41 protein-coding genes are annotated in these 46,836 nt (G+C 75.4%); 16 read left to right on the top strand and 25 right to left on the bottom strand.

Going from position 1 to position 46,836, the window contains the following annotated elements; genetic code table 11:
- Positions 1 to 26: 26 nt before the first annotated feature.
- The 6 genes from MN205_RS07105 to trpS form a co-directional block, all read right to left on the bottom strand.
- Positions 27 to 1,334 carry an ABC transporter substrate-binding protein gene (locus MN205_RS07105; RefSeq protein WP_242125707.1) on the bottom strand — a complete coding sequence of 436 codons (1,308 nt, stop codon included), beginning with the start codon at positions 1,332 to 1,334 and terminating at the stop codon, positions 27 to 29.
- 312 nt (positions 1,335 to 1,646) lie between these two features.
- On the bottom strand, positions 1,647 to 2,663 hold the full coding sequence (locus MN205_RS07100) for a LacI family DNA-binding transcriptional regulator (protein ID WP_242125705.1): 1,017 nt from the start codon (positions 2,661 to 2,663) through the stop codon (positions 1,647 to 1,649).
- 40 nt (positions 2,664 to 2,703) lie between these two features.
- Entirely contained in the window at positions 2,704 to 2,934 is a 231-nt protein-coding gene (locus MN205_RS07095) for an SCO4848 family membrane protein (protein ID WP_242125703.1), read from the bottom strand.
- 53 nt (positions 2,935 to 2,987) lie between these two features.
- A complete protein-coding gene (locus MN205_RS07090) occupies positions 2,988 to 4,112 on the bottom strand; it encodes a YihY/virulence factor BrkB family protein (protein ID WP_242125702.1) in 1,125 nt (374 codons plus the stop codon).
- A gap of 16 nt (positions 4,113 to 4,128) precedes the next feature.
- Complete coding sequence (locus tag MN205_RS07085; protein ID WP_242125700.1) at positions 4,129 to 4,629, bottom strand: 2'-5' RNA ligase family protein; 501 nt, start codon at positions 4,627 to 4,629, stop codon at positions 4,129 to 4,131.
- 71 nt (positions 4,630 to 4,700) lie between these two features.
- Complete coding sequence (gene trpS, locus MN205_RS07080; RefSeq protein WP_242125698.1) at positions 4,701 to 5,735, bottom strand: tryptophan--tRNA ligase; 1,035 nt, start codon at positions 5,733 to 5,735, stop codon at positions 4,701 to 4,703.
- Positions 5,736 to 5,797: 62 nt separating this feature from the next.
- Here trpS and MN205_RS07075 point away from each other — a divergent pair, with 62 nt between their 5' ends.
- On the top strand, positions 5,798 to 7,828 hold the full coding sequence (locus MN205_RS07075) for a beta-galactosidase (protein WP_242125696.1): 2,031 nt from the start codon (positions 5,798 to 5,800) through the stop codon (positions 7,826 to 7,828).
- Positions 7,829 to 7,913: 85 nt separating this feature from the next.
- On the top strand, positions 7,914 to 9,128 hold the full coding sequence (locus MN205_RS07070) for a pyridoxal phosphate-dependent aminotransferase (RefSeq protein ID WP_374115875.1): 1,215 nt from the start codon (positions 7,914 to 7,916) through the stop codon (positions 9,126 to 9,128).
- Between the two features lie 19 nt (positions 9,129 to 9,147).
- Here the strand turns inward: MN205_RS07070 and MN205_RS07060 are convergent, their stop codons facing one another.
- Complete coding sequence (locus MN205_RS07060) at positions 9,148 to 12,105, bottom strand: glycoside hydrolase family 2 TIM barrel-domain containing protein (protein ID WP_308220247.1); 2,958 nt, start codon at positions 12,103 to 12,105, stop codon at positions 9,148 to 9,150.
- Positions 12,106 to 12,269: 164 nt separating this feature from the next.
- On the opposite strand from MN205_RS07060, the gene MN205_RS07055 reads away from it, so the two are divergent.
- The 4 genes from MN205_RS07055 (at position 12,270) to MN205_RS07040 (ending at position 15,924) form a co-directional block, all read left to right on the top strand.
- Entirely contained in the window at positions 12,270 to 13,073 is an 804-nt protein-coding gene (locus MN205_RS07055) for a DeoR/GlpR family DNA-binding transcription regulator (protein WP_242125690.1), read from the top strand.
- Between the two features lie 68 nt (positions 13,074 to 13,141).
- On the top strand, positions 13,142 to 14,242 hold the full coding sequence (gene galT / locus MN205_RS07050) for a galactose-1-phosphate uridylyltransferase (RefSeq protein ID WP_255818321.1): 1,101 nt from the start codon (positions 13,142 to 13,144) through the stop codon (positions 14,240 to 14,242).
- On the top strand, positions 14,239 to 15,438 hold the full coding sequence (gene galK, locus MN205_RS07045) for a galactokinase (RefSeq protein ID WP_242125686.1): 1,200 nt from the start codon (positions 14,239 to 14,241) through the stop codon (positions 15,436 to 15,438). Before galT ends, galK begins: the two co-directional genes overlap by 4 nt.
- 27 nt (positions 15,439 to 15,465) lie before the next feature.
- On the top strand, positions 15,466 to 15,924 hold the full coding sequence (locus MN205_RS07040) for a hypothetical protein (RefSeq protein ID WP_242125684.1): 459 nt from the start codon (positions 15,466 to 15,468) through the stop codon (positions 15,922 to 15,924).
- Positions 15,925 to 15,965: 41 nt separating this feature from the next.
- On the opposite strand, the gene MN205_RS07035 is transcribed toward MN205_RS07040, so the two are convergent.
- The 6 genes from MN205_RS07035 to MN205_RS07010 form a co-directional block, all read right to left on the bottom strand.
- Positions 15,966 to 16,994: an ATP-binding protein gene (locus MN205_RS07035; RefSeq protein WP_242125682.1), complete on the bottom strand. Its 1,029-nt coding sequence runs from the start codon at positions 16,992 to 16,994 to the stop codon at positions 15,966 to 15,968.
- A 51-nt stretch (positions 16,995 to 17,045) separates the two neighbouring features.
- On the bottom strand, positions 17,046 to 17,852 hold the full coding sequence (locus MN205_RS07030; protein ID WP_242125680.1) for an ABC transporter permease subunit: 807 nt from the start codon (positions 17,850 to 17,852) through the stop codon (positions 17,046 to 17,048).
- Positions 17,849 to 18,850, bottom strand: a complete 1,002-nt coding sequence (locus tag MN205_RS07025) for an ABC transporter ATP-binding protein (RefSeq protein ID WP_242125678.1) — start codon at positions 18,848 to 18,850, stop codon at positions 17,849 to 17,851. Before MN205_RS07025 ends, MN205_RS07030 begins: the two co-directional genes overlap by 4 nt.
- Positions 18,847 to 19,776: a hypothetical protein gene (locus MN205_RS21695; RefSeq protein ID WP_242125676.1), complete on the bottom strand. Its 930-nt coding sequence runs from the start codon at positions 19,774 to 19,776 to the stop codon at positions 18,847 to 18,849. The genes MN205_RS07025 and MN205_RS21695 overlap by 4 nt, the downstream gene beginning before the upstream one ends.
- Complete coding sequence (locus tag MN205_RS07015; RefSeq protein WP_242125674.1) at positions 19,757 to 20,713, bottom strand: ABC transporter ATP-binding protein; 957 nt, start codon at positions 20,711 to 20,713, stop codon at positions 19,757 to 19,759. Before MN205_RS07015 ends, MN205_RS21695 begins: the two co-directional genes overlap by 20 nt.
- Before the next feature lie 173 nt (positions 20,714 to 20,886).
- A complete protein-coding gene (locus tag MN205_RS07010) occupies positions 20,887 to 21,519 on the bottom strand; it encodes a TetR/AcrR family transcriptional regulator (RefSeq protein ID WP_242125672.1) in 633 nt (210 codons plus the stop codon).
- 96 nt (positions 21,520 to 21,615) lie between these two features.
- Here MN205_RS07010 and MN205_RS07005 point away from each other — a divergent pair, with 96 nt between their 5' ends.
- Positions 21,616 to 22,032: an organic hydroperoxide resistance protein gene (locus MN205_RS07005; RefSeq protein ID WP_242125670.1), complete on the top strand. Its 417-nt coding sequence runs from the start codon at positions 21,616 to 21,618 to the stop codon at positions 22,030 to 22,032.
- A gap of 2 nt (positions 22,033 to 22,034) precedes the next feature.
- Positions 22,035 to 22,484 (top strand): hypothetical protein, encoded by a 450-nt coding sequence (locus MN205_RS07000; protein WP_374115874.1) that lies wholly within the window; start codon positions 22,035 to 22,037, stop codon positions 22,482 to 22,484.
- Here the strand turns inward: MN205_RS07000 and MN205_RS06995 are convergent.
- Both MN205_RS06995 and MN205_RS06990 read right to left on the bottom strand, forming a co-directional pair.
- Entirely contained in the window at positions 22,468 to 23,283 is an 816-nt protein-coding gene (locus tag MN205_RS06995; protein ID WP_374115871.1) for an exodeoxyribonuclease III, read from the bottom strand. The two genes, MN205_RS07000 and MN205_RS06995, sit on opposite strands and share 17 nt — an antisense overlap.
- An 86-nt stretch (positions 23,284 to 23,369) precedes the next feature.
- Positions 23,370 to 26,093, bottom strand: coding sequence for a hypothetical protein (locus MN205_RS06990; protein WP_242125665.1), 2,724 nt, complete (start codon positions 26,091 to 26,093; stop codon positions 23,370 to 23,372).
- 380 nt (positions 26,094 to 26,473) lie between these two features.
- Here MN205_RS06990 and MN205_RS06985 point away from each other — a divergent pair, with 380 nt between their 5' ends.
- Entirely contained in the window at positions 26,474 to 27,631 is a 1,158-nt protein-coding gene (locus MN205_RS06985; RefSeq protein WP_242125663.1) for a rhamnogalacturonan acetylesterase, read from the top strand.
- A 72-nt stretch (positions 27,632 to 27,703) separates the two neighbouring features.
- Here MN205_RS06985 and MN205_RS06980 read toward each other — a convergent pair whose 3' ends face one another.
- A complete protein-coding gene (locus MN205_RS06980; RefSeq protein WP_374115873.1) occupies positions 27,704 to 28,714 on the bottom strand; it encodes a 1-aminocyclopropane-1-carboxylate deaminase in 1,011 nt (336 codons plus the stop codon).
- Between the two features lie 90 nt (positions 28,715 to 28,804).
- On the opposite strand from MN205_RS06980, the gene MN205_RS06975 reads away from it, so the two are divergent.
- Positions 28,805 to 29,449: a GntR family transcriptional regulator gene (locus MN205_RS06975; RefSeq protein ID WP_242125658.1), complete on the top strand. Its 645-nt coding sequence runs from the start codon at positions 28,805 to 28,807 to the stop codon at positions 29,447 to 29,449.
- A gap of 16 nt (positions 29,450 to 29,465) precedes the next feature.
- Here MN205_RS06975 and MN205_RS06970 read toward each other — a convergent pair whose 3' ends face one another.
- The 4 genes from MN205_RS06970 to MN205_RS06955 form a co-directional block, all read right to left on the bottom strand.
- Positions 29,466 to 29,897 carry a hypothetical protein gene (locus MN205_RS06970; protein ID WP_242125656.1) on the bottom strand — a complete coding sequence of 144 codons (432 nt, stop codon included), beginning with the start codon at positions 29,895 to 29,897 and terminating at the stop codon, positions 29,466 to 29,468.
- Positions 29,898 to 29,909: 12 nt separating this feature from the next.
- Positions 29,910 to 30,797, bottom strand: coding sequence for a bifunctional methylenetetrahydrofolate dehydrogenase/methenyltetrahydrofolate cyclohydrolase (locus MN205_RS06965; RefSeq protein ID WP_242125655.1), 888 nt, complete (start codon positions 30,795 to 30,797; stop codon positions 29,910 to 29,912).
- Positions 30,794 to 32,098: a serine hydroxymethyltransferase gene (gene glyA, locus MN205_RS06960; protein WP_308220246.1), complete on the bottom strand. Its 1,305-nt coding sequence runs from the start codon at positions 32,096 to 32,098 to the stop codon at positions 30,794 to 30,796. Before glyA ends, MN205_RS06965 begins: the two co-directional genes overlap by 4 nt.
- A gap of 175 nt (positions 32,099 to 32,273) precedes the next feature.
- Complete coding sequence (locus MN205_RS06955; protein ID WP_242125653.1) at positions 32,274 to 33,407, bottom strand: isochorismate synthase MenF; 1,134 nt, start codon at positions 33,405 to 33,407, stop codon at positions 32,274 to 32,276.
- Between the two features lie 24 nt (positions 33,408 to 33,431).
- Between MN205_RS06955 and purU the strand changes: the two genes are divergently transcribed.
- Both purU and mprF read left to right on the top strand, forming a co-directional pair.
- Positions 33,432 to 34,289 (top strand): formyltetrahydrofolate deformylase, encoded by an 858-nt coding sequence (gene purU, locus MN205_RS06950; RefSeq protein WP_242125650.1) that lies wholly within the window; start codon positions 33,432 to 33,434, stop codon positions 34,287 to 34,289.
- A gap of 55 nt (positions 34,290 to 34,344) precedes the next feature.
- Entirely contained in the window at positions 34,345 to 36,936 is a 2,592-nt protein-coding gene (gene mprF / locus MN205_RS06945) for a bifunctional lysylphosphatidylglycerol flippase/synthetase MprF (protein WP_242125648.1), read from the top strand.
- A gap of 59 nt (positions 36,937 to 36,995) precedes the next feature.
- Here mprF and MN205_RS06940 read toward each other — a convergent pair whose 3' ends face one another.
- From MN205_RS06940 to MN205_RS06920, 5 genes are all read right to left on the bottom strand, one after another.
- A complete protein-coding gene (locus tag MN205_RS06940; RefSeq protein ID WP_242125646.1) occupies positions 36,996 to 38,093 on the bottom strand; it encodes a CDP-glycerol glycerophosphotransferase family protein in 1,098 nt (365 codons plus the stop codon).
- Entirely contained in the window at positions 38,090 to 38,812 is a 723-nt protein-coding gene (locus tag MN205_RS06935) for an NTP transferase domain-containing protein (protein ID WP_374115872.1), read from the bottom strand. Before MN205_RS06935 ends, MN205_RS06940 begins: the two co-directional genes overlap by 4 nt.
- 71 nt (positions 38,813 to 38,883) lie before the next feature.
- Complete coding sequence (locus MN205_RS06930; RefSeq protein ID WP_242125643.1) at positions 38,884 to 39,972, bottom strand: CDP-glycerol glycerophosphotransferase family protein; 1,089 nt, start codon at positions 39,970 to 39,972, stop codon at positions 38,884 to 38,886.
- A gap of 94 nt (positions 39,973 to 40,066) precedes the next feature.
- Positions 40,067 to 40,861 carry a tyrosine-protein phosphatase gene (locus MN205_RS06925; RefSeq protein WP_242125641.1) on the bottom strand — a complete coding sequence of 265 codons (795 nt, stop codon included), beginning with the start codon at positions 40,859 to 40,861 and terminating at the stop codon, positions 40,067 to 40,069.
- A 93-nt stretch (positions 40,862 to 40,954) separates the two neighbouring features.
- The gene (locus MN205_RS06920) at positions 40,955 to 42,169 is read right to left on the bottom strand and encodes an NADP-dependent isocitrate dehydrogenase (RefSeq protein WP_242125639.1); all 1,215 of its coding nucleotides are present in this window, start codon (positions 42,167 to 42,169) and stop codon (positions 40,955 to 40,957) included.
- A 155-nt stretch (positions 42,170 to 42,324) separates the two neighbouring features.
- On the opposite strand from MN205_RS06920, the gene MN205_RS06915 reads away from it, so the two are divergent.
- The 4 genes from MN205_RS06915 to MN205_RS06900 form a co-directional block, all read left to right on the top strand.
- Positions 42,325 to 43,962 carry an acyl-CoA carboxylase subunit beta gene (locus MN205_RS06915; protein ID WP_242125635.1) on the top strand — a complete coding sequence of 546 codons (1,638 nt, stop codon included), beginning with the start codon at positions 42,325 to 42,327 and terminating at the stop codon, positions 43,960 to 43,962.
- Positions 43,959 to 44,225 carry an acyl-CoA carboxylase subunit epsilon gene (locus tag MN205_RS06910; RefSeq protein WP_242125633.1) on the top strand — a complete coding sequence of 89 codons (267 nt, stop codon included), beginning with the start codon at positions 43,959 to 43,961 and terminating at the stop codon, positions 44,223 to 44,225. The genes MN205_RS06915 and MN205_RS06910 overlap by 4 nt, the downstream gene beginning before the upstream one ends.
- Before the next feature lie 18 nt (positions 44,226 to 44,243).
- Positions 44,244 to 45,506, top strand: a complete 1,263-nt coding sequence (locus MN205_RS06905; RefSeq protein WP_242125631.1) for a DNA repair exonuclease — start codon at positions 44,244 to 44,246, stop codon at positions 45,504 to 45,506.
- Between the two features lie 11 nt (positions 45,507 to 45,517).
- Positions 45,518 to 46,836: AAA family ATPase (locus MN205_RS06900; RefSeq protein WP_242125629.1), on the top strand; the 1,319-nt coding region annotated here is incomplete at its 3' end.

The raw sequence follows: 46,836 nt of genomic DNA, 5'->3' as shown, positions 1-46,836 counted from the left end.
CGGCGGCCGCCCCGGTTCGGGGGAGGTCAGCCGATCTGGTTGGCGAGGTCGTCGGAGGCGCTCTCCCAGGCGTCGGCGGGGCTCACGCCGTTGGTCTCCACGGACAGCAGCGCCTGCACGAGGGCGGACTTCACGACCGCGTCCTCCTCGCCGAGGACCTGGGTCGGGGCCGCCTCGGCGGCGTCGGAGAAGACCTCACCGATGGGTGCGCCCTGGAAGTAGTCGTCGGTGGCCCCGGCGACCAGGTCGAACGCCTGGGTGTTGGAGGGGAAGTTGCCGCCGGTCTCGAACACCTTCGCCTGCTGCTCGGGGTCGGTCAGCCACTTGACGAGCTCGGCGGCCTCCTCCTTGTTCTGGCTGGAGGCGGGGATGCCGAGGTAGGCGCCGCCCCAGTTGCCGCCGGCGCCGCCGGGCAGGGAGGTGATGTTCCACTTGCCGGCTCCGGCGTCACCGGCCTTGCCCTTGATGTAGCCGACCATCCAGGCGGGGCAGGCGATCGTGGCGAAGGAACCGGCACCGAACCCGGTGTCCCAGGCGGGGTCCTCGAACTGCTCCAGCTTGGCGGTCAGGCCGTCCGCGGCGGCGGCGGCAGCGGTGTCGAAGGCGTCCTTGACGGCCGGGTTGCTGTCCCAGACGAGCTCCCCGGACTCGTCGTAGTAGATCTCCTCCTCGGTGGAGATGATGGCGTTGTAGAAGCCGCCGGCGGAGTCCATCCAGGCGGCGCCCGCGGGCGCGTTGGCCTTGAACTCCTGACCGAGCGCCACGTAGTCGTCCCAGGAACCCAGGCGGGCGGACAGCTCGGCGGGGTCGGTGGGCAGGCCGGCCTGTTCGAGCAGGTCGCTGCGGTAGCACAGGCCCATCGGCCCGATGTCGGTCCCCATGCCGAGGACCTTCCCGTCCTCGGTGGTGGCCGCGGCGGACTTCCACTCGGGGTAGTTCCCGACCTGGTCACCGGCCGCGGTGGTGGACAGGTCGGTCCACTTGTCGGGCTGGTTGGCGACGACGTCGGCGATGCGGCCGACCTCGATGCCCTGGATGTCCGCGGCGCCGTTGCCGGAGGCCAGCTTCGTCTGCAGCGCGGGCCAGTAGTTGTTCTCGCCCTGGGTGGACTCGTACTGGATCGTGACGTCGGGGTTGAGCTGCTCGTACTCCTCGAAGAGGCCGGCCTCCTCGTAGCCGAAGGTGCCGAAGAGGCTGACGGTCAGCGGGGTCTTGCCGTCGACGGCGGCCGCGTCGGCCGACCCCGTGTCGGTGGTGCTGCAGGAGGTGAGCAGCAGGGCGCCGCTGAGGGCCGCCGCCACGGCGGCAGTGGTCGTCTTCCGGGTGCTGGTCATGGGTGCTCCTCGGTGGCCGCCTCGGCGGCGGATCGACGTTGATCGGTGCTCGCAGTGGTGAGAGCGCTCTCACGCTCTGCTGCGAGGCAGTGAGAGCGCTCTCACGGAATGCGGAAAGAGTGGCCCCTCACCCGCTCACCTGTCAACGCCCTCCCCCGGGAGCCCGACGCGCCTCCCCACCACCCCTCCGACGCCACCCCTCCGTGATCTTGCACGGGTGAGCGCTCAACCTCGCGAGATCAGCGCGGGAGCCGAGATCACCGTGGGGACGAGGCAGCGTGGGAGTGGGCGGGGACGGGAGGAGCAGCCCGGTCAGGAGGTGGCGCGCTCCACGAGCTCCGTGGGCGCCACGACCGGAGCGGCCGGCGCCTCACCGTCGATCACCGCGAGCAGCATCCGGGCCAGCTCACGGCCCATCTCGACGACCGGCTGGCGCACCGTCGTCAGCGGCGGCGTCGCGGCGGAGGCCATCGGGGCGTCGTCGAACCCGACGACCCGCACCCGCCCCGGCACCGCCAGGCCCGCGGCGGCCAGCGCCTGCAGGACACCGGCGGCCATCAGGTCGTTGGCGGCGAACACCCCGTCCAGGTCCGGGACGCGCGCGAGCAGCGCCTCGGTGGCCGCTCGCCCCCCGGCGACCGTGAAGTCGCCGCTCTCGGCCAGCTCCGCGCTGAAGCGGTGCCGCTGGGCGCGCAGCTCCTCGCGGAAGCCCGCCAGGCGGTCCTGGCCGACCCGCATGTCCATCGGCCCGGTGACGGTGACGACGCGACGGCAGCCGCGCTCGAGCAGGTGCCGGGTGGCGGTGCGGGCGCCGCCCACGTTGTCGGCCGACACGTACGGCACCGTCGAGGCCGGGTCCAGCGGCTGGCCGGACATCACCACGGGGATGCCGGCGTCGGCCAGGTGCTGCGGCAGCGGGTCGCGCCCGTGCACCGAGACGAGGATGGCGCCGTCCACGTGGCCGCCGCGGGCGTAGCGCTCGAAGCGCTCCCGCTCGCGCGCCGTGGACAGCACCACCAGCACCAGCTGCACCTCCCGCTCGGCCAGCTGCGCCTGCGCACCCGTGAGCACGAGCGGGAAGTACGAGTCGTTGAAGAAGCGCTCCACCGGCTCGACGACGACGAGGGCCACCGACCCGCTGCGCCGGGTCACCAGCGATCGCGCCGCCTGGTTGGGCACGTAGGACAGCTCGGCGGCTGCGCGCAGCACTGCCTCGCGGGCGCCGGGGCTGACCCGGGCCGAGCCGGCCAGGACCCGCCCGGCGGTGGCGCGGGAGACGCCCGCGCGCGCGGCGACGGACTCCAGGGTCGGCGCGCTCGCGCTCGGCACGGCTCCTCCAGCTGTCGGGCCCTCGCGGGCGTCGTACGGGTCAGCGGCGGCGGCGCGCCCCGCGCAACCCGCGCACGCCGATCACCGCGATGGCCGTGCCGAGCACGAGGCTGACGACCACGAGCACCAGGTGCACGAGGAAGAAGGGTTGCGGGCCGTCCTCGAACGACCTCGGATCGTTCCAGATGTTGCGCAGGAAGTTCGGCCAGATGAACCAGCTCCACACCCCGAACGCGACGAGGAACCAGCTGGTGCGCGTCGAGAGGACCACGCGCCCATCCTCGCAGAGCGCGCGAGGGCCCCGGCCGGCCGCGGGACGGGGGCTCAGCGGTGCAGCAGCCCCCGCAGGGCGCGGCGGGCGGCGACGAGCGCACCGGCACCGAGGGCGCCGGCCGCCACGCTCGAGGCCACCGCCGTGCGCGAGCGGCCCGCGTGGGCGTCCTCCCCGCCCTCGTCCTCCTCGGACGGGTGGTCGGCCGGCAGCGGCCCCAGCGGCACCCGGTACTCCGCGACGACGCGCTCGAGCCGGGCGTCGGCGTCCTCGGCGCGCGTGGCGGCCCACGCGGCGGCCAGCAGGATGAGCCGGCCGATGAGGTTCATGAGCACCAGGATCACCACGATGCTCGCGGCCGCGCCGAGGAACTCGTTGCCCCGGGCGCTGCGGCCGGCGATGCCGATGCCGAACTGCTTGAGCAGCCCGATGCCGACCCCGCCCAGCAGTGCCCCGGACAGGAGCTGGCGCAGCGGCACGTTCGCGCCGGGCAGCACCCGGAAGACCGCGAGGAAGGTGGCGGTGTCGATGCAGAAGGCGACGGCGAAGCCCGCAGCGGTCAGCAGCCACTGACCGGCGGTGGTGCTGTCGACGTCGAGCACCCCCAGCAGCCACTCCCCCGCCCCCCGGGTGAGGACCACGGAGGTGACGCTGAGCGCCACGCCCAGGCCGATGACGACGAGGACGAGGAGGTCGCGCGCCTTCAGCAGGACGGGGTTGCCGGCTCGGGCGGCTTCGCCGAAGACCGCGCGGATGCCGCGGCGCATGGCGTCCACCCACCCCAGGCCGGTGAACAGCAGCGTGCCGAGGGAGACGAGCAGGCCGATGGTCAGCGTGGTGTCGTCGAGGTACTCGTCGATGTAGATGCCGGTGGTCTCCGGGCCGGCGGGCCTCTGCCCGGGGTGCACCAGACCCGGCAGGTAGTCGTCGACGCCCTCGACGAGGTTCTGCACGACGTAGTCGCGCACCTCCGGGTACCCCTGCATCGTGAAGCCGAGCAGCGTCAGCGCCACCGCGAGGGCGGGGAAGACGGAGAAGAACGCGAAGTACGCGATGCCCCCGGCGAGGACGTTGCCGCGCGCGTCGCCGTAGCGCTGGTAGGCGCGGCCCGGGTGCGTGGCCTTGGCCCGGGCGACGAGGCGGCCGACGCGGCCGGTGACCTGCTGCACGACACCCACGCGCGCTGGTGCTCCTCTACGGTGCGGTGAAGCCGAAGTCCTCCCGTGGCCGCCAGACGCCGTCGGCGCCGTGCTCGTAGAGGCTGAACCCCTTCACGGTGAAGGTGGCCTCCCAGTCCCGCAACACGAGCTCGGCGCGGTCCAGGGCCTCCTCGGGCACGTCGTGGGCGACGGTGACGTGCGGGTGGAAGGGGAAGGACAGCTCCCGGGTGAGCGGGCCTCGGCGGACCTGCCCCTGCAGCAGCTCGCACTCGGAGATGCCGTGCGAGAGCTGCACGAACACCACCGGCGAGACGGGGCGGAAGGTGGCCGTGCCGCGCAGGTGCACCTCGAACGGGGCGTGCAGGGCCGCGGTGCGCCGCAGGTGCCGGCGCACCGCGTCGAGCGCGTCCACCGCCAGCTCGCTGGGCGGCAGCAGGGTGATGTGCGGCGGCACCGCGTGGGCGGCGGGGTCGCCGAAGTCGGCGCGGTGGGCGGTCAGCTCGGCGGCGTACGGCTCGGGGACCGGGATGGACACGCCGATGGTGCGCGTGCCTGCGCGGGACGGCGTGCGGGACCGGCCCGGCGCGCGGGGCCGCCCGAGGGCGCTCACCGCCTCCGGCCCACGAGCCCCACCCGCTCGTACACGCGGGCCAGGGTGTCCTCGGCGATGGCGTTCGCCCGCTCGGCGCCGCGGGCGAGGATCTCGTCCAGCGCGCCCGGGTCGGCCACGAGCTGCTGCGCGCGCTCGCGCACCGGGCTCAGGGCGTCGGTGACGACCTCGGCGAGCTCCTTCTTCAGGTCGCCGTAGCCGCGGCCGGCGAAGTCGGCCTCCAGCTGGGCGATGCTGCGGCCGGACAGCGCCGAGTGGATGGACAGGAGGTTGGACACGCCGGCCTTCTCGGCGGGGTCGTAGCGGACCTCCCGGCCGGTGTCGGTGACGGCGGAGCGGATCTTCTTCGCCGTCACCTTCGGCTCGTCCATGACGTCCACGATGCCGTTCGGCGAGGAGGACGACTTGCTCATCTTCGACCCGGGCTCCTGCAGGTCGTAGATCTTCGCCGTCTCCTTGAGGATGTACGGCTCGGGCACGGTGAAGGTGGCGCCGTAGCGGCTGTTGAACCGCTGGGCGAGGTCGCGCGTCAGCTCCAGGTGCTGGCGCTGGTCCTCGCCGACGGGGACCTCGGCGGCCTGGTAGAGCAGGATGTCGGCGGCCATGAGCACCGGGTAGGTGAACAGGCCGACGGTGGTGCCCTCGGCGCCCTGCTTGGCGGACTTGTCCTTGAACTGGGTCATCCGGCCGGCCTCGCCGAAGCCGGTGAGGCAGGACAGCACCCAGGCGAGCTCGGCGTGGGCGGGCACGTGGCTCTGCACGAAGAGGGCCGAGCGCTCCGGGTCCACGCCCGCGGCGATGTACTGGGCGGCGGTGATCCGGGTGCGCTCTCGCAGGGCCGCCGGGTCCGGGCCCACGGTCAGGGCGTGCAGGTCGACGACGCAGTAGAGCGCCTCGTGGGTCTCCTGCAGGGCCACCCACTGCTTCAGCGCCCCGAGGTAGTTGCCCAGGTGCAGCGACCCGGAGGTCGGCTGCATCCCCGACAGCAGGCGCGGGCGCGCCCCCGTCCCCCGCACCGGTGACTGCTGCATGGACCCATCCTGCCAGCCGCGAGGTGGTTGACCGGCCGCGGGGCGACCACCAGGCTGCGGTGGTGCGCGAGTGGATCAAGGGACCGGGACTGGCCTTCGGAGCGGACTACAACCCCGAGCAGTGGCCCGAGGAGGTGCGCGCCGAGGACGTGCGCCTGATGCGCGAGGCCGGCGTGACGCTGGTGTCGGTCGGGATCTTCGCCTGGGGCCTGCTGGAGCCCGAGCCGGACCGCTTCGAGCTGGACTGGCTGGAGCGCGTGCTGGACGACCTGCACGCCGGCGGGGTGGGCGTGGACCTGGCCACGGCGACGGCCTCGCCGCCGGCGTGGCTGTCGCAGCGCCACCCCGAGGTGCTGCCGGTGGACCACGAGGGCCACCGGGTGGTCTTCGGCTCGCGGCAGAGCTGGTGCCCCTCCTCCCCCGTCTACCGCGAGCGCTCCCTGCGGCTGGTGGAGGAGCTCGCGGGCCGCTTCGGCGGCCACCCGGCGCTGCGGGTGTGGCACGTGAGCAACGAGCTGGGCTGCCACAACGCGCGCTGCTACTGCGACGTCAGCGCCGCGGCCTTCCGCCGCTGGCTCACCGGCCGGTACGGCGACGTGGCGGCGCTGAACGAGGCGTGGGCGACGGCCTTCTGGAGCCAGCACTACACCTCCTTCGAGCAGGTGCAGGTGCCGGCGCTGTCCAGCTCCTTCCCCAACCCGGCGCACGCGCTGGACTTCGCCCGCTTCAGCTCCGACGAGCTGCTGGGTCAGCACCTGGCGGAGAAGGAGGTGCTGCGCCGGGTGACGCCGGACGTGCCGGTGACGACGAACTTCATGGTCTCGGCGGGCCTGGGCGGCATGGACTACGGCCGCTGGGCGCTGGAGCAGGACGTCGTCTCCAACGACCACTACCTGCTGCACACCGGGCCCACCGCGGTGGCGGACCCGCGCGCGGAGCTGGCGTTCTCCGCGGACCTGACCCGCGGGGCGGCGCGCGGGCCGTGGCTGCTCATGGAGCACTCCACGAGCGCGGTGAACTGGCAGCCGGTCAACCCCGCCAAGGCGCCCGGGGAGATGCTGCTGGACTCGCTGGCGCACGTGGCGCGCGGCGCGGACGGGGTGTGCTTCTTCCAGTGGCGCGCCTCCGCCGGCGGCGCCGAGCAGTGGCACTCGGCGATGGTCCCGCACGCCGGGGAGGACTCCGAGCGCTTCCGCGAGGTGACCGAGCTGGGCGCGCTGCTGGGCCGGCTGGGGGACGTGCGCGGCGCGGCCGTCGAGGCGGACGTGGCGGTGCTGGTCGACTGGGTCAGCGCGTGGGCGATGGAGGCGCCCACGCTGCCCTCGGAGCGGGTGGGCCCGGTGGACGTGGCCCGCACCGCGCACCGGCTGCTGCGCGCGGCGCAGGTGGGGGTGGACGTGGTGCCGGTGGGCGCGCACCCGGACGACCTCGCGCAGGCGCTGGCGCGCTACCGCGTCGTCGTGGTGCCCACGCTGTACCTGTGCGACGACGCCACGGCGGCGGCCGTGCGGGCGGCGGCCGAGGGCGGCGCGCAGGTGCTCGTGACGTACTTCTCCGGCGTCGTCGACGACAGGGCGCGGGTGCGCCTGGGCGGCTACCCGGGCGCGTTCCGCGACCTGCTGGGCGTGCGGGTGGAGGAGTTCCACCCGCTGCTGCCGGGCGTGGCGAGCGAGCTGGACGACGGTTCGGTGGGCGACGTGTGGTCGGAGCTGGCCGTGGCGGACGCGGACGTGGAGGTGCTGGCCCGCTACGCCGACGGCGCGGTCGCCGGGTGCGCGGCGATCACCCGGCGCGAGCTGCCGGGCGGCGGCGGCGCCTGGTACCTGGGCACGCTGCCCGACGACGAGGCGTTCGCCGGCCTGCTGCGCGAGGTGTGCGCCGCGGGCGGGGTGCGGCCGGTGGCGGAGGCGTCCGGCCCGGTGGACGTGCAGCGCCGCCGGCGGGCCGACGGCACCTCGTTCCTGTTCGCGCTCAACCACGGCGAGGAGGCCGCCGCGGTGCGCGTCACCGGGTACGACGAGGTCACCGGCGCCGAGGTGGACGGCCTGCTGGACCTGGACCCCGGGCGCAGCGCCGTCGTCCGCGAGCGCTGACGATCACCGGATCCCCACCGCTCCTCCCCCCCGTGNCGCGCCGCTCCGGCGCGGGGAGCACGGGCGGTGGCAGGATGGCCGCGTGGTGCACCTGGGTCAGTCCTCCAAGCTCGCCGACGTCCTCTACGACGTGCGCGGTCCCGCCCTGACGCGAGCGACGGAGCTGGAGCAGGCCGGGCACCGGGTGCTGAAGCTGAACATCGGCAACCCCGCCCCGTTCGGGTTCGACGCGCCGCCGGAACTGCTCGAGGACATCGTCGCGAACCTGCCGGTGGCGCAGGGCTACAGCGACAGCAAGGGCCTGCTGTCGGCGCGCCGCGCCGTGGTGCAGCACACGGAGGCCAAGGGCGTCGCGGGGGTGGACGTCGACGGCGTCTACATGGGCAACGGCGTCAGCGAGCTCATCGTCATGGCGATGCAGGCGCTGCTGGACGAGGGCGACGAGGTCCTCGTGCCCGCGCCGGACTACCCGCTGTGGACGGCGGCGGTCAGCCTGGCCGGCGGGCGCCCGGTGCACTACCTGTGCGACGAGTCGGCCGACTGGATGCCGGACGTGGAGCACCTGCGCTCGAAGGTGTCCGAGCGCACCAAGGCCGTGGTGGTCATCAACCCCAACAACCCCACCGGTGCGGTGTACGGCACCGAGGTGCTGCAGGACATCCTCGGCGTGGCCCGCGAGCACGGCCTGCTCGTCCTGTCCGACGAGATCTACGAGAAGATCCTCTACGACGGCGCCACGCACGTCTCGACGGCGGCGCTGGCGCCGGACCTGATGTGCCTGACGTTCAACGGGCTCTCGAAGGCGTACCGGGTGGCGGGTTTCCGCTCCGGCTGGATGGTCGTCTCCGGCCCGACCGGGCACGCCCGCGGGTACATCGAGGGCCTGGACCTGCTGGCGAACATGCGCCTGTGCGCGAACGTGCCCGCGCAGCACGCCGTGCAGGCGGCGCTCGGCGGGCACCAGTCCATCAACGACCTGGTGCTGCCGGGCGGGCGCCTGGCGGAGCAGTCCAAGCGCACGTGGGAACTGCTCAACGAGATCCCCGGGGTGAGCTGCGTGCGCCCGCGCGGGGCCCTGTACTGCTTCCCGCGGCTGGACCCGGAGGTGCACCGCGTCGACGACGACTACCAGCTGATCCTGGACCTGCTGGAGCAGCAGCACGTCTTCGTCGTGCAGGGCACGGGGTTCAACTGGCCGAAGCCGGACCACTTCCGCATCGTGACGCTGCCGCGCGTGGAGGACCTGGAGATGGCGGTCGGGCGCATCGCGGAGTTCCTGGGGGACCGCGCCCGGGGCTGAGGCACCCCGGGCGCGGGGCTCAGCCCAGCGGGCGCAGCACCAGGGAGAACGTGCGCGGCTCCGCCTCCAGGCGGTGCTGCGGCAGGGCACCCGGCCCGCACGAGCCGGTGCCGATGCCGTGCTGGGCGACGTCCAGGTGCAGGTGCACCGAACCGGAGTCGGCCAGTTCCGGGGTGTGCGTGGCGGCGTCCAGCTCGGCGGTGCTCCACCGGCGCGCGGCGAACGCGACGTGCGGCTCGCCCTCCACCCGCAGACCCCCGGCGGGGCCGCGCAGCTCGGCCCACCGCGCGTCGGCGCGGCGGCCGTTCTCCTGCGGGCGCACGTACGGCGTCTGCAGCTCCTCCACGCTGGCGGTGAACAGCCCGACGCGGGTGGCGGTCCCGGTGTCGGCGTAGGCCTCCCCCGGGCCGCGGCCGAACCACGTCACCGCGTCCAGGCCGTGCGGCAGACGCAGCCGCACCCCCAGGCGCGGCAGGGGGGCGCCGAGGGGTCCGCCGGGGACCTCGGGGGTGAACTCCACCGCCAGGCGCACCGCCCCGGTGGTGTCCGCGGACCAGCGGAACACCGCGACGAAACCGGTGTCGGTGCCGGCGGCGGCGGTGCGGGTGGTGACGACGAACTCCTCGCCCTCCACGGCGGCCGAGGCGGTGCGGGTGCGCAGCCGGTCCAGGCCGAGCTGCCGCCAGGTCTTCTCCAGCGCCTCGCCGTGCAGGCCGGCGTCGTTGTCGGTGGGGGCGCGGAACAGGTCCAGCACCGGACCCTCCTCGACGGCCAGGCCGCCGAGCGAGCGCAGCGCACCGGTGCGGGCGTCGAGCACGGCGGGGCCGAGCAGGACGTCCGCGCCCCGGCGCACCGGTGCGACCGCGTCACCGCGCGGGGCCGGTGCGGGCGGGGCGAGCTGCACCTGGCCGGTCGAGAGCACGTGACCGGCACCGGCCCAGGAGGTGGCCTCGGCCAGCGCGGCGGTGACGGTGAACCACCGCTCCCCCGCCGCCGGGGCCAGGGCCAGGACCTCCTCGGGCAGCTCCAGCAGCGCCGAGGCGCGCGGGGCCAGTCCCGGGGTGGGCAGCGTCCCGCCGGCCACCTCGGCACCGGCGTCCTGCACGGTCCACGTGAGCGCGACGTGGGAGAGGTCCACGACGTCGTGGCGGTTCGTCAGACGCAGCAGGTCTCCGCTGGGCGTCGCCTCGACGGTGAAGCGCACCTGCGAGACGACCGCCGCGTAGTCCAGCAGCCCGGGCGAGGGGGTGCGGTCGGGGAGCACCAGGCCGTCGGCGACGAAGTTCCCGTCGTGCAGCTCCTCGCCGAAGTCGCCGCCGTAGGCGAACCGCTCGCGCCCGGCCGCGTCGCGCTGGCGCAGACCGTGGTCGATCCACTCCCACACGAAGCCGCCCATGCAGCGGTCGGAGGACTCGAACAGGTCCTGGTACTCCACCAGCCCGCCGGGGCCGTTGCCCATGGCGTGCGCGTACTCGCACTGCACGAACGGCATCGCGCGGCGGCGGGTGTCCAGGTCGGCGTCGGCGAGCTGCTCCTCGGCGCGCTCGGCGATCGCGGCGACCTCCTCGTGGGAGGCGTACATGCGCGAGTAGACGTCGACGTAGGGGCTGTCCCAGTCGTGCTCGTAGTGCACGGGGCGGGAGGGGTCGCGGTCCTTCAGCCACGCGGACATCGCGCGCAGGTTGCGGCCGGTGCCGGACTCGTTGCCCAGCGACCACAGCACGATCGAGGGGTGGTTCTTGTCGCGCTCGACGGTGCGGCGGATCCGGTCCAGGTACGCCTCCTCCCACGCCGGGTCGTCGGAGGGGTTGCCGCGCCAGTCCAGGAACACGAACCCGTGGGTCTCCAGGTCGCACTCGAGGACCACCCACAGGCCGTGCTCGTCGCACAGCTCCAGGAACCGCGGGTGGGGCGGGTAGTGGCTGGTGCGGACGGCGTTGACGTTGTGCCGCTTCATCAGCAGCACGTCCGCGAGCATCTCCTCCTCGGTGAGGGTGCGCCCGGTGTCGGGGGAGAACTCGTGCCGGTTGACGCCGCGCAGCTTCACGGGGCGGCCGTTGACGGTGAACACCCCGTCGGTGATCTCCACGCGCCGGAAACCGACGCGCAGGCGGGTGCGCTCCCCGGCGGCGACGACCTCGGCGTCGTACAGCCGCGGCACCTCCGCCGACCAGGGTTCCACCGCGTCCAGCCCGACGTCCTCGCCGGCGGCGACGTCCACGCCCAGCTCGGGCAGCAGCACGCGCGCGTCCACGGGCTCGCCGTCGGCGCCGGTGGCGTCGACGCGCAGCAGGCCGCGGCCGGTGGCGGCGTCGAAGTCGGCGTGCACGAAGACGTCCTCGGCGGCGCCGGTGGGCCGGGCCAGGAGGGTGACGTCGCGGAAGATCCCCGACAGCCACCACATGTCCTGGTCCTCCAGGTAGCTGCCGGAGGACCACTGGTGCACGCGCACGGCCAGCACGTGCTCGTCGTCGGCGCCGCGGGCGGCGAGGGCGTCGGTGACGTCGAACTCCACGACGAGGCGGCTGCCCACCGAGCGGCCGACCTCGACCCCGTCCACCCAGGCGGTGAAGGCGGAGTCCACGCCGTCGAAGCGCAGCACGGCGCGCGCACCGTCGAGGAAGCCGGCGGGCAGGGTGAAGGTGCGGCGGTGGTCGCCGGTGGGGTTCTCCTCGGGCACGCGCGGCGGCTCGACGGGGAAGGGGTAGACGACGTTGGTGTAGGCGGGGGCGCCGAAGCCCTGCAGCTGCCAGTGCCCGGGGACGGTGATCGAGCCCCACGCGGCGTCGTCCAGCGCGGGGTCGGCCAGGTCGGCGGGGGTGTCTGCGCGCTCGGCGCCCCGGAAGCGCCAGCGGCCGTTCAGCGACAGCGCGGGCGCATCGGTGCGCACCCACGCGCGCGGAGCGCGGGCGCCCCGGGAGGGCGCGTGCCCCTCGAACCAGCTCGTGCGAACAGCGTCCTCCGGTGCCTGCGTCACCCGCCGACCCTCCCTCACCGGGACCACCGCGTCAACCACCCCCGCACACGCCCGCACACGCTCCAACACCTCTGCTGTCCGTCCGTGTGCGGTCGTGTTTGACCTGACCGGGCATCGGGGGCATCCTCGACCGGTCGCCGGCCCGGAGGGAGGAGTGCCCCGACGTGCTCGCCCGCAGCCGCCAGGAGGCGATCCTCGACGCCGTGCGCCGGCGCGGCAGCGTCCGCGTCGCCGACCTCGTCGAGCAGCTCGGCGTCTCGGACATGACGGTGCGCCGCGACATCGCCGAGCTGTCCCGGCGGGGCCTGGTGGACCGCGTCCACGGCGGCGCCGCCGCACCCGGCAGCAGCACCGAACCCGGCTTCGCCGCGAAGTCCACGATCCGGACCGCGCAGAAGCGCGCGATCGGGGCGCTGGCCGCCTCCCTCGTCGAACCCGGCGCGTCCGTGGCGCTGTCCGCGGGCACCACGACCGTCGAGGTCGCCCGGCACCTGCGCGACGTGCCCGGCCTGACCGTGGTGACGAACTCCCCGCCCGCCGCGGAAATCCTGCACGACCCCGCCCGCGGCGACCGCACCGTCGTGCTCACCGGCGGCATCCGCACCCCCTCCGACGCCCTCGTGGGGCCGGTGGCGGTGCGCAGCCTGCAGGACCTGCACGTGGACCACCTGTTCCTCGGTGTGCACGGCCTGCACGAGCGCGCGGGGCTGACCACCCCGAACCTCGTCGAGGGCGAGACCGACCGCGCCCTGGTGGCCGCCGCCTCCACCGTGGTGGTCGTGGCCGACGCCACCAAGTGGGGCGTGGTGGGCCTGACCACGATCGCCGCGCTGGAGGAGGTCGACGTCCTCGTCAGCGACGACGGCCTGCCCGCCGTCGCCCGCCGGGTGCTCGCCGAGCGCACCGGCCGCCTGCTGCTGGCGGACGCCCCCGCGAGCAGCACCGCACCCCACCAGGAGGAACCGTGAGCAGCACCCCCGGCGCGGACGGCCTGCACCGCAGCGCCACCCACGCCCACCGGCGCAGCACGGCCCGCATGGCCGACGGCCGCGAGCTGATCTACTTCGACGACACCGAGCCGTGGCTGTCCGGCGACCGGACCCGCGACGCCGTCGACCACCGGCCGCTGCCGCCGGCCGACGAGGTCGTGCGCGGCGGCTCGCAGGTGCGCCGCGACCCGCTGACCGGCGACTGGATCGCGATGGCCTCGCACCGCAACGACCGCACCCTCATGCCGCCGCCGGACCAGGACCCGCTGGCGCCCACCGCCCCGGGGGGTTTCCCCACCGAGATCCCCGACGACGCCTACGACGTCGTGGTGTTCGAGAACCGGTTCCCGTCGTTCTCCACGCGCGTGGGCGGCGAGCCGGGCCTGGTGGACGGCGAGGAGCTGTGGCCGGTGCGCCCCGGGGCCGGGCGCACGGAGGTCATCTGCTTCACCAGCGAGGCGTCCGGCTCGTTCGGGACGCTGGAGCCGCGCCGCGCCCGCACGGTCGTGGAGGCGTGGGTGGACCGCACCGAGGGCCTGGCCCGGGTGCCGGGCGTGGAGCAGGTGTTCTGCTTCGAGAACCGCGGCGAGGAGATCGGGGTCACCCTCCCCCACCCGCACGGGCAGATCTACGGGTACCCGTTCATCACGCCGAAGACCGCCACGATGCTGCGCCGCGCGGCCGAGCACCGCGAGGCCACGGGGCGCAACCTGTTCCGCGACGTGCTCGACGCCGAGCGCCGCGCCGGCACCCGCGTCGTGCTGGAGACCGAGCACTGGACGGCGTACGTGCCGGCGGCGGCCCGCTGGCCCGTGGAGGTGCACCTCGCCCCGCACCGCGACGTGCCCGACCTGCCGGCCCTGGACGACGCCGAGCGCGCCGACCTGGTCACCGCCTACCTGGACCTGCTGGGCAGGCTGGACCGCTACTACCCCGACGACCACCCGCTGCCCTACATCGCCGGCTGGCACCAGGCGCCCGTGCGCACCGGGCGTGAGGAGTTCCGCTTGCACCTGCAGGTCTTCAGCGTCCTGCGCGGCCCCGGCAAGGTGAAGTACCTGGCCGGCTCCGAGTCCGCGATGGCCGCCTGGATCAACGACACCACCCCGGAGCGGATCGCCGCGCGGCTGCGGGAGGTGGCCGCGTGAGCACCCCGTCGTTCTTCGAGGCCCCCGCGCGGGCCGAGGCCGCCGAGGCCGCCGCCGACGCCTACCGCGACGCGTTCGGCGAGACGCCGGAGGGCGTGTGGTCGGCGCCGGGGCGGGTGAACCTCATCGGCGAGCACGTCGACTACACGGGCGGGCTGTGCCTGCCGCTGGCGCTGCCGCACCGCACGTTCGTCGCGCTCAGCCCCCGCCACGACGACGTCGTGCGGGTGCGCTCGGCGCAGGAGGCCGGCGCCGACTGGGAGGGTTCGCTGGCCGACGTGGGTCCGGGTTCCCCCGAGGGGTGGGCCGCCTACGTGGCCGGGGTGCCGTGGGCCATGGGCCACGAGCACGGGTTCGACGCCGTCGTGGACGGGCACGTCCCCCTGGGGTCGGGCCTGTCGTCGTCGGCGGCGCTGGAGTGCGCCGTGGCCATCGCGCTGGCCGACCTGGCGGAACTCCCCACCGACGACGCGGGGCGGGCCGAGCTGGCCGGGGCGTGCGTGCAGGCCGAGAACGTCGTCGCGGGCGCGAACACCGGCGGGATGGACCAGGCCGCGTCGCTGCGCTGCCGCGAGGGCGGGGCGATCCTGCTGGACACCCGCGACGACTCGGTGACGCACCTGCCGCTGGACCTGGCCGGCGCCGGGCTGACGCTGCTCGTCGTGGACACCCGCGCCGCGCACTCGCACTCCGGCGGCGAGTACGGCGCGCGCCGCGCCGACGTGGAGCGCGCCGCGCGCGTGCTGGGCGTGCCGGACCTGCGGGCCGTCGCGCCCGACGGCCTGGAGGAGGCCCTGGCGCGGCTGGACGGCGAGGAGGGCGCGCAGGTGCTGCGGCGTCGCGTGCGGCACGCGGTCACCGAGATCGACCGGGTCGCCCGCACCGCGGAGCTGCTGCGCGCCGGCCGGGTGCGGGAGGTCGGCGCGCTCATGGACGCCTCGCACGAGTCCCTGCGGCACGACTACGAGGTCTCCGCCCGCGAGCTGGACCTGGTGGTGGACACCGCCCGCGCCGCCGGTGCGCTGGGTGCGCGGATGACCGGGGGTGGTTTCGGCGGGTCGGCGATCGCCCTGGTCGAGCGCGACGCCGTGCCGGGCGTGGCGGCCGCGGTGCGCGAGGCGTTCGCCCGCGAGGAGCTGCGCGCGCCGCAGTTCCTCGCGGCCCTGCCCTCGGAGGGCGCCGGCCGCGACGCCTGACGCGGCCGGCCGCGGGTCCCCGGGCGCGTGGTCCGCGGGTTCGCGGCGCCGGGGGCGCTGGACGACGTGGAGGTGCAGCCGTCGGCCAGCACCGGTGTCGCCGTCACCGCCGTGCGCGAGGACGTGACCCCGGCGTTCGCCCGCGGTTCACCGCACGTCCGCCCGGCGGTGGCCGGGGCGCGGGCCGCGGTGGGCAGCATCACCCCCGTGCAGGGGTGGGGTGCGGTCGCGGTGGCGCTGTCGGCGCTGCTGTCCGGCGCGGTGCTGGGCGTCTCGTGGTGGCTGAACCGGCGGGCGTGGCGCGAGCGCGTGGACGCCGACCGGCGCTGGCTGCACGCCCGCGGCGTCGACCCGGGCGAGGCACCGCCCGTCCCCGCGGCCTGGCGCCTGGTGCTCACCGGCGACCTGGCCCCGGACGGCTCGTTCCTGCTCGACCTGGCCGAGCAGGACGTGGCGGCGCGCCCGGGTGACCGCTCCCGCCGCTGAACCCGCCCCCGCCGCGGCAGGCCCCGCTGCAGCGGGCCCCGCTACAGCAGGTCCTCCAGCTCCCCGGCCCACGCCGCGACGTGGAGGCCGCCGGTGTCCTCCGGAGCCTCGCGCGGCTCGCACCACACCGTCTTGCCCGGCCCGGCGCCTTCCGGCAACGGGTCCACGCCCCACCGGGTGGAGGCCGCCGCCACCAGGTGCAGCCCGCGCCCGGTGGTGGCGGCGGCCCCGAGGTGGCGCTGCTGCACCGGCACGGGCGAGGCGTCGGTGACCTCCACGCGCACCCGCCCGCCGGGCACCTCCCGCACCGCGACGGTGAACGCGGTGCCGGCGTGCAGCAGCGCGTTCGTCACCAGCTCCGAGACCGCCATCTCCGCGGACTCCTCCACCGCCCCGGCCCCGAGCTCGGCCAGCGCGCGGCGCACGTGGCGGCGGGCGGCGGACACGGCGCTGGCCACGGACTCCAGCACGAGGAGCCCGCCCACCACCCGGCCGGCCGCCGCACCGCCGGCGCTCTCCGGGAGCGGGAACGGAGCGGGCAGGGGCGGCGCGGCGTCGCCCGGATCCTCGCGCCGGGAGGGCCCGTGCCAGGGGCGCGGCTCGCCGCCCGCCAGCTGCCGCAGGATCTCCCCGAACAGCCAGCGCCGGAACGTCACCAGCTCCTCGGGGGCCGGCAGGGTCAGCAGGTGGCGGCGCTCGCGGCAGAAGCCGTCGGCCTCCTCCAGGGCGTCCAGCAGGTTCCGCACGTACCCGGCCGACGCCGGCGAGGCGTCGTAGACGGCGTCGAAGAACTCCTCCCCCGCCGCCAGCGCCTCCTCCATGGCCCCGGCGCGCTGGGCCCGGTACGGGGCGTAGGTGGTGTGCAGGTCGACGGCCAGCTCCAGCAGGCGCCGGGGCAGCGTGGAGCCGGTGCTGCGCTCCTCGCCGATCCGGACGAGCGCCAGCTCCCGCAGCAGCCCCTCCACGTGCGCGCTCAACCGCGCCCGGGTCCGCAGCGGCAGGCCGAGCAGGCGCACCTCGACCGTCGGGGCACCGGCCTCGGGGGCACCGGGCGTCGCGTCACCAGCCACCCGCCCAGACTGGCACGCACCGGCGCGGGCGGCCCGGACGGGAGTGGCGCCCTACACCACGTCCATGCGCTGCAGGCGCCACGACGACAGCGCCACCGCCACCACCGCCACCCCGGCCAGCACCAGCACCGACGTCGTCACCCCCGTGGCGGCGACCGTGCCCAGCGGCACGTCGCCGGGCGTGGCGAGGGTGACGACCCGGCGGCCGTAGGAGCCGATCGACAGCCCCCGCAGCGCCGGCGCCAGCCCCGCCAGGAACGTCTCCCACAGCACCACGTAGGCCAGCCCCGCCAGCAGGCCGTGCCGCGCCAGCAGCGACAGCAGCACGAACAGGGCGCAGTACGCCGCCGCGGTCAGCGCCGTGGCCAGCAGCAGCCCGGCGACGACCTCACCGGCGGGCAGGTTGATCGACGTCCCCACCACCGCGCACGCCACGACCGCCGGCAGGCACACCACGACCGCCGACACCCACGCCGCCGCGGTGCGCGCCACCACGACGTGCCAGCGGGGCCGCACCAGGGCCCGCAGCAGCGGCAGCGTGCCGCTCTCGCGCTCGTCGCCGAACGCGCCGGTGCCCAGCACCAGCGCCACGATCGGCACCACGAGCCCGACCAGCAGGTCCCCCGCCAGCGTCGTCTGCAACCCGTAGCGGCCGGGCACGCTGGTGGCGGCCAGCACCACCACGGCCACGGCCGCCACCGCCAGCGGCAGCAGCGCCAGCGCCGCGGTGCGCCCGCGCACCAGCAGGCCCCGCAGCGAGAAGCCGAACAGGGTCGTCGAGAACCCCCCGGGACCGCCCCGGGACCCCCTGGTCCCGGCCGTGGTCCCGCCCGTGGTCCCGCCCGTCGTGGCGCTCACCTGCCCGCTCCCCTCGCCCGGCGCACCAGGTGCGCGAACGTGCTCTCCAGGTCCTCACCCACCGGTTCCACCCGTCGCAGGGTGGCGCCCACCCGCCGCGCCAGCGCCGGCACCGCCTCGGCCAGCGCGGTGGCGCGCGGCGCCTGCACCAGGACGCCGCCGCGGCCGGTCGCGTCGCGCTGCACGGACTCCACGACGCCCTCGGCCAGCAGCAGCCCGGCCAGCTCCAGCACGCGCGGGCCGTCCAGGTGCACGGTGCGCGGCCGGTCCACCAGCAGGTCGCGGATCGCGGCGGGCTCCCCCTCGGCGACCAGCCGGCCGTTGACGACCACCAGCACCCGCCGCGCCATCCGCTCCACCTCGGCCAGCACGTGCGAGGACACCAGCACCGTGCGGCCCTCCTCGCCGAGGGAGGCCACCAGGTCCACGTCGGCGCGGCGCTGCGCGGGGTCCAGGCCGTTGAACGGCTCGTCCAGCAGCAGCACCTGCGGGTCGTGCACGAGGGCCTGCGCCAGGCGCACCCGCTGGCGCATCCCCTTGGAGAAGCCCCCCACCCGCCGGTGCGCGGCCGCACCGAGACCCACCCGGTCCAGCACGGCGCTCGCCGCCGCGGACGCGTCCCGCACCCCGCGCTGGCGGGCCAGGAACGCCACCTGCGCGTGGGCGGTGGCGTGCGACCACGTGCCCTCCCCGTCGGGCACGACCCCCAGGGCCCGGTGCACGCCCACCTCGGCGTGCGGGTCGCCGCCCAGCACCCGCACCCGCCCCTGGCTGGGCCGCACCGACCCGGCCAGCAGCGACAGCACCGTGGACTTGCCCGCGCCGTTGTGCCCCAGCAGGCCGGTGACGCCCGGCCCCAGCGCGAACGACACGTCCGAGAGCGCCACCGTGTCGCCGAACCACCGGCTGACGCCGTCGACCTCCACCACGGCCCGCTCCGCCGCACCCGCCACCGCACCCGCCGCGGCGCCCACCGGTCCGCTCACCGTCGCGCTCACGCGTCGCTCCCCCTGCCGTAGCGGCCGACGAGCACGGCCGACCCCGCGACGACCAGCGCCGCCCACACCACCCACGCCAGCGCGCCCTGCGGCGCCGGCGCGCCGTCCACCACCGCCGTGGCCAGCAGCACCGGGCCGCCCGCCGGGTCGAAGGCCAGCGGCCAGTCCGCCTCGACCACCACCGCCACCAGGCGGCTGAGCACGGGCCCCACCAGGACCACCGCCAGGTAGCCGCCCACCGCGACGATCCGCCGCGACGTCAGCGACGCCACCGCCAGCCCCAGCGCCGCGTTCGGCAGCACCACGACCAGCGAGGCCAGCAGGATCCGGGGCAGGTCGCCGACGTGCTCGGTGAACCAGCCGCCCGGGTCGCCGGCCGTGGCGATGGAGCCGACGAACAGCACCAGCGCCGGCCCCAGCACGATCAGCAGCAGCAGCGCCACCGCCGACAGCGCCGCACCCAGCACGTACTCGGCGCGCGAGAGCGCCGTGGCGAAGTACAGCGACAGCACCCGGTCGCGCCGGTCGCGCGTGAGGACCGTCGGCACGGCGGTGGCGACGAACGCCAGCACCACCACCGAGTTCGTCGCCAGCAGCTGCGGGTAGCCGATGAGCTCGGTCGGCTGCACGTCCACCTGCGGGACGAGCAGCGGCACCGCCACCACCGCCAGCGCAGGCAGGTACGCCGCCGCCAGCAGCAGGAACGGCCACACCTTCGAGCCCGCGCTGCGCCGCAGCCCCAGCGGCCGGCGAACCCCCGCCGCCACCAGCGCGCCCACCGCGCTGCGCCGCGGGCGCAGCGCGCCCGTGAACCGCGAGTACCGCACGTCGTGCAGCACCGCCCGCGGCGCCGCCGCCCCGCCGGGGCCACCGCCCGCGACCCCGCCGGGCACCCCGCTGGACACCTCAGCCACCGGTCCGCTCACCCCGCCCCTCCATCGCGTCCAGCACCACGTCCTCCAGTCCGCGCCCGTCGGCCACCAGCCGCACCAGCGCCCGGCCCTGCTCGGCGGCCAGGTCCCGCACGGCGTCCAGCGCCGCGTCCGTGCCCGCGCTGATCCCCACGTCGCCCGTCGGCGTCGGCGCCGCCCGCACCCCCAGCGGCTCCAGCCGCGGCGCCAGCGCGGCCGCGAACTCCACCGGGTCCCCGCCGACGCGCACGTGGACCGCCCCGCCGGGGTCGTGGCCCACCGCCACGGGCCGCTGCGCGGCCAGCGCACCGGCGCGCAGCACCACCACCTCGTCGCAGGTGCGCTCCACGTCGTCGAGGACGTGGGAGCTGGTCACCACGCGCACCCCCAGGTCGCGCGAGAGCCGCCGCACCAGCTGCAGCATCTCCTCGCGCCCCGCCGGGTCCAGCCCCGACGTCGGCTCGTCCAGCAGCACCAGCTCGGGGCCGTGCACGAGGGCCTGCGCCAGCTTCGTGCGCTGCTGCATGCCCAGGGAGTACGTGCCCACCGGGCGGCGGCGCTCCTCCTCCAGCCCGACCGCGAACAGCACCTCGCTGGCGCGTCGCACCGCGTCGCGCCGGCCCAGCCCGCGCAGGCGCGCCAGGTGCACGCACACCTCCTGCGCCGACATGTCCAGCGGCAGGCACGGGTGCTCCGGCATGAACCCCACCCGCCGGCGCACCTCGCCGCGCTCGCGGGCGGCGTCCATCCCCAGCACCCGCAGCGTCCCGGAGTCCGGCCGCACCAGCCCCAGGGCGACGCGCATGAACGTGGACTTGCCGGCGCCGTTCGCGCCCAGCAGGCCCGTGGCGGGCGCGGTGAACGCAACGGTCAGGCCGTCCAGCGCGCGCACCTCGCCGAACCCCTTGCTCAGCCCGGAGCACTCGATCGCCGGGGCGTCCGTGGTCGTCACACGGCCAGACAACCACCCGGCGGGCCCCGGCGGATCCCCCGCCGGTCGTAGACCCGCCGGAGGATCGGTGGAGATCGGGAGCGCGGAACCGCCGGACGTCGACGTCGCGCCGACGTGCACGGGGTCCGCACCGAGGTGTCCGTCGACGCCGAGACGGGCCGGCCGGGCGTGCGCTACCGGCCGGGGGCGGTCGCGGCGCCGGTGCGCTGAGGCTCCGGGCCGGCGGCGAGCAGGTCCTCCGCACCGTCGCGCAGCGCGGCCGCGGCCGCGGCGGGGTCGGACAGGTAGCCGGCGACCATGGCGCCGTCGCGCAGCACGAGCCAGCGCTGCGCCGCGGCGGACGGGTCGGGGTGCCCGGTGCGCTCGAACACCGCGGTGACGGTGCTCACCAGCCACCGGCGGTGGGCGGCGACGGCCCGCCGGACGGGGCCCGTGGCGTCGGGGTGCTCGGCGGCCGCGTTGATGAACGGGCAGCCGCGGAAACCCCCGCCGCACAGCTCACCGGAGACCCGCCCGGAGAAGCGGCGCAGCCAGCCGGCGGCCGCCGCCGGCTCCTCGGGCACGTCGCCGGCCGCCCGGCGGACGGCGGCGTCGACGCCCTGGAGGTAGGCGACGACGAGGTCCTGCTTGCCGGGGAAGTGCCGGTAGAAGGTGGCGCGGGTGACGGCGGCCTCGGCGACGACGCGGTCGACGCCGACCGCGCGCACGCCCTCGGCGTAGAAGAGGGCGGACGCCGTGCGCAGCAGCCGTTCGCGCGCCTCGGAGGGGCGCGCGGCCCGCGCGTCCCCGCTCACCGCTGTCACCACGACCCCACGGTAACCGCGCCCGCGCGCTTGACCTGCACGCCCGGCGGGTGTCCACTGAGGAAGAACGAACGTTCTCCCTGCTCACCTGGAGGCCCCGTGCCCGCCGTCTACACCGCCGTCGCCACCGGCGAGGGCCGCGCCGGCCGCACCCGCACCGACGACGGCCTGCTCGACCTCGACCTGGCCCTGCCCCGCGAGATGGGCGGCCCCGGCGGCGCCACCAACCCCGAGCAGCTCTTCGCCGCCGGTTACGCCGCCTGCTTCCACAGCGCCCTGAAGGCCGTCGCCCGCGAGCGGGGGACCGCGTTCTCCGACTCCGCGGTGACCGCCGAGGTCGGGATCGGCCCGAACGACACCGGCGGGTTCGGCCTGGAGGTCACCCTGCACGTCGAGCTCGGCGGGCTGGAGCAGGTGGCGGCCGAGGAGCTCGTCGAGGCCGCCCACCAGGTGTGCCCGTACTCCAACGCCACCCGCGGCAACGTCGAGGTCACCCTCGAGACCGTCACGGCGTGAGCGTGGCCGACGACGCGCGCCCGGCGCCGCGCTCCCGCGCCGCCCGCACCGCCGCGCAGGCCGCCCTCGGCCTGGTGCTGGTGGGTGCCGGCGCCGGGCACCTGACGACGCTGCGGCAGGAGTTCCAGGCGCAGGTGCCGCCGTGGGTCCCCCTCGACCCGGACCTCGTCGTGGTGGCCTCCGGTGTCGTGGAACTCGCCCTCGGCGGGGCGCTGCTGCTCACCTGGCGCCGGCCCGCGCGTGCCGTCGTCGGCGCCACGACCGCGGCGTTCTTCGTCGCGGTCTTCCCCGGCAACGTCTCCCAGCTGCTGACCCGCACCGACGCGTTCGGGCTCGACTCCGACACCGCGCGCGCCGTGCGGCTGCTGTTCCAGCCGGCGCTCGTGGTGTGGTCGCTGTGGGGAACCGGCGCGTGGCGGGCCTGGCGGGAGCGCGTCAGGCGTCGTAGGTGACGACGACGGGCGCGTGGTCGCTGAACCGCTCCGCGTAGGAGGGGGCCCGGTCGACCACCGCGCTCGTCGCGCGCGCCGCGAGCCCACCGGTCGCGACCTGCAGATCGATCCTCCACCCGGTGTCCCGGTCGAACGCCTGCCCGCGCCAGCTCCACCACGAGTACGGGCCCTCCACCCCGGGGTGCAGGGAACGCACGACGTCCACCCAGCCCTCTTCGAACCAGCGGTCGTAGTACGCCCGTTCCTCGGGCAGGAAACCCGACTTCTTCAGGTTCCCCTTCCAGTTCCTGATGTCCTCGTTGCGGTGGGCGACGTTGTAGTCGCCGCACACGACGGCGTGGTTCCCGCTGGTGCGCAACTGCTCCAGCCGCGCCGTGACCGCGTCGAGGAACGCCATCTTGTCGTCCTGCTTCTCGGTGCCCGCCTCGCCGGTGTGCACGTACACCGACACCACGGTCACCGTGCCCGCCGGGGTCTCGACGTCCAGCTCCACCCAGCGGCCGGCGCCGTCGAAGCGCGGGTGCAGGGTGGTGCGCTGCTCCCCCACCGGCAGCCGGGTGGCGACCGCGACGCCGGCGCGCCCCTTGGTGCCGGCGTCGGTGGGTTCGCAGTGCGCGACGTGCCAGCCGTCGCCCAGGGCGTCGTCGAGCAGTGCCCCGAGGACCTCGTCGGGGGCCCGGACCTCCTGCAGGCACAGGACGTCCGGGTCGCGCTCGGCGAGCCAGGAGGCCATGCCGCGGCGCACGGCGGCGCGGATGCCGTTGACGTTGACGGTGGCGACGGTCAGCACGCCCTCCATCCTCCCCGCAGCGCCCGCGCCACCCGGNGGGGGGTGGCGCGGGCGCGCGGGTCACCGGCCGCGGGCCGCGCCGGTGGCGGCCGGGTTCAGTCGAGCGCGTCGCCGACCAGCGCCAGGCACTGGATGACCGCCAGACCGAACTGCGCGTTCGCGTTGGTGCTGAGGTCCGCCTCGTCGACCGGGTTGAGGACGGCCGGCCCGTCGACGCGGACGCTGTCGAAGGGGTGGCCCTGCGGGTAACCGGCGTGACCGCGGCGCAGCTCCGCCCACGCGCGCTGGGCGAGCTCCGCGTCGTCCAGCTGGTTCGCGGCGTAGGCGGTCGCGCGGGAGTACGCCTGGCGCAGGTTCAGGTTGCCCCAGTCGGAACCGGAGACCGCGGCCTGCTCCTCCTTCGTCGCGTTGTACAGGCGGCAGAACTCGACCCACTGGTCCCTCACCTGCGGGTCGTCGATCAGCTCGACGAGTTCCGTCATCAGCTCGATGAGCCCGAAGACGGAGCTGAGGCTGCCGACGGAGACGCTGGGTTCGGTGGCGGAGGAGAACCTGCCGTCGGCGAGGTCGTAGGTGATGTCCCCGCCCTGCGCCCAGCCGTTCGGCAGCGCCGCGATGGTGGTGGCGCCGTTGATCAGCTTGGTGCGGGCGATCGGGTCCCCGTTGCGCTCCCACTCGGCCAGCCACGCCATCGCCAGCGCACCCCAGTCGGTGGTCTTGCTGACCGCGAGGGCCGCGGGGTCGGGCTCGTAGGCGCCCTCCCGGATCTTGCGGGCGGGGTCGAGGGTGAGGAAGGTCTCGTCGGCGTCGATCAGGTCGTGCATGAGGTCGCCGACGCGCTCGTCCGCGGTGAGGAAGTAGTAGAACCGGCGGTAGCCGGCGTTGCTGATGCGGACCTGCTTCGCGCTGTCCGCCCAGTGCTGGACCCCGTGCCGGGTGCCCAGGCCGGCGAACCTGCCGAGGTGGTAGACGTCGACCTCGCCGGTGTGCCGGGTCATCGCCTCCGCGAAGCGGAACGCGGCCGCGTCACCGGTGCGCAGGTAGTGGTACCAGAGCCAGGAGTCGGTCGACAGCTCGGAGTTGTCCCAGGCGTAACCGCCGACGTCGTAGCGCCAGACGTGCCGGACCGCGTCGTAGCTGTGCATCACGTCGCCGTAGTCCCAGAACCCGTACCAGGAGCGCTGGTCGACCTGCTCGCGGTGGTAGCGGTGGATCTTCTCCAGCTTGTCCTCCAGCTCCACCTTGGCCGGGCTGGAGCGGTCCACCGGGGACCACGCGCCGAACACGCCGGCGGAGCGGTTGTGCTGCGGGCTCGACGCCAGCAGCGGGGGTGTGGCGTTCGCCTCGGCGAGCCGGCTGAAGCGCTCGGCCGTCGGGGTGGCCTCCAGCGCCCAGAAGGTCATCTCGGTGGTGCGGGCGATGCCGTGGGGCGTGCCGAAACCCGGCTCGTAGTCCTCGTAGGTGATCTCCAGCGCGTCGAGCTGCTCCTCGTACGTGTCCTGCCCCATGCCGTCGTGGTAGAAGCGCAGGTCCATCGCGGCCGCGCGCGGCGACCACGCCCACACCGTCGCGGTGGCCTCCTCGCCGGCCGCGCCGCTGACCTCCAGCTCGGTCGGGTGCAGCTGCCAGAAGTTCCGCATCCCGAAGGCCAGGCCCCCGGTGGGCGAACCCACGTACCCCAGGCCCCTCGCCCGGCCGCCCCCGTCGACCTTGATCCACGAGCGCCCCTTGCCGGTGCGCTTGTGGACCTCGAACCCGTGGGCGTTCAGCTGGTGCAGGCTGTAGTCGCCGAACGCGGGGATCCACTGCAGCCGCGAGGTGACGCGTTCGTCCCACGTGTCCGTGGGGGGTGTGGCCCGCCCCTCGTACTGGGCCTGCTGCACGGCCGCGCCCGGGTCGCGGCGCAGGCCGGTGATGCCGCGCACGGCCTCGGCCAGCACGCCCTCGTCCTGGCCGGCGAAGCGGACGTGCCGGTCGTGCAGCTCGCCGCGCACGGGCACCGTGAACCGCACGCCGAGACCGTTGATGAAGTCCTTCTCCGCGTCGCCGTCGAAGACGACGCTGTGCACGAGGCGGACGGCGTCGGAACCGGCGTACAGGTAGAAGCGCACCACGAACGGCAGCCAGCCCTTCCCGCCCCTGCCGTGCTTGCCCGTGACCTTGACGACCGCGCGCACCGGCCCGTCCTGCTCGACCTCCACGGACTCCACGACACCGGCGGAGGACTCGGATCCGACCTTCTTCGCGCCCTCCGTGCTCGGCTCGTCCTGGCGGGAGGCGACCAGCCGGCCGTTCCGGGCGATGACGGTGCCGCCGCGCTCGATGGACTTGACGAGCTCGTCGCCGTCGCGGGCGAAGGCCACCCGGACCACACCGGTGTCCACGGTGACCGCGCCGCCGCTGGTGCGCACGGTCAGGGGGCGCGCGGGCGCCTGCGGCGTTCCCGGCGCCAGGCGGTAGCCCTCGCCGCGCGGGGCGGCCGAGCTGCTCGCGTGGGCGGTCCACTTCACCGACCCGTCCGGCCACCAGCCCGTGGGCCAGGTCTGCACCGGGACCGCGTCGCCGGACGCGGTGGTCAGGGAGAACTGCTGGTCCGGCGCGAGGGCGCCCCGGGGCCACGGCACCCCCCACGTGGTGCCGCCGGCGAGCTCGGCCGGGGCACCGCCCTCCAGCCAGCGCAGGTCGACGGGGTCGTGCCCCTTCGGGACGAACGGCGGGGCAGCGGTGGCCGCGGCCCGGGCGCTGCCGGGCTGAGCGGCGGTCAGGGCGGCCCCGCCGGCGGCCGAGGCCAGCACGGTGCGTCGGGTGAGGTGGACCACGGTGTTCAGCTCCTTGAGTGACGAGCACAGGACGGTCGTGCTGGACGGGTGACGAGTCGACCGAGGGACCCGGTCGTGGCGGATCGCCGGCCGGCGGAGGGGTCGCCGCACGGTCACGGCCCCTGCTCCTCCGCAGTCGGCCTCGTCGCTCGCTGTCGGTGCACCGGGGTCGCCGGGTGCCAGGTCATCGTGTGATCCGCCCGCCCACCGCCGGGGGAAGCGGACAAAAGCGGTCAGCGCACCCGGCGGCGTCCGACCGGGCCCCCGGCGGCCCCGCCCTGCACGTTCTTGTCCGTTCGCGGCGGCCGGGCTGCCGGGTTCCGTCAGCATCGGCCGAGGACTCGACCGGTCCGCACCGTCGTCACGAAGGAGTGACCGCCATGCCCCGCACCGACCGTGGGACGAGCACCCCGGGCGCCCGCGACGCCCGGCCGCGCCGGCCGCTGAGGTCGGCGGCGACCGCAGCGGCCGCCCTGCTCGGGGCCGCGTCGATCGTCGCCTCCGGGCCGGCGTCCGCCGCCGGCCCGGAGGACGGACGCGGGTACCGCCCGGCACCGCAGCCCGACCGCGCCCTGCTGAGCGCCTGCACCGGCGAGGCGCCGGTGGTGTGCACGTACGACCTGCCCCCCGGGCACTACGACGTCACGGTCCTGCTGGGCTCGCGCCGCGAAGCGGCCGCCACCCGGGTGCTGACCGAGGCCCGCCGCCTCCTGTCCGAGCAGGTCGACACCGGCCCCGGGCAGCTCGTGCGGCGCACCTGGACCGTGGACGTGCGCACCCCGGAGGGGCAGCAGAACTCCTCCCCCGACCGCGGCGAGCCCGGGCTGACGCTCACGTTCGACGGCCCGGCGCCGGCGGTGGCCGGCATCGGCATCGCCGCGGCCCCCGAGCGGAGCACCACCCGGCTCTTCCTGATGGGCGACTCGACCGTCACGGACCAGGAGGACCCGCCGTACACCGGGTGGGGGCAGCACCTGCCGCGCTCCTTCCGACACGGCGTGTCGGTGGTGAACCACTCCGGTTCCGGCGAGAGCACGGTCTCCGTCCTGGCCGACCCGCGGATGTTCGCGTCCCTGGTGCCCCAGCTGCGCCGCGGCGACGCCGTCCTGGTCCAGCTCGCCCACAACGACAAGGGGACGACCGCGGAGCAGTACCGCCGGAACCTCACCACGATCGTCGAGCAGGTGCGGGCGAGGGGGGCGACCCCGGTCCTCGTGACGCCGATCGTGCGGCACAGGTTCACCGGCGACCAGCTCAACCCCACCGGCCTGATCGTCAACGGCCTGGGCGTGGACCTGCCCGCGGAGGTGCGCGCCACGGCGGCGGAACTCGACGTGGACCTCGTCGACCTGACCGCGATGAGCGAGGGGCTGGTCGAGGGGCTGGGCCGCGTCGAGTCCGAGACGCTCTACCTGTACCGCGTCAACGGCGACCGGACCCACACCTCCGAGCACGGCGCCACGGTGTACTCCGCCCTCGTCGCCGGCGCGCTGCGCGACCTCGGCCTCGTGCCGGACAGGTACTGGGCGACGCCCTGACCCCCGGAGCCCCCGGCGGCGCGAACCCTACTGCTGCAGGCGTTCTCCGCCACCGGGGGCCGCGGGACGGGTTCAGTCGCGGAACAGCGCCGAGTAGGCGTTCAGCGCGGGCTGGCCGCCGAGGTGGGCGAACAGCACGTTCGCGCCCACCGGGATCGTGCGGTCGCGCACCAGGTCGATGAGCCCGGCCATCGACTTGCCCTCGTAGACGGTGTCGAGGATGACGCCCTCCAGGCGCCCCACGAGCCGGATCGCGTCGAGGGTGGAGGCCACGGGGACGCCGTACAGGTCGCCCGCCCAGCCCTCGAGCACCTCGATCTCGTCGTCGCGCAGGTCGCGGCCGAGGTCGATGAGGTCGGCGGTGCGGCGGGCGATGCGCTCGACCTGCTCGCGCGTCTCCTGCAGCTTCGCGGAGGCGTCGATGCCGATGACGCGGCGGGGGCGATCCTGGGCGGCGAACCCGGCGATCATCCCGGCGTGCGTGGAACCGGTGACCGAGCACACCACGACGGTGTCGAAGAAGACGCCCAGCTCCTCCTCCTGCCGACGGACCTCCTCGGCCCAGCGGGCGAACCCCAGCCCGCCGAGGGGGTGGTCGGAGGCGCCGGCGGGGATGGCGTAGGGCGTGCCGCCGGCGGCGCGCACGTCCTCCACGGCCCGCTCCCAGCTCGGCTTGAAACCCACCCCGAACCCGGCGGGGTCCAGGCGCACCTCGGCGCCCGCGATGCGCGAGAGCATGATGTTCCCGACGCGGTCGTTGAGGGGGTCCGGCCAGTCGACCCAGTTCTCCTGCACGAGGACGGCCTTCAGCCCCAGGTGCGCGGCGACGGCGGCGACCTGGCGGGTGTGGTTGGACTGGTACCCGCCGATGGAGACGAGGGTGTCGGCGCCCTTCGCGAGCGCGTCCGGCACGAGGTACTCCAGCTTGCGGGTCTTGTTGCCGCCGTAGGCGAGGCCGGAGTTCACGTCCTCGCGCTTGGCCCAGACGCGCGCCCCACCCAGGTGGGCGGTCAGCCGGTCCATGGGGTGCACGGGGCTCGGCCCGAAGGTGAGCGGGTGGCGGGGGAAGTCGGCCAGGGCCACGGAGGGTCCTTCCACGGGGACGAGGAGCGTGGTGTGCAATATGTTGCACACCGCAGGTTCTGGTCAAGGCGCCGGCCGTAGCATCGGCGCGTGCCCGTCCCCACCACCCAGGGCGTCCACCGCCGCGACCTGCTGCGCGACCGCGTCCACGCCTCCCTGCGCGACGCCATCGTCGACGGCACCCTCGCTCCCGGTGAGCAGCTGCGCGACGCCGACCTCGAGGCGTGGCTGGGCGTCAGCCGCACCCCCATCCGCGAGGCGCTGCAACGCCTGGAGCAGGCGGGACTGGTCACCACCCGCCCCGGCCGCTCGACGACCGTGACCCCCATCGACTCGGAGGCCACCCGGCACGCCCGGCAGCTCGCCGCCGGCCTGCAGGAGCTCGCCGTGCGCCTGGCCGTGCCGCACCTCACCGGCGAGGACGTCACCACCATGCGCGAGGCCAACAGCCGCTTCGCGGCCGCCCTCGCCGCCCAGGACACCGCGGCCGCTCTCACCGCGGACGACGACTTCCACGCCGTCGCCCTGCGCGCCGCCGGCAACCCGCTGGTCCGCGCGCACTTCGAGCAGGTCTCCCCCCTGCTGCGGCGCGTCGAGCTGCGCCGCTTCGGTTCCCGCGCCGGGCACGCCTCCGTCGAGCAGCACGAGCGCGTCGTCGAGGCGTGCGCCGCCGGGGACGTCGAGGCCGCCGCCCGCGCCGTGCGGGAGAACTGGCACTCCCTCGAGGAGGGGTGAGCGCCGCGCGGCGTGCTCAGCCGGCGGGCGTGACGGGCACCATCGCCGAACGGGCCTTGTCCCAGATGCGCGGGTGGTGCTCGGGGTAGCGGGTGGCGAGCAGTTCGCGGACCTGCTCGAACGTGAGGCCGGGGTCCGCCACCCGGTGCTCACCGGACTCCTCGAACCGGTCCTCGGCGAAGCAGTAGGCGACCTGGTCGAGGGAGTTCATCTGCCGGACCGTGATCAGCTCGTCCACCAGGACGTCGGCGGCCAGGAACTCCTCGCCCCTCGCCTCGTCGGTGAAGGTGTACCGGTTGCCGCCGTCACCGCCGTCGTGGGCGACCAGGCCGAAGCTCTGCCCGTGGCGCAGCAGGTCGCACGACCAGGCGACGCGCCCGCCCGACTCGTCCTCGCGGTAGCCGCTGACGCTGTACCGCTGGTGGGGGTGGCTGACCGGCACGGGCACGACGGACCGCCCTCAGCGCAGGCCGGCGGCCCGCTCGGCGGACTCCACCACGTTCGTCAGCAGCAGCGCCCGCGTCATCGGCCCCACCCCGCCGGGGTTCGGGGCCACGAACCCGGCGACCTCGGCGACGTCGAGGGCGACGTCCCCGGTGAGCTTCGGCTTGCCCGTGACCGGGTCCGGCACGCGCGAGACGCCCACGTCCAGTACGGCCGCACCGGGCTTGACGAGGTCCTTCGTCACCAGACCCGGCACGCCCGCCGCCGCGACCACGACGTCGGCGCGGCGCAGGTGGGAGGCGAGGTCCCTCGTGCCGGTGTGGCACAGCGTCACCGTGGCGTTGGGGTGCCGGCGGGTCAGCAGCAGCCCGATGGGCCGCCCGACCGTGACGCCGCGACCCACCACGACGACCTCCGCGCCGTCCAGGGGGACGTCGTGGCGCAGCAGCAGGTCGATGACCCCGCGCGGCGTGCACGGCAGCGGGGAGGTGATCTCCTCGCGCACCCGCAGCACCAGCCGGCCCAGGTTCGTCGGGTGCAGGCCGTCGGCGTCCTTGTCCGGGTCCACCATCTCCAGGACGCGGTTCGCGTCGACGCCCTTCGGCAGCGGCAGTTGCACGATGAACCCGGTGCAGTCCGGGTTCGCGTTCAGCTGCGCGATCTCCGACTCGATCTCGCCCTGGGTGGCGTTGGCCGGCAGCTCCACCTGGATCGAGGAGATGCCCACCTCGGCGCAGTCGCGGTGCTTGCCGCGCACGTACGACGCCGAACCGGGGTCGTCGCCGACCAGGACGGTGCCCAGACCCGGCACGACGCCTCGCTCGCGCAGCACCGCCACGCGCTCGGTCAGGTCGGCCTTCACCGCGGCCGCGGCGGCCCTGCCGTCGAGGACGACCGCGCTCACGCGAACGTCTCCGCGGCCGGGTACAGCGGGAAGCGCTCGGTGAGCTTCGCCACGCGCGCGCGCAGCGCCTCGGCGTCGAAGGTCGGCTTCAGCGCCTGCGCGATGACGTCGGCGACCTCGGTGAACTCCGCCGCGCCGAAACCGCGCGTGGCCAGCGCCGGGGTGCCGATGCGCAGGCCGGAGGTGACCATCGGCGGGCGCGGGTCGAACGGCACCGCGTTGCGGTTCACGGTGATGCCGACCTCGTGCAGGCGGTCCTCGGCCTGCTGCCCGTCCAGCTGCGACTCGCGCAGGTCCACCAGCACCAGGTGCACGTCGGTGCCGCCGGTCAGGACGGACACGCCGGCCTCCTTCGCGTCGGCCGCGGTGAGGCGCTCGGCGATGATCTTCGCGCCCTCCAGGGTGCGCTCCTGGCGCTCGCGGAACTCCTCCGAGCCGGCCACCTTGAACGCCACGGCCTTGGCGGCCACCACGTGCATGAGCGGGCCGCCCTGCTGGCCGGGGAACACCGCCGAGTCGACCTTCTTCGCGAACTCCTGCCGGGTCAGGATCAGCCCGGAGCGGGGACCGGCGAGCGTCTTGTGCACGGTGGAGGTCACCACGTGCGCGTGCGGGACCGGCGAGGGGTGCAGCCCGGCGGCGACGAGGCCGGCGAAGTGCGCCATGTCCACCATGAGGTGGGCGCCGACCTCGTCGGCGATCTCGCGGAACGCGGCGAAGTCCAGCTGGCGCGGGTACGCCGACCAGCCGGCGATGATGAGCTTGGGCCGGGCGGACAGCGCGGTGGCGCGCACGACGTCCATGTCCACGCGGAACGTCTGCGGGTCCACCCCGTAGGCGGAGACGTCGTACATGCGGCCCGAGAAGTTGATCTTCATGCCGTGGGTGAGGTGACCGCCGTGGGCCAGCTCCAGGCCCAGGATGCCGTCGCCGCCGCGGATGAAGGCGTGCATGGCCGCCGCGTTCGCGCTGGCGCCGGAGTGCGGCTGCACGTTGGCGTGCTCGGCGCCGAACAGCGCCTTCGCGCGGGTGCGCGCCAGCTCCTCGGCGACGTCGACGTGCTCGCAGCCGCCGTAGTAGCGCTTGCCGGGGTAGCCCTCGGCGTACTTGTTCGTCAGCACCGAGCCCTGCGCCTGCAGGACGGCGCGCGGCGCGAAGTTCTCGCTGGCGATCATCTCGAGGGTGTCGCGCTGGCGGCCCAGCTCGGCGTCGAGGACCGCGGCGATCTCCGGGTCGACCTCGGACAGCGGCCGGTCGGTCACCCCGGCGGGCGCGGTGGGGGTGGGCAGGACGTCGGTCACGTATCGCTCCTCTGGCTCGGGCGGCGGTGGCGACGCGAGGCCCAGGCGGACGACCCCGTGAACGGCGGGCGGGTCCGCTCCGCGGGCCGCCCGTTGCCGCTCCCCGGTGGTGACCACCCTCGCCAGTCGCGGCAGCGCCAGCCTAGCCCAGCGGCCCGACGGCCCGGTGCGCCCTTCAGCGCCGGGCGGCGGCCTCCAGGACCGTGCGCATCTTCGCCGCCGTCTCCCGCACCTCGGCCTCCGGGTCGGAGCCGGCGACGATGCCCGCCCCGCCCAGGATGCGCAGCAGGTTGCCGGCGACCTCCGCGCAGCGCACCCCCACGACCCACTCGCCGTCGCCGTCGCCGTCCTGCCAGCCGACCGCGCCGGCGTAGCAGCCGCGGTCCACCTCCTCCACCTCGCGGATCACCTGCGCGGCGGCGCCGCGCGGGGACCCGCCGACGGCGGGCGTGGGGTGCAGGGCCGCCACCAGGTCCACCGACGTGGTCTCCGTGTCGTTGAGCAGGGCGGTGATGCGCGTGGCCAGGTGCCACACGGTGGGGGTGGCCAGCAGCTCCGGCTCCGGGGCGCTGACGGTGCGGCACAACGGCCGCAGCGTCTCCACGACGGCCTCCACCACGTAGGCGTGCTCGCGGCGGTCCTTGTCGGAAGCCATCAGGGCGTCGGCGCGGCGCAGGTCCTCCGCCGGCTCCGGCGAGCGCGGCACCGACCCCGCCAGCGGGCGCAGCAGCACGCTCGGGCCGCGGCGGCGCAGCAGCAGCTCCGGGCTGGCGCCCACCAGCCAGCGCCCGCCGGGGACCGCCGGGTCGTCCACCGGCACCGCGAGGGTCGTGGCGGCGGGGTTGCGCGCCGCCAGCTCGGCGACGAGCTGCGGCACCGACCAGTCCCCCAGGGCCGTCAGCTCCAGCGAGCGGGCCAGCACGACCTTCTGCACCTCGCCGGCGTCGATGCGCTCCAGGGCCGCGCGCACGCTCGCCGCGTACCGGGCCGGGGTGGGCCACGGGCGGCTGCGGGCCACCGTCACCCGGGCCGGCAGGCGCCCGGCGGTGGGCGTCAGCGGCCCCGGGGTGCGCACCGCGGGCCCCACGCGCAGCGCACCCGGCGCCGCCAGGTCGAAGGGCACCGCCCCGGCGACGAGGACGCCCTCCGGCTCGCCCTCCAGCGCGTGGACGGTGCGCCCCAGCTGCTCGGCGCCGGAACCGCCGGGCACGAGCGGACGCGGCCCCGTCTGCACCAGGGTGCTCTTGGCGTCGGAGAAGACGGTGGCGCCGGCACGCAGCGCGAGGACCGCCGCGGCGGGTTCTGGCACGCGCCCACCCTAGGCTTGCCGGTCGTGAGCGCACGCCCGAGGGTCCTGACCCTGTCCTGCCCCGACCGCCCCGGCATCGTCCACGCCGTCACGGGCTCCCTCGTGGCGCTGGACGCCAACATCACTGAGAGCCAGCAGTACGGGGACCCCGACACCGGCCTGTTCTTCATGCGCGTCGCCTTCGACGCCGCCGCCAGCGACGAGGCGCTGCGCGAGACGGTCGGGGTGGTCGCCGCCCGCTTCGGGCTGACGTGGGACCTGCGCGACGCCGCCGAGCGGGTGCGCACCCTCGTGCTGTGCTCCAAGCAGGGCCACTGCCTGAACGACCTGCTCTTCCGGCACCGCTCCGGGGACCTGCCCGTGGACGTGGTGGGCGTGGTGTCCAACCACACCGACCTGGCGCCGCTGGCGGAGTTCTACGGGGTGCCCTTCCACCACGTGCCCGTGACCACCGGCGACGCCGCCTCCAAGGAGGCCGGCGAGGCGCGGCTGCTGGAGCTGGTGGCGCAGCTGGACGTGGAGCTGGTGGTGCTGGCCCGCTACATGCAGATCCTGTCCGACGCGCTGTGCCGCGAGCTGTCGGGACGGGCCATCAACATCCACCACTCGTTCCTGCCGAGCTTCAAGGGCGCGCGCCCCTACCACCAGGCGCACGCCCGCGGCGTGAAGATCATCGGCGCGACCGCGCACTACGTGACGGCCGACCTGGACGAGGGGCCGATCATCGAGCAGGAGATCGAGCGGGTGGACCACCGCCACACGCCCTCCGAGCTCGTGCGCCTGGGCCAGGACGTCGAGGCGCGCACCCTGGCGCGCGCGGTGCGCTGGCACGCCGAGCACCGCGTCCTGCTCGACGGGCACCGCACGGTCGTCTTCCGCTGATGCACCCGGCCACCACCGCTTCAAGGCCGGGCGCCGGAATGCCGACTGCTGAGCGGTGAGCACTTCGTCCAGGCGGCCGGCCGGTCGCGCGCGCCACCTGCTCGCGCCCCTCGTCGTGGTGGTGCTGCTCGCCGCGGCGGGGGCGCTGCTGCACCGCACCTTCCGCCACCTCTCGTGGGCGGAGCTGAGCGGTGACCTGCTGGCGCTCGGTCCGGGCGTCCTGCTCGCCGCCCTCGCCGCGACGGCGATCTCCTACCTGGCGATGACCGGCTACGACGCGCTGGCGCTGCGCTACGTCGGGCACCCCCTGCCCTACCACCGCTACGGTCTGGCGTCCTTCGTCGCCACCGCCTTCGGCAACAACCTGGGTGCCTCCGCGGTGGTGGGGGCGGCGTTGCGGGCCCGCGTCTACTCCCGGTGGGAGGTCCCCGCCTCCGCCATCACCCGGATCATCGGCTTCAACCTGGTCACCCTGGCGCTGGGCGCCGCGGTCCTGGCCGGCGGCGGCATGGTGCACGACCCGGTCGCGGCCGCCGAGGCGCTGCACCTGCCCGCTGCCGCGGTCCTGGTCGCCGGGTCGCTGATGCTGGCGTCGGTGGTGGGCTACCTCGTCCAGGCCGGCACCGGGCGCGCGGTCCGCTGGCGCGGCCGGCGCGTAGACCGGCCGTCCCGCCGCCTGGCGGTGGCGCAGGTCGTGCTGTCGACGTTCGAGTGGCTGACCATGGCCGCGGCCCTCCACGTCCTGCTGCCCGCCGAGGGCAGGATGCCGTTCCTCGCGTTCGCCGTGGCCTTCTCGATCGCGACGCTCGCCGGGCTGGTGTCCAGCGTGCCCGGGGGGCTGGGGGTCTTCGAGACGTCGCTGGTGGTGCTCATCGGGTCGACGACCTCGCCCGCAGGGCTCGCGGTGGCGCTGGTGGCCTACCGGATCTGCTACTTCGCGCTGCCGCTGCTGCTGGCGGCCGTGCTCCTCCTCGCGCACGAGGCCCGCCCGGTCGCGGCGGCGCCGGGCGCGGCCGGCACCGCTGCGGCGGCACCCGCGACGCCCTGCGCACCGGTGCTCGCCCCGTCGACGTCCTCCGCGCGCACCTGGTCCGCACGCGCCTCGTCCGTGCTCACCCCCTCCGTGCTCGCGCTGGGCGTCGCCGCCGCCGGGGTGTTCATGGTGGTGGTGGGGGACCTCCCGGGCCGCCGGGAGCTGGACCTGTCGGCCGTCACCATCAGCCTGGCCGGGCTGGCCGCCCTGCTCACGGCCCGCGGTCTGCACCGGCGGCTGAAGGCCGCCTGGGCGGCCACCCTCGTGCTGCTGGCCGGCGTCACGGCGGTCGCCGCCGCTCACGGCGACCTGGCGCTGTCCGCGGTGACCGCCGCGCTCGCCCTCCTGCTGGTGCCGGCGCGCTCGGCGTTCCACCGCGGCGCACTCCTCGCCCGGCCGCGGAACCCGCTCTGGCCGGCGACCGCGGCCCTGCTGGTCGGGACGTCCGTCTGGTGGCACGAGTTCAGCGGTCTCGGCTGCGCGGTCGACGCGCCCCTGTGGGTGGCGTCGTTCTCCGGCGACACGCCGGGAGCGGACCGGCTCGTGATGGCCGCGGGCGCCGTCGGCGTCCTCATCGGCGGGCGCCGCACCTTCTGGCCGGCGCCCCCCGGCCCGGGGGCCCCGGACGACGACGAGGTGGCCCGGGTGGCGGACGTCGTCGCCCGCTGGGGGCGCTGCACCTCGCACCTGGCCTTCACCGGCGACAAGCGCTTCCGCTTCAGCCCGCACGGCACGGCGTTCCTCATGTACCAGGTCCAGGGGCGCAGCTGGGTGGTCATGGGGGACCCGGTCGGGAACCCGGCCGACTTCCCGGGGCTGGTCCGGGACTTCCTCGCGGAGGTCGACCGGCACGGTGGCCGGCCCGTCTTCTACAACGTGCTCGACGACCACGCCGACCTGTACCGCGAGAGCGGGCTGAGCCTGGCCAAGCTCGGGGAGGAGGCCGTGGTCCCGCTCGCGGACTTCACCCTCAGCGGCAGGGCCCGGACGAATCTGCGCAACTGCCGCAACAAGTCGCAGCGCCTGGGCCTGACGGTCGAGGTCGTCGCGCCCGAGGGCGTCGCGCCGCTGCTGCCCGCCCTGCGCGAGGTGTCCGACGCCTGGCTCACGCACCGCAACGGCAAGGAGAAGCGGTTCTCCCTGGGCGCCTTCGACGAGGAGTACGTCCGCCGCTTCCCGCTGGTCGTGGTGCGCCGGGAGGAGCGGATCATCGCCTTCGCGACCCTGTGGATCGGCGGGGACGGCCGGGAGGTGCAGGTCGACCTGATGCGCCGCATGCCCGACGGGCCCCGCACCGTGATGACCTTCCTGTTCGTCGAGTGCATCTCGTGGGCCAAGGAGAACGGCTTCACGTCGTTCAACCTGGGGATGGCCCCCCTGTCGGGACTGCGGACCGACGCCACCGCCCCCTCCTGGGACCGGCTCGGGCACCTGCTGTGGACCCGCGGCGAGAGGTTCTACAACTTCAGGGGCCTGCGGACGTTCAAGCAGGGCTTCGAGCCCCGGTGGCGGACCTGCTACGTGGCCGCCCCCGGCGGGCTGGCCCTGCCGAGCGCGATGAGGGACGTGGTGACGCTGGTCGGCGGCGGGATCCGCGGGGTCGTCCGGGGCTGACCCGGCGTCGGTGAGGCGGCGGCCCGGCTCACCGCGACCGGTGCGGCCGTGGCCGACGGTCAGCCGGGAGCGGGGCGGGAACGACCCCCGCCCGCGGGCCGGACGAGGTCGAGCACGCGGTCGGCGGCGTGCCCGTCCTCGGCGTGGCAGAACGTCTCCCGGAACGCCGCGTACCGGTCGGCGAACCGCGAGCGCACCCCGTCCAGGTCCGCGAGGGCGTCGAGGACCTCCTCGGACTCCGCGACCATCGGCCCGGGGGCGATCTCGTGCGGGTCGAAGTAGAAGCCGCGCAGCACGTCGCGGTAGCGGTCCAGGTCGTACACGTAGTAGACGATCGGCTTGCCCGTGACCGCGAAGTCGAACTGCGTGGAGGAGTAGTCGGTCACCATGGCGTCGGCGGCCAGGTAGAGGTCGCTGATGTCGGGGTGGAAGGACAGGTCCAGCACGCCGGGCACGTCCAGGCCCTGCAGGGCCGCGGAGACCATGTAGTGCAGCCGCAGCAGCAGGACGTGGCCCTCCCCCAGCCGCTCGGTGAAGCGCTCCAGGTCCAGGGCGAGGCGGAAGTCCGGGCCGTCGCCGAACTTGTCGTCGTCGCGCCACGTCGGCGTGTAGAGCACGGCGGTGGTCCCCTCGGCGATGCCCAGCTCCGCGCGCACGCGGGTGCGGCGCTCCTGCGCGTCGGGAGCGCTCAGGGCGTCGTTGCGCGGGTACCCGGTCACGTGCACCGGGCCGGTGAAGCGGAACGCGCCCGTCAGCGGGCCCGTGCTGGCGTCGTTCGGGGACAGCAGCAGGTCCCAGCGCGCCACGTCGCGGTCCAGGCGGTCCAGGCGGCCCTCCGGCGCGAACAGGACGTCGCGGTGGATGCGCTTCAGGGGCGTGCCGTGCCACGTCTGCAGGTACGTGGTGCCGGGGCGCTTGTCCCAGTCGAGGTCCAGGTGCGTGTTGGAGACCACCAGGTCGGCGTCCTGGAGGGCCTCGACCGCACCGGGCGAGTCGATGTCGACGGTGGCGGTGCCCGCGGGGAAGCCGTGCGCGTGGGCGGGGGTGGACAGCCACAAGTGCTCCACGTCGCGCTCGCCGCGCGCCAGCAGGCGCTGGTGCAGCGCCCGCGGGTTGTCCGAGTACCGCCCCTCGAAGCTGTGGTAGACGATCTTCACGCCGTCCCCCCGCCGGTCGTGGCCGGCCCCAGCCGCAGGCGGTCGACGTCGATGCTGTCGGCGCGCACCAGGTCGTCCTCGAAGTCGACCTCGACGACATCGAAGTCCGAGACGTCCACGGGCGCCACCCGCACCCCCCGGGCGACCGCCGTCTCCAGGCCGCGCTCGAAGTAGTCGGTGTCGGCGCAGGCCCGCAGCTCCTCCACGAGCACCGCCTTGTCGGCGGCGGAGACGAAGTTGATGCCGACCGCCTCGCCCAGGCCGCCGGTGACGGTCTTGGACAGCTCGCGGACGAAACCCTCCGCGTCGACGGTGTACTTGACCTCCTCCTCGCCCACGGCGGCCGTGTTCACGCACACGAAGGTCTCGTCGCGCTCCAGCCACGGCTGCACGGTGCGCAGCACGCGCGGGTCGAAGACGACGTCGCCGTTCATCCACAGCACCCCGCCCGGCTGGGAGGTGCTCAGCGCGCGCAGCAGGCTCTTGGAGGTGTTCGTGGAGTCGAACAGCTCGTTGTAGGCGAACAGCAGGTCCGGGTGGGCCTCCATCACGACCATCGCCTTGAAGCCCACGACCACCGTGATCGGCACGTCCACGCCGAGGACGGCGCGGACGTTGTCGACCTGCTGCTGCATGATCGTGCGACCGTCGCGCAGACGGGTCTGCGACTTCGGCAGGGGCCGGCCGAGCCGGGTGCCCAGCCCGGCGGCGAGGATCACCACCTGGACGCCGCGGGGCCCCGGGGCCCAGGGGTCCGCGACGGGGGTCGTCTCGCTGGTCGGGTCGTGGGTCACGGTCGCACCTCCGGGTGGTTCAGGACGAGATCGAGGACGCGGTCGGCGGCGCGACCGTCCTCGGCGTGGCAGAACGTCTCCTGGAACAGCTCGTAGCGCTCCTTGGAAGCGACCCGCAGCTCCTCCGGATCCTCCACCGCGTCGAGGACCTCCTCGGAGCGCGCGAGGACCGGGCCGGGCGCGATCCCGTGCAGGTCGAAGTAGAAGCCGCGCAGCACGTCGCGGTAGTGCTCGAAGTCGTAGGTGAACGACACGATCGGCTTCCCCGTGATCGCGAAGTCGAACATCGCGGAGGAGTAGTCGGTCACCAGGACGTCCGCGGCGAGGTAGAGGTCGTTGATGTCCGGGTGGTGGGAGACGTCCACGACGCCCGGCACGTGCAGGCCGCGCAGCGCGTCGGGCACCAGGTAGTGCAGGCGCAGCAGCAGCACGTGGCTGCCGCCGAGGCGCTGCGCGAACCGCTCCAGGTCCAGCCGGAGGCGGAAGTCCGGCCCGTCGCCGAAGCGGTCGTCGTCGCGCCACGTCGGTGCGTACAGCACGGCGGTGCGGTCCTCCGGCACGCCCAGCGCGGCGCGCACCCGCTGCCGGCGGCGCGCGACGTCGGGGACGAGCAGGGCGTCGTTGCGCGGGTAGCCGGTCACCGGCACGGGGCCGGTGAAGCGGAACGCGGCGCGCAGCGGCACGGCGGCGGCCTCGCTGGGCGCGAGCAGCACGTCCCAACGGGTGATGTCGTCGTCCAGGCGGGACATGACGTCCTCGCCCTCCGGCTGGGTGGAGCGCGCGTCGCGGTGGATGCGCTTCAGGGGCGTGCCGTGCCAGGTCTGCAGGTACGTGGTGCCGGGGCGCTTGTCCCACGCCGGCAGGTGGTTGTCGGCGACCACCAGGTCGGCCGCCTCCAGGGCGGCGAGGGCCTCCGGAGTGCCCAGCGGGGCCGTGGCGGTGCCCGCCGGGAAGCTCCCGGCGTGCTGCGGGCCGGCCAGCCAGACGTGCTCGGCGTCGACGTCACCGCGGGCCAGCAGTCGCTGGTGCAAGGCCCTCGGGTTGTCGGAGTAGCGTCCTCCGAAGCTGTAGTAGGCGATCTTCACGGTGTTCCTGTCGTTCGGGGCGGGACGAGCCGGCGGCCGGCCCGCCCGCGGCGGGACCCTCATGATGCCCGCTCAGCCGTGCCCCGGGAGCCGCTCAGACCCGGCGGAGCAGCGCGCTCAGCCGTTCGGGCAGGTCAGCGGACGCGCCGTGCGCCCGCGCCCACCCCGCCGCACCGCCCTCGTGGGCGTCCCAGACGTCCAGCACGGCGTCCAGGGCCGCGGTGGGGGCGGTGAAGTACTCCTGCGGCAGGGTGGCCAGGTCCACGCCGGTGGGCAGCGGCGAGGCGGCCACCAGCCGGCGCAGCACCTCCGGCAGGTGCCCGGTGGTCAGCGCGAAGTCCGCCAGGACCGCCGTGCGCGGCACGTCCACCAGGCGCAGCGCCAGCGCCACCACCACCCCGGTGCGGTCCTTCCCGGCGGCGCAGTGCACCAGGACCGGTGCGGGGCCGGCGGCGACGAGCTCCACCGCCCGCAGCAGGCCGGTGCCCGGTTCGAGCATCCCCAGGTACACCTCGCGCAGCGGCGGCGGGTCGCCGGCGGCCGCGGCGGGGTCGCCGGCGCCGTCGAGCAGCTCGACGGGGTGCACCCGGGTGCCCTCCCCCAGGAGGGGGTGGTCGCCGGCGGGCAGCTCGGCGGCCGAGCGCAGGTCCACCACCGTCGCCGGCGGCCAGGAGGTCACCTGCGCGGGGGCGCCGTCGCCCGCGAGGGGCTGCGCGCTGCGCCACAGCACGCCCGGCTCCAGGCGCGGGTCGCAGTGGGCGACGTCGCGCAGGTTCGCGACGGTCTCCACCGGCTCGGGCCCCGCCGCCTCGAGCGGCGCGGCGGGTCCGGGGGCGCCGTGCATGAGCTCGGCCAGCTGCGGGTCCAGGGGTCGGTGCGGGGGGTTCACGCGGCCGATGGTGCTACGCCGGGCCCCGGGCGCGCGAGGGCCCCCCGCACCCCGGTGGGGGTGCGGGGGGCTCCCGCAGGGGGCGCCGCGGGCTCAGGCCAGGCGGGCGCGCAGGTTCTCGTCGAGGGTGGCGAGGAACTCCTCGGTGGTCTGCCACTCCTGGCCCTCGCCGACGAGCAGCGCGAGGTCCTTGGTCATCTTGCCGCTCTCGACGGACTTGATGACGACGTCCTCGAGGGTCTCGGCGAAGCCGGTGACCTCGGGGGTGGAGTCCAGCTTGCCGCGGTGCGCCAGGCCGCGGGTCCACGCGTAGATCGACGCGATCGGGTTGGTCGAGGTGGGCTTGCCCTGCTGGTGCTGGCGGTAGTGGCGGGTCACGGTGCCGTGCGCGGCCTCGGCCTCCACCACGGAGCCGTCCGGGGTGGTCAGCACGGACGTCATCAGGCCCAGGGAGCCGAAGCCCTGCGCGACGGTGTCGGACTGCACGTCGCCGTCGTAGTTCTTGCAGGCCCACACGTAGCCGCCCTCCCACTTCAGGGACGCGGCGACCATGTCGTCGATGAGGCGGTGCTCGTAGGTGATGCCCGCCTCGGCGAACTTCTCCTTGAACTCGGTCTCGAAGACCTCGGCGAAGATGTCCTTGAAGCGGCCGTCGTACGCCTTCAGGATCGTGTTCTTCGTGGACAGGTACACCGGGTACTTGCGCGCCAGGCCGTAGTTCAGGGAGGCGCGGGCGAAGTCGTAGATGGAGCTGTCGAGGTTGTACATCGACAGCGACACGCCGGCGCCGGGGGCCTGGAAGACCTCGTGCTCGATGGGCTCGGAGCCGTCCTTGGGGGTGAAGGTCACCGTCAGGGTGCCCTCGCCGGGGAACTTGAAGTCGGTGGCGCGGTACTGGTCGCCGAAGGCGTGGCGGCCGACGATGATCGGCTTGGTCCAGCCCGGCACCAGGCGCGGCACGTTCGAGATGATGATCGGCTCGCGGAAGATGACGCCGCCGAGGATGTTGCGGATCGTCCCGTTGGGCGAGCGCCACATCTTCTTGAGCCCGAACTCCTCCACGCGCGCCTCGTCGGGCGTGATCGTGGCGCACTTCACCCCGACGCCGGCCTTCTGGATGGCGTGCGCGGCGTCGACCGTCACCTGGTCGTCGGTCGCGTCGCGGTGCTCCATGCCCAGGTCGAAGTACTGCAGGTCGACGTCCAGGTAGGGGTGGATCAGCCGGTCCTTGATGAACTGCCAGATGATCCGGGTCATCTCGTCGCCGTCGAGCTCGACGACCGGTCCCTGCACCTTGATCTTGGCCACGTGCGCTCTCCTCCTGAGAAGTGGGCCGGCCCGCTGCGGGACGGCTTCGTCTCGGCTTCGTCTCGACGTCAAGCTACCGGGCGCCACCGCCCGCGGCGCCACCCCCCGCGCCGCCGTTCGGGCCGCGGGGCCGGAGGCAAGTACGCTGCCGACCCGTGAGTGGTCCCGACGCGCCCGTGCACGACCCCGCCCCCACGGACCCCGCGGCCCCGGACCCGCGCAGCACCGCCGGCAAGCTGGCCGAGCTGCACCGGCGCGCCGACGCCGCCGTCGCCGCGGCCGACGAGCGCGCCGCGGCCCGCCAGCACCCGCGGGGCAAGAAGACCGCCCGCGAGCGCATCGCCGCCCTGGTGGACGAGGGCTCCTTCGTGGAGCTGGGCGGCTTCGCGCGCTCGCGCGCCACGGCCTTCGGGATGGCGAGCAAGCACGTCGACGGCGACGGCGTCGTCACCGGCCACGGGACGGTCGACGGGCGCCCGGTGGCCGTCTACGCGCAGGACTTCACCGCCTTCGGCGGCTCGCTGGGCGAGGTGCACGGCGCGAAGATCGCCCACCTGCAGGAGTGGGCGGCGACGAACGGCTGCCCCGTGGTCGGCATCAACGACGGCGGCGGGGCGCGCATCCAGGAGGGCGTGGCGTCCCTGGTGCAGTACGCGCGGATCTTCCGCCGCAACGTGCACGCCTCCGGCGTGGTGCCGCAGATCTCGCTGATCGCGGGGCCGTGCGCGGGCGGGGCGGTGTACTCCCCCGCCCTGACGGACTTCACGGTCATGGTCGACGGCACCAGCCACATGTTCGTCACCGGCCCGGACGTCATCCGCACCGTCACCGGCGAGGACGTCGGCTTCGAGGAGCTGGGCGGCGGGCGCACCCACAGCACCCGCTCGGGCGTGGCGCACCACCTGGCCGAGGACGAGGACGAGGCGTTCGGCTACGTGCGCGACCTGCTGTCGTTCCTGCCGAGCAACAACCTGTCCGAGCCGCCGGTGCTGCCCGCGGAGGACGCCCGCGGCCTGGAGGTCGACGAGCACGACCTGGAGCTGGACGTGCTGGTGCCGGACTCGGCGAACCAGCCGTACGACATGACCGCGGTGATCGCCGCGGTCGTGGACGACGGGGAGCTCCTGCAGGTCCACGAGCTGTTCGCCCCCAACGTGCTCACCGGTTTCGGGCGGGTGGAGGGCCGCACGGTCGGGATCGTCGCCAACCAGCCCTCCCAGCTGGCGGGCACGCTGGACATCGACGCCTCGGAGAAGGCGGCGCGCTTCGTGCGCACCTGCGACGCGTTCAACGTGCCGGTGCTGACGTTCGTGGACGTGCCCGGCTTCCTGCCCGGGGTCGGCCAGGAGCACGGCGGGATCATCCGCCGCGGCGCGAAGCTGCTGCACGCCTACGCGGAGGCCACGGTGCCGCTGGTGACGGTGATCACCCGCAAGGCGTACGGCGGCGCGTACATCGTCATGGGCTCCAAGGAGATGGGCGCGGACCTGTGCCTGGCGTGGCCGACCGCGCAGATCGCGGTCATGGGCGCGCAGGGGGCGGTGAACATCCTGCACCGCGGCACCCTGAAGCAGGCCGCTGAGGACGGCGCCGACGTGGAGGCCCGCCGGGCCGAGCTGATCACCGAGTACGAGGACGAGCTGGCCAACCCGTACGTGGCCGCCGAGCGCGGTTTCGTCGACGCCGTCATCGCCCCGTCCGAGACGCGGGTGCAGATCGTGCGGGCGCTGCGGGCGCTGGCCACCAAGCGCGCCTCGCTGCCGGCGAAGAAGCACGGGAACATCCCCCTGTGAGCGCACAGCCGATCGCCCCCGAGCCCGACCCCTCGCCCGAGGCGGTCGCGGTGAACCTGCTGACGGCCCTGCGCATCGAGCGCGGCCACCCGGAGCCGGAGGAGCTGGCGGCGCTGACCGTCGTCCTGACCCGGCTGACCGCCGCGCCGGTCGCGCCCCCGCCGCCGGCACCGCACTCGCGCTGGGCGGACCGCCGCCACGCGCTGGGGCTGCCGCCGGCGCCCGGCCCCGGCGGCTGGCGGGCCAGCGCGCTGCCGAGGTGAGCGCCGGGTGAGCGCGAGGTGAGCGCACCGGCCCCCCGCCCGCGGGGCGCGGTGCGCGTCGTGCACGCCGCCGACGTCCACCTGGACTCCCCGCTGCGCGGCCTGCGCCGCCTGGGCGACGACGCGGTGGCGGCCACGCTGCGCGCCGCCACCCGCGGGGCGCTGGAGCGCCTCGTGGGGCTGTGCGAGGACAGCGGTGCGGACGCCCTGCTGCTGGCCGGGGACCTCTACGACGGCACCTGGCACGACTACGCCACCGGGCGGTTCTTCACCCGGCAGGTGCAGCGGCTGGCCGACTCCGGCGTCCGGGTGTTCGTGGTCTCCGGCAACCACGACGCCGAGAGCCAGATCACGCACTCCCTGACGCTGCCGCCCAACGTGCACCGCCTGTCCGTCGACGCGCCGGAGACCGTCGTCGACGAGCACCTGGGCCTGGCCGTGCACGGGCAGGGGTACCGCACGCGCGCGGTCTCGGCGAACCTCGCGGCCGGCTACCCGGGCCGGGTGCCCGGCGTGGTGAACGTGGGTCTGCTGCACGCCACCGTCGACGGCAGCCAGGGTGAGCACGAGCGGTACGCGCCGTGCTCGGTGGCGGACCTGACGGCGCTGGGCTACGAGTACGTCGCCCTGGGGCACGTGCACGCCCGCGAGGTGCTGGCCGAGGGCGCGACCACGGTGGCGTACTCGGGCAACCTGCAGGGCCGGCACCCGCGCGAGACCGGCGCGAAGGGCGCCTACGTGGTGGACCTGGTGCCCGGCGAGCAGGCGCGGCTGGACTTCCACGCCCTGGACGTGGCGCGCTGGGAGTCGCTGGACGTGGACGTCACCGGTGCTGCGGACGTCGCGGAGGTCGCCGGGGCGCTGCACCGGGAGATGGTCGGCGCCCGCGAGGCGGCCGGGGACCGGCCCGTGGTGGTGCGCGCGCGGCTGCACGGGCCCACCGCGGCGGCCGCGGCCCTCGCCGACGGCGAGCGGCTGCGCCAGGAGGCGGAGCAGGCCGCCGAGGCCGCCGGGGTGGTGCTGGAGCGGGTGGACTCCCGCGCGCGGGCGCCGCGCGCCGGCGGCGGCGACGACCCCGAACTGCTGGAGGCGGTGCGCCGGGCCGCGCAGGCGCTGGCGGGCGACCCGACGCTGACGCAGCACGTGCGGGGGGTGCGCAACGACGTGGGGCGGCTGCTGAAGGAGGCGGACCTGCTGGACCTGGGCGACCCGCGCGCGCTGCGCGCCCTGGCGGAACGGGCCGCGGAGGACCTCGCCACCCGCCTGTCCGGGGGTCGCTGATGCTGCGGCACGTGCGCCTGGCGCCCTACGGCGCGTTCGAGACGGCCGAGATCGCCCTGGGTCCGGGCCTGACGGTCGTGGTGGGACCCAACGAGTCCGGCAAGTCCACGCTGCTGGCGGCGGTCTCGGACCTGCTGTTCGGGTTCGAGAAGAGCCCGCGGTACGCCTTCGCGCACGCCCGCGCCCGGCTGCGGGTGCACGCCCGCTGGGACGACGGCAGCGGGGCCCGGGAGCTGGTGCGCTCCTCGCGCGGGCTGCTGGAGGGCGGCGGGGACGAGCCGGTGCCGGCGCCGTGGGCGCAGGACGGCTGGGACCGCGCCGCGTGGGCGCAGCGCCTCGGCCTGGACCACGAGCGGCTGCGCGCGGGGGGCCGGCTGGTGCTGCGCGGCGCCGGGGACCTGGCGGCGCTGGTGTTCACCGCCCACCACGGCAGCGGCGCGCAGGAGCTGCTGGAGTCGCTGGACGCCGAGGCCGAGCGGCTGTGGCGCCCGCGCGGCCGGTCGGCGCTGAAGGACCACCTGGCGGCGGTGGAGTCGCTGGACGCGGACCTGGCCCGCACGGCCGTGCGCGCCGGGGAGGTCGAGGCGGCCCGCACCGCGCTGGCCGCAGCCCGGGAGGCGTCCGAGCGGGCGCTGGGGCGCTGGCGGGACGAGCGCACGCAGCTGGAGACCGCCGAGGCGCGGGCGCGGCTGGCGCCGCGGGTGCGCGCCGCGCTGCGCGCGCGGGAGCGGGCGGCGGAGCTGTCGGCCCTGCTGGCCGGCGCCGGTGGCGCCCTGGACGCGGCCGCCGTGGACGCCCACGAGGCAGCCGCCGCCGCCCGCGACGGGGCGGCGACCGCGCTGGCCGAGCTGGAGCGACGGGCGCAGCGGCTGACCGCCGACCGCGCCCGCTGCACCGTGGAGGGCGACGTCCTCGCCGCCGGTGAGGAGCTGGACGCCCTGCTGGCCGCCCGGCAGGCCCGCGCGCAGGACGCGGCGGAGGCGGCCGACGCGCGCCGCGAGGCCGCCGACGCGCTGCGCGGGGCCCGGGCGGCGCTGGCGGAGCTGGGTCCCGTCCCCGACGGTCCGGACGAGGACGTCGTGCCCGCCGCGCTGCAGCGCCTGCGGGTGCCGGCCGACCGCGCCGCGGACCTGTCGGCCCGCGCCGAGGCGTGCGCGGAGGCCGACGCCGACCTGGCGCGCGCGGAGGAGGAGCTGGCGGCGGCGCGCGCTGCCGCGGCGCGCGGCACCGCCGCCGCGGACGTCGCGGAGGCCGACGCGGCGCTGCTGCGCGAGCTGGTGAGCACGGCCGAGCGGGAGGGGTCCGGACCGCGCGCGTGGCGGGCGGCGCT

The sequence above is a fragment of the Kineococcus sp. TRM81007 genome (genome assembly GCF_022669155.1).
Taxonomy (GTDB): Bacteria; Actinomycetota; Actinomycetes; order Actinomycetales; family Kineococcaceae; genus Kineococcus.
This window is presented reverse-complemented; position numbering and strand designations above follow the sequence as displayed.

What these genes read in the sequence shown, in the direction of transcription:
- MN205_RS06985 (WP_242125663.1), top strand. Translation starts at nt 26,474, where the DNA reads ATGCCCCGCACCGACCGTGGGACGAGCACCCCGGGCGCCCGCGACGCC.
- galT (WP_255818321.1), top strand. Translation starts at nt 13,142, where the DNA reads ATGGCCGACGGCCGCGAGCTGATCTACTTCGACGACACCGAGCCGTGG.
- MN205_RS06995 (WP_374115871.1), bottom strand. Translation starts at nt 23,283, where the DNA reads ATGGAGGGCGTGCTGACCGTCGCCACCGTCAACGTCAACGGCATCCGC.
- trpS (WP_242125698.1), bottom strand. Translation starts at nt 5,735, where the DNA reads ATGCAGCAGTCACCGGTGCGGGGGACGGGGGCGCGCCCGCGCCTGCTG.
- MN205_RS07105 (WP_242125707.1), bottom strand. Translation starts at nt 1,334, where the DNA reads ATGACCAGCACCCGGAAGACGACCACTGCCGCCGTGGCGGCGGCCCTC.